Origin of the sequence: Bradyrhizobium algeriense (assembly GCF_003062295.1) — a bacterium.
In the GTDB taxonomy this organism is placed as follows: domain Bacteria; phylum Pseudomonadota; class Alphaproteobacteria; order Rhizobiales; family Xanthobacteraceae; genus Bradyrhizobium; species Bradyrhizobium algeriense.
Genome location: NZ_PYCN01000007.1, coordinates 56,668 through 112,298 on the forward strand (window position 1 = coordinate 56,668; position 55,631 = coordinate 112,298).

Genomic DNA, 55,631 nt, shown 5'->3' on the forward strand with positions numbered 1-55,631 from the left:
GCTCGATCGACATCGACTCCGGCATCACCAGTTTCAGCCGGTAGCCGCGCGAGGCCGCGACGAAGGCGAGCGCGATACCGGTATTGCCTGACGTCGGCTCGATCAGCACGGTGTCGGCGTTGATCACGCCAGCTTTCTCCATCGCGATCACCATCGCCGCACCAATGCGGTCTTTCACGCTCGCGGCGGGATTGAAATATTCGAGCTTGGCCAGGATGGTTGCGCCAACACCATGCGCCTCCGGCAATTTGCGCAGGCGGACAATCGGCGTGTCGCCGATCGCATCGACGATGGAATTGAAAACCCGGCCCCGCCCCGGACGTTGCACTGCACTCGTTACTGACGACGCATCCATCTCAACACTCCTGTAACAAATCATGCGCGGGGGAATTGGCGGCTCTCATACTTAGGGGGCGGCCGCGCCGATGCGCAAGCCGGAACTGCCGGCACGAGGAGTTCGCTGCATTGCAAAACAAGAGCGTCGCTAAATATCGCGAAATCAACTCATTTGTGTTGCGACATCGTCAAGGGTTTTGGTTATACTTTCGTCGCGAACTGAGCCAGAGGTCCCCAGAAGTTCAGATCGCGAAGGAGGGTCACGATGCCAGCTATAGCTGAAATCCTGTCGACCGTAGCGTATAAGCCCGACCCGCGCGGCTGTGATTTGCCGACGTGCCCTGTGTGCGCTGATACCATGGTGGCTGCGGAAGCTTCCGCCTACCTCAACGACAACGTGATCAGCTATCTCTGGACCTGCGACACCTGCGGTTACGGGTTCGTGACCAAACATTCGGTCAAGAGGTTCGCCTGTAATTGACTTAAAACTGTCGAAGCGATGTCACCGCGCGCCCATTCGGCGCGCGTTTGTTTTTTGATCCCAAGATTTCTAACCGTTCCGCTGCGCCCTCCGAATTTCGGTCGGGGGACGCTTGTACACTTCTGCAAAGACCGCATTGAAGCGACGCAGGCTGCGGAAGCCCGCCAGCATCGCAATCTCGATCATCGGCAGTTTGGTATTATCCAAAAGTCGCTTCGCCCGCTGTACGCGTGCCGTCCTGGCAATCTGACCGGGGCTGGCGCCGAGATGCTTGTCGAATAATCGGGTGAGATGCCGCGCGCCCACGCCAAGGCTGGCCGCGAACACTTCAACCGGCGCGCGATCGAGTGCGCCTTGATTGATCAGCCGGACCGCGCGCTCGACGGTCGCCAATGAACCCTTCCATGCCGGAGAGAATGGCGCCGTCTCTGGCCGGCAACGCAGGCACGGCCGAAATCCAGCGCGCTCCGCGGCCGCTGCCGATGGATAAAACGACACGTTTTCCGCCTTCGCGGGGCGAACCGGGCAGACCGGACGACAGTAGATGCGCGTTGTCCTGACGCCTGAGAAGAACCGACCGTCAAATCGTCGATCGCGGCTGACGCGCGCCCTCTCGCAGGTTGCTACGTCCAGATTGCCGACCCTGGTTCTTGCCGACGACCGAGTCCGATTGCGGCGAGCCAACGCGCACTCCTGATGCTACCTCGTATCCATCTTATGTTTCGGGAAAACGGAAACAATGGTCGCCGCGAGCCGGTTCTTTGGATGGTCAGTTGCCTGGTCGGCGTTCGTAATCGCCGTGTTTGCCTGGGGCATCGGATTCTACGGCCCTTCCGTGTTTCTTCAATCGCTGCACGAAACGCGGGGCTGGCCGATCTCGCAGATTTCGTTGGCCGTCACCGGCCACTTCCTGCTCAGCGCTATCGTCATTGCCTGCTTGCCCGAGATACATCGCAGGCTTGGAATAGCCAAAACGACGTTCCTTGGCGCAGTCCTCACGGCGGCCGGCCTGATCCTGTGGTCCGGCGCGCGCGAGCCGTGGCAGTTGTTCGCCGCGGCAATCCCAAGCGGGGCTGGCTGGGCCTTAACGAGCGGCGCAGCACTGAACGCCATCGTGGCAAGATGGTTCGATCGCGACCGGCCGATGGCGACAGCACTTGCGTTCAACGGCGCCAGCGTCGGCGGCGTGCTGTTCGTGCCGCTGTGGGTCTGGTTGATACGATCGATCGGATTTCCGTCCGCCGCGCTCCTGATCGGTGGCTGCATGGTCGCCACAGTCGCGTACCTCTGCGTCAGGTTCCTGACCAAATCCCCTGAGGACATGGGGCTGGCGCCAGACGGCGACGCCTCGCATCAGGCGGGAGCGAGGCCGGAGCAGAGACGGACGCGCATCGAGATCGTTCGATCCGCGCGTTTCATCACGATTTCGGCAGCTTTCTCGCTCGGACTCTTCGCCCAGATCGGCCTGCTGGCCCACCTGGTGGCTCGTCTTACGCCGGAGCTTGGAATTGAGCATGCCGGGTTTCTCGTCAGCCTGGCGACGGTATGTGCCGTCATTGGCCGGACCGCGGCCGGCAAGTGGATCGGCGAGCATGATCGCCGGTTCGCGGCTGCCGCCAACTTTGCCGTGCAGATCGGCGGTGTCCTGTTGTTGATTTTCGCCAGCGGATGGATGGGTCTCACGCTTGGGTGCGTTCTGTTCGGTCTCGGCATCGGCAATCTGACCTCACTCCCACCATTGATCGTACAGAAGGAGTTCGAACGCGAGGATGTCGCCACCGCGGTGGCGCTGATTGTCGCCATCAATCAGGGGGTATTTGCATTCGCACCGGCCGTCATTGGCGCCATGCGAGACACGACAGCCGATTATCAGTTTCCGTTCGCGCTCATTGCCCCGCTTCAACTTCTGGCAGCCGTCATTATCCTGCTTGGCCGGAGGTCCACACGCGCTCCGGCGACTTCGCCCTAGCGCGGCGGTATATCGCCCTTCGCCCAGTCAGCGCGCGTGCGTTCGCGGAAGTCAGCAAAAATTCCCTGTGAAATCGCTTCGCGCATGCCCCGCATCAGGTGCTGGTAATACGCCACGTTGATTTCCGACAGCAGCATGGCGCCGAGCGTTTCGCCCGACCTGACCAGATGATGCAGATAGGCGCGGGAATAGTCGCGCGTCGCCGGCCATTCGCTTTCCTCATCGAGCGGCCGCGGATCGTCAGCATGGCGGGCGTTGCGCAGATTGATCTGGCCGAAGCGGGTGAACGCCATGCCGTGACGGCCGTTGCGGGTCGGCATCACGCAGTCGAACATGTCGATGCCGCGCGCCACCGCCTCCAGCAAATCCTCGGGCGTGCCGACGCCCATCAGATAGCGCGGGCGGTCCACAGGAAGCGCCGGCGCGGTTTCCTCGATCATCGCAAGCATCACCGCCTGCGGCTCGCCGACCGCAAGGCCGCCGATCGCGTAGCCGTGGAAGCCAATGTCAGTTAGCTCGCGCGCGCTGATATGGCGCATCTCGGGAATGTCGCCGCCCTGCACGATGCCAAACAGCATGTAGCCTTCGGGCGCGGTCTCGAACGCCCGCTTGCTGCGCTCCGCCCAGCGCAGCGACAGCCGCATCGCGCGTTCGATATCCTCGCGCCCGGCCGGCAGCCGCACGCACTCGTCCATCTGCATGGCGACGTCGGCGCCGAGCAGCCGCTGCACCTCGATCGAACGCTCCGGCGACAGTTCGACCTTGGCGCCGTCGATATGCGAGCGAAAGGTCACGGCCTTCTCGCTCACCTTGCGCAGGTCTGACAGCGACATCACCTGAAAGCCGCCGGAGTCCGTCAGCATCGGGCCGTTCCAACCGGTGAAAGTCTGCAAGCCCCCCAGCGCGGCGATCCGCTCAGCGCCTGGCCGCAGCATCAGATGATAGGTGTTGCCGAGCACGATATCGGCGCCGGCATCGCGCACCTCGCGCCAGTGCATGCCCTTCATCGCACCCGCGGTGCCGACCGGCATGAAGGCCGGCGTATTCACCACGCCGTGCGGCGTGGTCAGGCGGCCGGTGCGCGCAGTACCATTGGTGGCGAGCAATTCGAAATGATTGGGAAGACTCTGATTAGGAAGACTCATGGCGCTGCTTATTGCGTGCCGAGAACGGCCAATCAACCGCCTGGTGGATGAAATGTGACGCTTGGTGCCCAACACGGAAGCACTCGAGCTCCCTTGCTATTGAATAAAACTCGGCACTTTGCCTCAGCGGATACCCCATTTCAGTAGCGATTGACCAGAGCGGTCATCAGCCGCCGTATTCGGGAACGAGGTTGATATAGATCAACAGTTGATGATGTGCATCGTCGCAATCGTTCAATCACTGATATCATATGGAGACGCGCAAATGAGTAAGCTTGTTTCGATAGGACTGATCGCCGCGGCAATGTTCGCTAGTCCAGCCATGGCGGCGTGGTACGACAAAAACGGCGCGGTTATCCATCCCTCCCGCGTCGCTCACTGCGTCCGGGCTCCAGACGTTGGCCAGTTTGCCGGAGGTTCGTGGAATAATCCTCCCTGCGAACCGGCAACCCGGGGCTCAGGCACCAGGGCGGCGTGGTACGACAAAAACCGCGCAGTCATCCATCCCTCCCGCGTCGTTCACTGCATCCGGGCTCCAGACGTTGGCCAGTTTGCCGGAGGATCGTGGAATAATCCTCCCTGCGAACCGGCAACCTGGCGCTCAAGCGCCAGGTAACACTAAAAAGCGCGTATGGGTGGGCGAAAAGCCCGGTCAGTCCGGCGCTGCCTTCTTCGACCTCTACACCACCCGCGCAAAGAAAGCGGCTGCCAACATTCCCTGCGAAGGGAATGTTCAATGTCAGGACGGTTCGCTGACGCTGTACGCCGGCGCCAAATCGCCGGGCGTAGACAGGGAGAGCAACTGGCTACCCGCGAGTGGCCAGTTCTCGCTTCACATTCGCGCCTACTGGGCGGGGAGCCCATCCTCGACGGTCAGTGGAGACCGCCTACGGCGCCACCAGTGCGCGCTCCGGAGCAGCCCGTGTCCCACGCCGCACACAACTGAGCCGCCCAGGCGCCTCAGCTTCCCGCTTGTTAAACAAAACGATACCGTATAGTTTTATGAACGGGGCACGAAGCGGCGCTAGCGATGAGGCCGGCGGCGGCAAGTGCGTGTGTATGGTGACTGGCGGCGAATGCCCTCCCTCTCTTTCCTGACTGGATCAATCCTCTCCGACCGCCGGATCAGGAGGACAGGCTCACGCCTGCTCAGGTCAGCCGTCTTGCTGTGCAGCCTCGCGCTGGCCACCTGCACGTCCCTGCCGCGGACGCCCTACAGCGCTGCGGATGCCTCCGGCTCCCGCGTGCTCGATATCGACGGGCTGCGGCGCTACGCCGACGAACCCGTCACAAAATTCCGTTTCGAGAAGGACGACCGCTCCTCGACCAGGACCTATCTCGCGCTCTCCGGCGGCGGCGCCGATGGCGCCTATGGCGTGGGCGTGCTGAACGGCTGGACCGCGGCCGGCACCCGTCCGACCTTCTCGGTCGTCTCAGGCGTGAGCACCGGCGGCCTGATTGCGCCCTTTGCGTTTCTCGGCTCCCAATACGACGACACGCTGAGGGAGGTCTACACCAGCGGCATAGCTTCGAGCCTGCTCGATGATCCCAGCATCATCCGCGTGCTGTTCGGATCCGGCCTGTTCGGCAACAAGCGACTGCGCGAGCTGGTGGCCCGCTATGTCGGGCCGGAGATCCTGACCGCCGTTGCACGCGAAAATGCCAGGGGCCGAAAACTGCTCGTGGTGACGACCGATCTCGACACCCAACGCACGGTCGTTTGGGACATGGGGAAAATCGCCGCGGTCGGTTCGCCCGAGGCGCTGCGCCTGTTTCGCGACGTGATGGCGGCCTCCGCCAGCATTCCCCTGGTCTTCCCGCCCATCCTGATCGAAGCCGAGGGCCAGGGCCGGCGCTTTGAGGAGATGCATGTCGATGGCGGCGTGACCGCTCCGGTCCTGACGCTGCCGGATGCCCTGCTCTTCCAGGGCCATCTGCCCGGAAACAGCCGGATGAACATCTACATCCTCGTCAACAAGAAGCTGGAACGAACGTTTGAGCTCGTGTCCAACAGCACGCTCGATGTTGCCTCACGCAGCCTGTCGTCGATCACCCAGTCCCAGACGCGCTCGGTGATCTTCTCGACCTACGATTTCGCCAAGCGCAATCGGTGGGGCTTCCATCTGTCCTATATCGAGCGCGACTATCCCGCGTCGCGCTCAGAAGGCTTCGACACCGCCTATATGCGCGCGCTTTATCAGCATGGTTATGAGAAGGCTGCGTCGGGCCGGGCCTGGACCTCGACGCTTCCGTGAGCCACGCAGGAGCGGAACGGCCTTCCTGGACCGTTGACGATATGGCCAATTCGGCCAGATTGGCGATGACGCCCCTCTTACTGCGCGTTATAGAGCAATGAGGAGTTTCACGACCGCGCAGGAATCAACGGGCATGGGATTGACTGCGACCAAAGCCAGACCGGCCAAACGAGACGTCCCGAAGTCGCGCGGCGGCCGGCCGACGAAGAGCGCCGCCGTCGAGCGCGATCAGCGGCTGATCGACGTTGCCACCCGTCTTTTTTTGGACCGGGGCTACGACGCGACCTCGCTTGATGCGGTTGCGGAAGCAGCCCGGGTCAGCAAGCCCACCGTCTATTCGCGCTACGGCGACAAGCGCGGGCTTTTTGCGGAAGTGCTGAGGCGCGAGATTGCGCGCTGGCTTGCTCCGCTTGCTGAAGCGGCAGAGGCGCAGATCACGCGTTCCTCGGACATTTCGGTCGAGCAGCGCCTGATAGAGGTCGGGCGCGAGATGCTGACGTTCACCTGCGGACCCGATGCCGTCGCGTTCAGCCGCATGATGACGTCACAGGCCATCAACTTTCCCGACATTGCCAAACTTGGCAAAGAAGAAGGCTGGTTGAAAGCCGTTTCCACGACCGCGCGCTTCTTTGATCGTTTGGTCGCACAAGGCGCTATGGACGTCGAGGATACCGGCATCGCGGCGGAGGTCTTTCTCGACGTGGTCGTTGGTCACACGCACCGCATGGCGACGTTCGGAACGCCGCTGGAAATGAAGTCCGCCGAAAAACGCATGCGCTTGGCGATCAGGTTGTTCCTGGCCGGAGCGCTTGGGCCATCGAGCCGCGTTCAGTCCAAAGGAACCATCAGGCGGCGCCCTTCCCGCTGACAATTCCGTGAGAACGGAGTTTCACGTGGGTTGCGGCACGGCGGCATCCTTGACCGAAACAAAACGATACGGTATGGTTTTGTTATAAGCGAAGTGCGGGTCCTGTTTTCCAGTCCCAGCGGGGCTCGCGCCGCTTCGATCGCCGCAAACGGCGGTACAGTCCCGTTTGCGACGTTCTGCGGCCGACCCGTATGCCTCCAAGGGGTCGGCCGCGCTTTCTTTCGAGACGATCCGGCCCGTGCGCCGGCAGAGACAGGCTCAAGGATGGAGACGCAAACATGCGTGCGCCCTGGTGGAGACAGTTGCTTGCAGCCGCCCTGGTGGCGGTCATTCTCCCTGCCCCGGTCTATGCTGTCGCGTCGTCGAGCGGCGAGCCGACCTCGCTCCGCAATGAGGCCGAGGGGAGCGCTGCATCCGGCCAGCAGGCGGTCAACCGGGAGCTTGAGCTCTTCCGTGGCTCGGCGATCTCGCTCAGCCAGGCGATGGCCATTGCCGAAGCCCTGCATGCCGGCGCGACGACCGCCGATGTCAGCTTCGACGGCGCATCGGATTCACCGGTCTACCGGGTAAAGACCCTTCACAACGACCGCATCTGGCACCACGCCATCGACGCCACGACCGGCAAGATCGTCGGCGGCGAAGCCGCCCTGCCCCTGAAGGAGCTCGATGCCGAGGACCGCAGCAACCTCGTTGCACTCAGAACGATCCGGCACCGCCTGGCGGATGCCGTTCGCGTGGCCGAGCAGGCGGCAGCCGGCAAGGCCATCAGCGGCGGCCTGATCCGCGAACACAGCCGGCTGAATTTCGCGATTGTCGTCATGAGTGGCAGCGACCTGAAGGAGGTAATCCTCAAGCCTCCTGGCGCCGCAAGGCGGCGATGACGGGGCTCGTCTGACCCCGCTGCAGCCCGGATAGGGCCAAAACCCGTTGACGGCGACGCTTGTCTGCCGCATAAGTCCGCGCCATGACGACTTCGACCAAAGCGACCGCGAAAACCAAAGCACCCTCCGGGGGCTCGGGAGCCGTGCGCGCGTAGTCGAACGATCGCATTATCTGAACCGAAGCCCCGCCTGAAAAGGACCGGGGCTTTTTTATTGCCCGCAAGCCATGATGCTCAACCAAAGAGGATAGACCCGTGAGCCACGAACCCGTTGTAGCCATTGCCGGTGTAACCGGCGCGGTCGGCGCCGAATTCATCGCCACCATGGACAGGCGCGCCTTCCCGGTCCGCAAGCTCAAGGCGCTGGCCAGCGCCCGCTCGGCGGGCAAAACCATCGACTTCCGCGGTGAGAGGATCGTGATCGAGGAGCTCACCGAAAAGTCGTTCGAGGGCGTCGACATCGCGCTGTTCTCGGCCGGCGGGGCCATTTCGCGCAAGTTCGCCCCCGCAGCGGTGAAGGCCGGCGCCGTCGTGGTAGACAACTCCTCGGCCTTCCGGATGGATCCGAACGTGCCGCTGGTGATCCCCGAGATCAACGCGGGCCGTATCCGCGAGCACAAGGGCATCATCGCCGTTCCGAACTGCTCTGCGATCACGGCGCTGGTACCGCTGTGGCCGATCCACAAGCAAAACCGCATCAAGCGCATGATCGTGTCGACCTATCAGGCGGCGAGCGGCGCCGGTGCGGCGGCGATGGAAGAGCTCTTGGAATCGACGCGCGCTTATCTCGACGGCCGGCCGTTCACGCCCAAGGTCATCCCGCTTCCCTACGCGTTCAACGTCTTCAGCCACAACACGGCAATCGATCCCGAGACCGGCTACAACGACGAAGAGACCAAGGTGATCAAGGAGACGCGCAAGATCTTCGAGGATGAGAAGATCGCGATCGGCGTCACCTGCGTCCGCGTCCCGGTGCTGCGCGCCCATTGCGAGGCGATCACCTTCGAATGCGAAAAGCCGATCACCGAGCATGACGTGCGCGCGATCCTGGCCAACGCACCGGGCGTCAAGATCGTCGACGACCGCGCCAGGAACTACTTCCCGATGCCGATCGATGCGTCAGGCCAGGACGACGTCCTGGTCGGCCGTATCCGTCGGGATCTCAGCGATGCTAGCGGCCACTCGATCTCGATGTTCGTGTCGGCCGACCAGCTCCTGAAGGGCGCGGCGCTCAACGCGATCCAGATCGCGGAATTGCTGCCGCAACCCGCGATGGCGTAAGGCGGCGGGATCGGTAGGGTGGGCAAAGCGAAGCGTGCCCACCATCAAGCACTCGGCTCGTGGTGGTGGGCACGCTTCGCTTTGCCCACCTACGGCAGCTACGCCCCCGTCACGCGCCAAATGACGTTGCCGACATCGTCAGCCACCAGCAGCGAGCCGTCGGGGCCGAGCGTGACGCCGACCGGTCGTCCGTAGGAGACCTTCTCGTCGGGCGCGAGAAACCCGGTCAGAATATCCCGCGGCGGACCCGAGGGACGCCCGTTCTCGAATGGCACGAAGACGACGGCGTAGCCGCTCAGCGTGCTGCGATTCCAGGAGCCGTGCTGACCGATCACCATGCCGTCCGGAAAACCGGGAAGCGTGCCTGACGGCATCCAGCACAGACCGAGCGAGGCGGTATGGCCGCCGAGCGCATAGTCCGGTTGGATAGCCTTCGCGACCATGGCCGGATCCTGCGGCACGCGGTCATCCACCGTCTGGCCCCAGTAGCAATAGGGCCAGCCATAGAAGCCGCCGTCGCGCACTGAAGTCAGATAGTCGGGCGGCGTCTCGTCGCCGAGGCCGTCGCGCTCGTTGACGACGGTCCAGAGCATGCTTGTGTTGGGCTCCCATGCGAGGCCCACGGCGTTACGAAGCCCGCTGGCGAAGATGCGGCTCGTGCCGCCAGCCAGATCGAGCTCATAGATCGCGGCGCGGCCCTCCTCCACTTCCATACCGTTCTCGGCGATGTTGCTGAGCGAGCCGACGCCGGCATAGAGTTTCTTGCCGTCCGCGCTCGGCAGCAGGCTCCGCGTCCAGTGTCCGTTCGGCTTGAACGACACGAGTTTGCGTCCCTCGGCGGTGATGCGGTCCGCGCCCGCCACATACGGAAAGGCGACCACGCCATCGGTGTTGCCGACATAGAAGGTGTCGCCGACCAGCGCCATGCCGAACGGCTGGCTCAGCCCTTCCATGAAAATTCCGCGTCCTTCGGCAACGCCGTCACCGTTACGATCCCTCAACAAGGTGATACGGTCGGCGCTGACGCCGAGCGCTGCGGCGCGCCGCATCGTCGCCTGCATCGCATAGTGGAACACGCTCCTGGGCGGTCCGGCGATCTGCGTCGATTCTGCGATGAGCACGTCGCCATTGGGCAGCACGTTGATCCAGCGCGGGTGGTCCAGGTCTTTCGCAAACACATTGACCTTGAGCCCGGGTGCTGCGGTGGGTTTCTGCCCTTCGCTCCAGCCCTGAGCCGTCGGCATCTTGAGCGTCGGGATGGCGCCCTGCGGCTTCGCCTCCGGAATCGCCGGCGCGTTGCCCCAGGCGGGCGCGGGCGCTGCTCCCTGCAGTCGCCGCCACTGAAGCGCAACGGCGCCGATCAGCGCGACGACGCGCGCAAAAATACCCGACATGTTCATGAAGTTCTCCAGATGATGCGCGCACCCTATCCGACGACAGGAACCGTTGGAACCTCGCCGTCGAGGCACGAAGACGCCGACGCATGCCGCGCACCCGCATGGTTGCAACGGCGCAACAGCGCACGCGATATGCTTGGAAGCCGGTAGTTATACGATCTTGGCGGCAGCAACCGAATCGAAGAGACAGATAGTGGCGCTTTATTGTCAGAGCGCCTCCTCCCTGAACCTTTAGCCCGCCGCATCGGCGGGCTTTTTTTCCAGCGTGGCTGCGGGCCGTCCGTGTTGGCGGCACTGCAGCAGGACGCCCGGCATTTTGCCTCAATGGGACCTGCGAAACAGCAGGCAGGCGTCCCCATAGGAATAGAACCGGTACCCCGCCGCAATCGCATGCGCATAGGCCTGCTTCATCGTGTCGAGCCCTGAGAAGGCCGACACCAGCATGAACAGCGTCGAGCGCGGCAAATGGAAATTGGTCAAGAGGATATCGACCGCGCGAAAGCGATAGCCCGGCGTGATGAAGATCGAGGTCTCGCCGTCGAACGGCTGGATGGTGCCGTCCTCGGTCGTGGCGCTCTCCAATAGCCGCAGCGACGTGGTGCCTACGGCGATGATGCGCCCGCCTTTGCCGCGCGCGGCGTTCAAGGCGCTGGCGGTATCGGCCGATATCGAACCCCACTCGGCATGCATCCGGTGCTCGGAGGTCTCCTCCACTTTGACCGGCAGGAAGGTCCCTGCCCCGACATGCAAGGTCAGCCGGTGCAGTTCGACGCCGCGGCCGCGCAGCGCCGCCTCCAGGCCGGGCGTGAAATGCAGCCCCGCGGTCGGCGCCGCGACGGCGCCTTCATTCGCCGCGAACATGGTCTGGTAGTCGGCGGCATCGCGATCGTCGGGCGTGCGCTTCGACGCAATGTAGGGCGGCAGCGGCGGCGTGCCGAGATCGGCGATGGCCTGATCCAGCGCCGGTCCATGAAACGAGAACGACAGCGTAATCTCGCCCTCGTCGCCCTTGGCTTCGACCTCGGCGTCGAGATGGCCGAGCAGGCAGACCTTGCCTTCATTGCCGAAGCGTACGATGTCGCCGGGCGCGAGCTTCTTCGCCGGCTTGACCAGCGCGCGCCAGCGCGAGCCGTCCAGCCGCTTGATCAGCGTCGCCTCGATCTTCGGCTCGGTCTCGCGGCCGATGCGGCGGCCTTTGAGTTGGGCTGATATCACCTTGGTGTCGTTGACAACGAGCTGGTCGCCGGGCTGCAGCCATTGCGGAAGCTCGGAGATGGTGCGGTCGCACAACACGCCATCCGGCTGCACGACCAGCATGCGCGCAGCATCACGCGGGCTCGCGGGCCGCAGCGCGATGCTCGTGGCGGGGAGTTCGAAGTCGAAGAGATCGGTGCGCATGGCGCGGTGCGCCTCACCTAGCGTCATTCCGGGGCACGCGAAGCGTGAACCTCAGATGCGCAATTGCGCATCGGGGAATCTCGAGATTCCGGGTTCGCATCTTCGATGCGCCCCGGAATGACAAGCAGCGACTACGCCGCGTCGACGGCCATCCGCGCCTTGACGATCTTGTCCGGATTCTGCACCGGCTCGCCGCGCTTGATCTTGTCGACGTTCTCCATGCCCGAGGTGACCTTGCCCCAGACCGTGTACTGGCCGTTGAGGAAGGAGGCGTCGTCGAAGCAGATGAAGAACTGGCTGTCGCCGGAATCCGGGCTCGCGGCGCGGGCCATCGAGGTGGTGCCGCGCACATGCGGTTCCTTGTTGAATTCGGCCTTCAGCTTCTGGCCGGAACCGCCGGTGCCGGTGCCGTGCGGGCAGCCGGTCTGCGCCATGAAGCCTTCGATCACGCGGTGGAACACGATGCCGTCGTAAAATCCCTCGCGCACCAGTTCCTTGATACGGGCGACATGGCCCGGCGCCAGATCGGGGCGCATTTCGATGGTGACGGGGCCCTGGGTGGTTTCAAGAATCAAAGTATTTTCTGTATCAGCCATGCTCTTTTCTCTTCAGGTTTGGGTGGACGTTTGCGGGTTCTGAAAGTGACCGCGAAAGGCCGGCCGGCGACCGCACCGCCCAGTCCCTCGGTAAATGGCAACGGCGCACAGCGTTGCAATGTTTCCATTACGGCAATTCGGTACGCGATCCGGTCGTTATCGCCGGCATTTGCGGATTCATAGGTAATCCTTGGTTGACCGAGAATGGCGCCTTCGCGGTTGAAACTGACAATAACCGTAATGTCCATCGGGTTGGCGCGCGAGGCCGGCGGGGGCCGCCAGCACGAATACAATTTGGCAAAGACGTCCTTGATGGTGTCGAGCTGCTCCGGCTGGGCCTGCGCTGCCGATGCAAGCCACACGAGAGCGGCGGCAAACCAGACAGACGGTTTGCGGCGCGCCGAAATCATCGCCTCACTTGACGTCGGATGCGACCTGCACCTTCACCATCTTGTCGGGATCGGCCACAGGTTCGCCGCGCTTGATCTTGTCGACCACATCCATGCCCGACGCCACCTCGCCGACCACGGTGTACTTCCCGTTCAGCGAGGCGCCTTCGGCGAACATGATGAAGAACTGCGAATTGGCGGAGTTGGGATCGCTCGCACGCGCCATCCCGACGATGCCGCGCTTGAACGGCACGTTGGAGAACTCGGCCGCCAGGTTCGGATGTTTCGAACCGCCGGTGCCGTTGAAATTCTTGCCGTCGCCGGTCTGCGCCATGAAGCCCTCGATCACGCGATGGAACGGCACGTTGTTGTAATAGCCCTCGCGCGCCAGAAGCTTGATGCGCTCGGCATGCTGGGGCGCGATGTCGGTCCGCAGCTTGATCACGATGCGGCCCTTGGTGGTGTCGATCACGATCGCATTCGCCTTGTCGAGATTGGCGGGCAGTGGCTGGGCGATCGCGGGAGCCACAAGGAACAGCGCGGCGAGAACGGCGAGAATTCGGATCATGAAAGCTCCGGATCGAGAGGTAGTGGACGACGGATGCGGTGAGCGCGCTATTGCGAGAACACTATTGCGAGAACTTGGCCTTCAGGCTCGCGGCAATCTGGGGCGGCACGAAGGCGGAGAAGTCGCCGCCCATTCCGGCGATCTGGCGCACCAGCGTGGCGGTAATCGGGCGGACCGCCGGCGACGCCGGAACGAATACCGTGTGCACCTCCGGCGCCATGGCCTCGTTCATGCCGGCGAGCTGCATTTCGTAATCCATATCGGTTCCGTCGCGCAGCCCGCGAATCATGATCGTAGCGCCGACCTGCCGCGCAGCGGCGACGGTGAGGTTGTCGTAGGTGGTGCAGTCGAAGGCGCAGCCTGCCTGTTGCGCAATCGGCTCACATACCGCCCGAACCATGTCCAGCCGCTCCTCGGTCGAAAACAGCGGCTTTTTGCCGGAATGGACACCGATGGCGACAATCAGGCGGTCGCACAACGTCACGGCGTGCCGGAGCACGTCCAGATGGCCGTTGGTGATGGGATCAAATGAACCGGGATAGAGCGCGATACGGGGCATAGACCCCCTCTACCCCGACCCGGGCGGCCCGGCAAGCCGAACCCGGTTCCCTGCCGGCCCGGATCGGCCAATGAACCATGAGCCCCGGGCGTCTCCCTGGGCGAGCCGCCAATGTTTCGTCAGCCACTGGCCGACGAAACAAAACTCGGCCCCGACGAAACCATTTTCGCGGCCGGTGAAGACGGCCGGAAACTTGCGCTGGCTACAAGTCCACCCAACGAAACGACGGGCCGCAAAGGCCCGTGACAGGGGACCGTCATGATCAAGGCTTTTTCCGCAGTCGCTGCTGCTGCCTTCATTGCTGCCGCGCTGACCGTGCTGCCCGGCTTTGCCCCCCAGGTCGAAGCCAGCGTGCCGCAGGCGCTTGCCAAGGGTGACCGCCTGGATATCCGCACCGTCGGCAAGGATTGCTCGCAGCAGGCCTGGCCGAATTTCGAGGCATCCTGCCTCCGCGCCGCCGGCTCCAAGTCGGTGGTCCGGGAAGCCCGCCTGGTTACCGCCGACCGCACCCCGTAACGGCGCAGATTTCGTTCCGACTACCTCCAAGGAATCGCAGTAATGGCGAGCAGGGATGCCCCCTGCTCGCCATTGGCGTTCTAACGCCGTTACCGCTCAATCGGTGGCGCTTAACCCGTAGCTGAAGCCACTACGAGCTGCCGTTCGGCATCAAAGATGACCCTTGTCCCGAACTTCTGACATTCCCGATCGAGTCTCTGCTGGATCCATTCAACGTCCCGCCACGGTGGAATGGAGAGCCGAAAGTTCTTGATCTGCAGAGGAACCAGTTTGAGCGCATGGAGGCATCCGCTAGCCGGATCCAGATCGGCGAAATACATCAGCGCGAGGTCGTCACGGTAGCGCTCGTAACCAGGAATCCCTTCATAGTCGTTCAGAAAATCGCCACAGCCATAGAGAATGAGACGATCTCGATAGATTTCGATCGCTCTCGGATGATGCGAAGAATGCCCGTGAACGATCGACACGCCTGCCTTGTCGATGAGGGCCCGGGCCAAAATCGCCTGCTGATCCGGAATGTGATATCCCCAATTGGATCCCCAATGGATCGAAACGACGACGAGATCGCCCGGCCTCCTCCGCGCCATGACCTGGTCAGCGACCTCCAACGCGCTCGCCTCGCACAGGTCAGGCAGCAAGTTGATGCCTGGAGCGTCTGGCGTCGCAGCCCACTCGAGCGGAATGCCGCTCGATGTCGATCCGAACGAAAAGATCAGGAGCCGCGCTTTGACAAGGTTAAGCACCGCGGGTGCGCGCGTTTCGCGATCGTTGCGTCCTGCGCCTGTCGCCTTGACGTTGAGTTTCTGCAGGGTCGTCAGCGTCTCAAGCAGGCCGGCGCGGCCCCAGTCGAGCACATGGTTGTTAGCCAATACACAGCAGTCGATCTTGGCGGCCGCGAGACATTCTGCATTCTCGGGGCTCATGCGGTAGTTGATGCCCTTGCGCGCGCGGTCGTTGCTGCGGGTGACAGCCGTTTCGAGATTGATGATCCGCGCGTCAGGCTGCATCCGCTCCAGTTGGTCCAATGCAGCACCCCAAACATAGGACGACCCGTTGCGCCGTGGAATGGGCCCGTTTGCCTGCTCGGCGAGCAGCACGTAGCTCTCCGCCGATCGCATGTAATGTTCGTAAATCTCGGGGCTGCAGGGATGCGCCAGCACCTGGTCGATACCGCGGCCGCACATGACATCTCCGCATAGAAAGAGCCGCACCGAGTTCCGGTGCGCAGCCGGTAATTGTCTTTCCGCGGGCATGAAATACTGCTCCGGTGTCCGCGTCAGGCGTGGGATCCCGCGAATGCTGCCATCACCTCGGCCAGCATCCGCTCCTGCTCTCCCGAATAGCGCGGAGAAAAGTGAAACGGCTCGACGCGGCGCACATCGGCCTCCCGCGCAATTTCTCCGGCAGCCGTGGTTGTAAGGTGGCCCCGGTCCCTCGCCAATCCGGCGTCCGCTCCGGCAAAGGCGGCCTCAATAAAGAGGATGTCGGCGTGCTCAACGAGCGCTACGATGGCGGCACGATTGGCCGGCGTGTCGGCGACATCGGTAACATAGGCAATTTTCTGACCGGCAGCGACCGTCAAGAGATCGCGCAGGCTGCCAAGCGGTACAAGACGATCATCCGACGTCGCCGGTCCGTCGATATGGACCAAATGATCGTCTGCGCGATGCTCGACAACGGCCTTCTTGAGGGAGCGCAACCACGGACCAACGGGAAGTCCGCGCTCCGACAATCGGTTCTTCCAGATGTTCACATGCGCCGCTTCCTGCAGGGCAAAGGCAAGGCAGGGCGTGCCGTGTTCAAGGATCGCGGCCGACACGCGATGGGTCGGCTCGTCGCAGAGCACGCCGGCAAGGTTTTTGTGCGAGACTGATGGCTCCGCGGCAAACGCCTTCTTCAGGCGGAACCGCGTGGAGGACATGGAACTCGGCGTTTCGAATTCGCTCACAACGAAAACAAGATCGCAAGGATAGGTTTCGACCAGATTCCATCGATAGGCCTGAAGCTTGTGAAAGACCCGCTCCGCGAAGCCGGGCGGACCGTAGAGCTGCACCGTTTTCTCGCGCCCGACCAGCAAACGGAGCAGATGGTCGAAGCCAACGAAATGATCGATATGCGCATGCGAGACGAAGATTTGGTCGACACGTCGTATCTTCCGCGCTGACAGAGAAGAGATTTCTCCGACATCGAACAGCAGGCTGTGCTTTTCGAACAGCGTCTCCACATAGATCGTCGGGTCGCCATAGCGACCGTTGACGAGGCTCGGATGGAAGATCGGTCGCATCGCAAGCTACTCCGCCGCAGCGGGTTTTCCACGCATCTTGTGCGTCACTCTGGTTTAACCGCGCAAAGCCCCTTTTGTTTGCGGGCCCGATTTTGGTCCATGTGCGATGAACTTCCCGGATCTAGTAAGAGTTACCTGATTTTGCATCTGGGAGAGCTCGCCAGGCCCGAGCCGGTATCTCCTGCAGCCTGATGGAGACAGCCATGAAGCTCGTTTCAAACGCCTTCGCCGACAAAGCGGCCATTCCTCGACGCTTCACCTGCGATGGAGAAAACTTGTCGCCGCCCTTGCAATGGTCCGGCGCGCCGGCCGGAACGCGAAGTTTCGTCCTGCTGTGCAACGATCCCGATGCGCCCGCTGGCACATGGCATCATTGGGCGGTCTACGATCTTCCGCCAGTGCTAACGGAGCTTGCGGACGGCGCCGCGCAGAACATGAAAATGAAGCAGGCGGTCAACGATTTTCGGAAAGTGGGCTATGGCGGCCCGTGTCCACCTCATGGCCATGGACCTCATCATTATCATTTCCGGTTGCTCGCCCTCTCGACGGACCATCTTCCGGCAAAAGCCGATGCGTCCTGCCGTGAAATTGAGCGAGAGGCGCGTCAGCACACGATCGCAGAAGCTATCCTCGTCGGTCAGTACGAGAGATAGGCCGGCAGAATTGGCGTTCTGACCATCGTTCCCGTTTCCCGTCGGCCCCGATACTTATGCTTGCGCGAATTCTTCCGCCTGCCTCAGGGGCGCGATTTCGTCTTGCCGGACGGTCGCGTCGCGCTTCTGCCTGCTGCTTCCGGCTTGCCGACACGCTTCAGCACCGATGTCACCACGTATCGGCCGGCTGGATGGGTGCTTTCCGATATCTCGAACAGGCGGCCCTGCGAATCCAGGTATCGCCTGATAACTTCGAGCGCGGGCGACCCCGCTTCCGCTCCCAGCGCCTTGGCAAACTCGTTCGGGATCACGGTCGCCGCAACGGTTTGGTGCACTTCGGAGGCGATCACGCCGTAACTGTCCGCGATCATGTCGCAGACCAGGCGGCGATCCTTCCGGATATCGCTCACGGCATCCGCATAGCTTTCTTCGACATAGCAATCGACCCAGGCCAATGGCGGACTCTTAGGCTTTGTCGATGCGCGGACGTAGGCGATCCGCAGCCAGCGCGAGCCCGGCTGACAACCAAAACGCCGCGCCGCCTTGCGATCCATCACGACGGTGTCGATGCTTCTGATGTCGCGATCCGTCGCCGCAGCCAGCGCCACGAGATCGCTCAATGAGCCGAGCGTCTGCTGAAAACTCTCCTGCGGACGTTCGCGCGTCTCAACCCGCGTGCCGGAACCTTTGCGGCGCGAAACCGCCCCGAGTTCGGTGAGCCGCCGCATCGCCGCACGCACGGTCTGCCGGCTGACATCGTAGCGCGCGGCAAGCTCCAGCTCGGTCGGTATCATGCCGCCGACGGGGTATTGGCCCCGGTGGATCGCCTCCAGCAGATCGCGGGCGATATCCTCGTAAATTGGCATGTCGAACAGTTCTCGGCGTGGGGCGTTCCCTATAGCGTTTTCGAGCGAAGTGGACACCGGTTGGCGTCAAGAAAACGCGTCAAAACAAGAATCTAGAGCCCGGTTCTGACCCATCAGAACCGAAAAGGCTCTAGCACGGCTTCGGCGGCCCCGCATCCGCGCTTGACAAATTTGTACGTATTAATCATATGGCCGTACATATTAACGGCGAGTGAAACAGGCGCATGGCCAGCACCATCTTCGACAGCGTCCTCTATCGCGACGTGTTCTCGACGCCGGCCATGCGGGCAGTGTTTTCCGACGAGGCTCAGCTCAGGGCCTATGTGCAGGCCGAAGTGGCGCTTGCCGTGGCCCAGGGCGAAGCCGGCGTGATTCCGCAGGAGGCGGCACGGGAGATCGCGCGCCAGGCTCCGATGATCGTGCTTGATAGCGAGCAGTTGAAACGCGACACCGAGAACGTCGGCTATCCCATCGTCGGCCTGGTGCGCCAGCTCTCGCAGCACTTGGGCGAAGCCGGCCGCTACGTGCATTGGGGCGCGACCACCCAGGACATCATGGACACGGCGACGGTGCTGCAACTGCGCGAAGCGGTGGCGCTGATCGAAGCCCAGCTCGCCGAGGTCATGGCCACGCTCGCCGGTCTCGCCCGCCTCCATCGCGACACGCCGATGGCAGGGCGAACCCATCTTCAGCAGGCCCTCCCGATCACGTTCGGGCACAAGGTTGCGATCTGGCTCTCGGCGCTGCAGCGCTCGGCCGATCGGCTCGAACAAGCCAAGCCTCGCGCGCTTCAGGCGCAGCTCGGCGGCGCAGTGGGTACGCTGGCCTCACTCGGCAAACGTGGACTGGATGTGCGCGCCGGCTACGCGCGCGCCCTCGGTCTCATTGAGCCTGACATCACCTGGCACGTCGCCCGCGACGGGCTGGTCGAACTGGTTCAGACGCTTGCCGTGATCTGCGGCGCGCTCGGCAAGATCGGCTATGACGTCATGATCTTGATGGCGACCGAGATCGGCGAGGTATTCGAGCCCTTCTCCTCGCATCGCGGCGCGTCCTCTACCATGCCGCAGAAGCGCAATCCGATCTCGTCGGAAATTCTGCTGGCCAACGCAAAGATGTCCCGCGACGCCGCTTCGCTGATGCTCGACGCCATGGTGCAGGATCTCGAGCGCGCCACGGGCCCCTGGCACTGCGAATGGCTCGCATTGCCCCAAGTCTGTCTTCTCACGTCCGGATCGCTGGCGCAGGCGCAATTCATGCTTTCGGGCCTGATCGTCGATCAGGCGGCGATGAAGCGAAACCTCGATTCCACGCGCGGGCTGATCGTCGCCGAGGCGGTCATGATGGGGCTCGCGCCCGTGCTTGGCCGCCAGCTCGCGCATGATGAGGTCTATGCCGCCTGCCGCGACGCGTTCGACCGTGGCGACGCGCTCCTTGAGGCATTGCTGCGGCGTCCGGCGATCGCATCCGCCCTGCCCCACGATCGGCTCGCCGCCTTGTGCGAACCGTCCAACTATCTCGGAACGGCCGGGGCGATGGTGGACCGCGTGCTCGCGCGTCAAATCAAACGATAAACAAAACAATCAACACTGGGAGGATCTCTTCATGGCGTCGCGAACTCTCGACCGCCGCGCAGTTACTCTTGGTCTGGCAGGCGCACTTTGCATTCCATCGATCCTGCGCGCCCAGACGAACTACCCGGACAGGCCGATCACCGTCATCGTGCCGTTTGCCGCCGGCGGGCCGACCGATGCCATCGCGCGCATCTATGCCGAATTCCTTTCGCGCGACCTCGGACAAACGCTGGTGATCGAAAACGTCGCCGGCGCGGGCGGAACGATCGGGTCGACCAGGGCCGCGCGCGCGACGCCCGACGGCTATACGATCCAGATCGGCCAGGCCGGCACGCACGTGTCGAGTGTCGGGCTTTACAAGAACCTGCGCTACAACCCGATCACGGACTACGAACATCTCGGACTGCTCGGCGACCTTCCGCAGGTGCTGATCGTCAAGCGCGACCTTCCGCCTGATAACTTCAAGGCATTCGTGGAGTATGTCCGCGCCAACGAGGCCAAGCTCAATGCCGGCACGGCCGGGCCCGGCTCGTCGGCCCACATGGGCGCAGCGATGCTCAATGTACGGCTCGGCACCAAGGTCAATCTGGTCTCCTATCGCGGAACGGGCCCTGCGATGAACGATCTCATCGCGGGTCAGATCGATTACATGGTGGAAGTGTCGCTCACGGCGCTGGCCCAGATTCAGGCGAAAACCGTGCGGCCGCTGGCGGTGTTCCGGTCGGCGCGGATTTCCACTCTGCCTGATGTGCCTTCCACCAACGAGTTCGGCGTCGACGGCCTCGACTTCCCGGTCTGGCTCGGATTCCTGGCGCCGAAGGGAACGCCGCAACCGATCGTGGAGCGCTTGAACGCCTCGATCCGCAAGGCCACCCAGGATGCGAACCTGCGCGGGCGCCTCGCCCCGCTCGGCCTGGAAATGCCAGAAGAAGCGACCAACACTCCAACCGGCTTCCGCAACTACGTCCAGTCGGAAATCAATCGCTGGGTGCCGCTGATCCAGAAGGCGGGCTTGACCATCGAGTGATGCCTGTGCGCAGCCCGGGCGAAGCGAAATCCGGGACCCGTCATCGGGCACGCGCATTCGCGCGACCCGTTGCTCCAGCCAGGCTGCGGCTAGCTGTTGGCGTTCCTCCAATGCAACGCGCCCTGCCAAAAGCGAACCAGGACACACGAGCTGCATGCAGGACGGCACCCTGGCCTCAATCTGGTTCCATACCAGAATGAATCCGTCCCCTTGCCGGATTTGAGCCGCATTGTGACCCAGGTCACGGCCAAAGATCGTTTCCGCGGGGGCGCAACTCCGGGGTTCTCATGGCCGGTCATCTGCGATTTTGCATCGCCACCTTTGTCCTTCTCGCAGGTCTCCCGACTTCGCCTGCGTCTTCGAATCCTCTTGCAGACTTGTTCAATGTCTCTCCTCCCCCGCCGGCCCCTGAGCCTGCTTCCGCGGAAAAGGAGAGGGAGTGCTTGCCGCGACCCGGTACGTCAACGGCGGAGGGTCAGCGCTGGGTCTATCGTTCTGAGGGACGCCGCAAATGCTGGTTCCAGGCTGCCGAGGGGACCGCGACGGTGAAGCAGGCTCGTGATCGCGCCGCGAAGCCTCGGATCGCAGCTGTCGAGGAGAATGAGGCCGCGCGGCGCAAGGCGGTCATGGATGCGCGCGCGGAGCTGTTGCGCTCCGCACCAGCGGAAACGTCTCAGCCGACACAGCCCGCACCCGAGCTTAGGATGGTCGATGCCGCTTCCCTCCCGACTACGGAGGCCGCAGCCTTCGTGCCGCCACCACCGGTCGCCAACCGCGCGACCGATAAGTTTACGCTTGACCAACCCACGTCGCGCCAGCTCGACGCAGAGACGCTTCTGGCAGCCGCACCAGCCGCCAGCGACGCTGTTGCCGCCTCCGTGCCTCCTGCCGCTGCAGCGCCGGTCGCCTTTCCGAACGCCGAGGCGGCCGATGACGGCCCGGGCTGGATGGCAACCTGGCTTGGCGTGCTGCTGATGGCGCTGGGCCTCGTCTTCGTCTTAGGCTCGAGCCGGCCCCTCCGGGAAGCCATGCTGTTTGCGCGATTTAATGCGAGGGCGAGTCGGCGTGCATTGTAGTGAGGAGCGCCAGTTCGAAGGCGAGCAAGTGACTTCCTGTCTACATCAACAAGCACACCATTTCAGAGATAAGCCGGACTGAACATTCAGGTCAGAAATGGCAGAGCCGGAATGATGTGCAGGTTTGTGCCAGCCCGGCACGTCGGCAAGTCGGATCAATTCCGTGACTGGGCTACCGGGTCGGCGCTCTCGCGAGGGTTGGAGGCGACTTGTGGCAGCGCAAGGGTGAAAGCATCGATCAGCCGACGTCGCCAAGGTTGCGTCAGCATCGATAGCTTCCCTTCGAGCAGGGCGGCCTTTTCCCGGGCTCCCACGCTTTCCGTGCTGACTTTGAGCAGTTCGGCCAGGAGCTTGTTCGTGCGTTCGCATTCTCTCTCAAAGTCGCCCCGATAGCCGCTGGCGATCACCTTCATCTCTGCCAGCTCGGTCTGCAAGGTCTCAATATGTTGCTTTAAGGCGGTGACCACCTGGTGACCGGCCTGAGCTTGCGGCGGACGGGATATTGGGGAATGGCTGAATTCGCTGAGATCGACCTGGACAAGCGTTTTGCCGTCGTTGGAGCGGGAGCGCGGCCAGCGGTGTCGTTTCACCAGAGCACGGGCCGCCTCCGGGGAAACCGTGAGCCTTTCCCCCAGTTCGGCATACGTCAGCATCTCGACGGGCATGATATCCGCTCCCGTTTGGCCGGACGGTCACCACCCGGACACAGCAAATGGTAACAATCTATGGTTAAGGGCAGGTTTACCGTGAGCGGGAGCGCGTAGCCTGGATGGCGCGCAGCGCAATCCGGGAACAGTCTCGCCAGCGGTCATCACTGTGCGAGCGCAATTGCGCTCGTCGCCGGGCGCGCATTCGCGCGACCCGTTGGCGTCGCCCGGGCTACTCGTTACACGGGACGGCGGCGCTAGCCGCCGTTGCCGTTCTCGCCGTTCTCCCCGTCGTCGCCGATATGCTCGACCGACACCACGTGTTCGTCCTCGGCGGTATCGAACACGATGACGCCTTGCGTCGAGCGGCCGGCGATGCGGATGTCCTCGACCGGGCAGCGGATCAACTGGCCCTTGTCGGTCACCAGCATGATCTGATCGCTGTGCTCCACGGGGAATGACGCCACCAGCTTGCCGTTGCGGTTGTTAACGGACATCGCGACGATGCCTTTGCCGCCGCGGCCGGTGGTGCGGTACTCGTAAGATGACGTGCGCTTGCCGTAGCCGTTGACGGACACCGTCAAGACGACCTGCTCCTGCGCCGACATCTCGACGTAGCGATCGGAAGAAAGCTGGATCGAGGTCGACGCCTCCTCGGTCTCCGCCTCGGCGGTTTCCTCGGTCGCGGTCTCGCCTGCCACCGCGCGGCGCATCTTGAGGTAAGCCGATCGCTCCTCGGAGGTGGTCTCGACATGGCGCAGGATCGCCAGCGAGATCAGCGTGTCGTTCTGGGCCAAGGCGATGCCGCGCACGCCCATCGAGGTGCGGCCGGTGAAGACGCGGACATCGGTGACGGGGAAGCGGATGCACTGGCCGCCGGCCGCCGTCAGCAGCACATCGTCGTGTTCGGTGCAGATCTGCACGTCGACGATCGCCTCGCCCTCCCCGAGCTTCATGGCGATGATGCCGGAGCGGCGGACATCGACGAAGTCGGACAGCTTGTTGCGGCGGACGGTGCCGCCGGTCGTGGCGAACATCACGTCGAGATTGCCCCAGGAGGATTCGTCCTCCGGCAGCGGCATGATGGTGGTGATGCGCTCGCCCTGCTCCAGCGGCAGGATGTTGATCAGCGCCTTGCCGCGCGCGTTGGGAGCCGCCACCGGCAGCCGCCAGACCTTTTCCTTGTAGACCTGGCCGCGGGAGGAGAAGAACAGCACCGGCGTGTGGGTCGACGCCACGAACAGGCGGGAGACAAAGTCCTCGTCGCGGGTCTGCATGCCCGCCCGTCCCTTGCCGCCGCGCCGCTGGGCGCGATAGGTCGAGAGAGGGACGCGCTTGACGTAGCCGGCGTGCGAGACCGTGACCACCATGTCCTCGCGCTGGATCAGGTCCTCGTCCTCGACCTCGCCTTCCTGCTCGATAATGACGGTTTTGCGCGGGGTAGCGAACTCACCCTTCACCGCCGCCAATTCATCCTTGATGATCGCCTGCACGCGCGCACGCGAGCGCAGGATATCGAGATAGTCGGCGATTTCCACCGCGAGCTTGTCGAGCTCTTCCGAAATCTCCTCACGGCCAAGCGCCGTCAGCCGCTGCAGACGCAGCTCGAGAATGGCCTTGGCCTGCTCCAGCGACAGCCGCGCGGTGCCGTCGGGGGCCATCCGGTGCCGGGGATCGTCGATCAGCGTAATCATCGCTTCCACATCCCGCGCCGGCCAGTCCCGCGACATCAGGATGTCACGCGCGGTGGTCGGATCGGGCGAGGTTCTGATAACGCGAATGATCTCGTCGATATTGGCGACTGCAATCGCGAGGCCGACCAGAATATGGGCGCGGTCGCGGGCCTTGTTGAGCAGGAACTTCGTGCGCCGCGTCACCACCTGCTCGCGGAAGGCGACGAACAGCGTCAAAAAGTCCTTCAGGTTCATCGTCAGCGGACGGCCGCCGTCGAGCGCCACCATGTTGGCCGGAAAATTCGTCTGCAGCGGCGTGAAACGATAGAGCTGGTTCAGCACCACGTCGGGCACCGCATCGCGCTTCAGCTCGACGACGACGCGAAAACCGTCACGGTCGGATTCGTCGCGCAGGTCGGAGATGCCCTCGATCTTCTTCTCGCGCACCAGTTCGGCGATACGCTCGACCATGGTGGCCTTGTTCACCTGGAAGGGAATTTCGGTGACGATGATCGCTTCGCGATCCTTGCGGATGGTGTCGATCGTGACCTTGCCGCGCATCACGATCGAGCCGCGGCCGAGATGATAGGCCGAGCGGATGCCCTGCCGTCCCAGGATGATGCCGCCGGTCGGGAAATCCGGTCCCGGCACGATGTTGATGAGGTCGTCGATCGTCAGCGCCGGATTGTCGATCAGCGCCACGCAGGCGTCGATGACTTCGCCGAGATTGTGCGGCGGAATATTGGTCGCCATACCGACGGCAATACCTCCGGCGCCGTTGACCAGCAGGTTCGGGAACTTGGCCGGCAGCACCGTCGGTTCGCGGTCGCGGCTGTCGTAATTGGCCTGGAAATCGACGGTGTCCTTGTCGATGTCGTCGAGCAGCGTCTGCGCGATCTTGGTCAGGCGGGATTCGGTGTACCGCATGGCGGCCGCCGTATCGCCGTCCACCGAGCCGAAATTGCCCTGGCCGTCGATCAGCGGCACGCGCATGGAGAAATCCTGCGCCAGACGCACCAGCGCGTCATAGACCGACTGATCGCCGTGAGGATGGTATTTACCGATGACGTCGCCGACCGTGCGCGCCGACTTGTTGTACGACTTGTTCCATTCGAAGCCGTTCTCGTGCATCGCGTAGAGAATGCGGCGATGCACGGGCTTGAGTCCGTCGCGCGCGTCCGGCAGCGCCCGCGCCACGATCACGCTCATGGCGTAATCGAGGTAGGAGCGTTTCATCTCGTCGAGGATGGAAACGGGACGAATATCAGAGGGCTCCGGCGGCTCGCCGGGCGTGTTATCTTCAGGGTCAGACAAAGGGGAAATCCGGTCAATTCTCAGTCGAGAATCATATAGCGCATCGGGGGTCCGATAACCACCCCGAAGCGCTCCGGATCGGCTCTTTTTCCGCTCGTTTTTTCATGGACTTACGGGGATCGGAAGCGCCTTGCATGGGGCTCGCGGGAGCGAGCTTTTTCGGAGCCGCAAACAGCGGGTCCAAGCGACGCTTTTTGCGACGGCTTAATGGCCGAAAACCACCGCATGCATGATCCGCCCCGGAAGGAATGTGAACAGCCCGGCAATGACCAGCGCGCCCACAAAAATCATCGTCATGATCCGACGATTATCGGCGATCCGATGGCGCCTGGCTCTCCACACCGCGATCGGCAGCACGATCAGCGTGAAGATCGACAGCAGATGGATCGGGCTCCATGGGCCGAGCAAGCGGATCTCGTGGATCCAGAACGAGCTGGCGGCGACGACAGCCATCAGGCCGCGGGCCCGGATCGCGACGCGTCTGCCCCCGGCGCAAGACAACAAATGGCTTTTCAGCCCAATGCGGCCGGTTCTTGCGCCGGCACATCAGTCGTAACGCAGGTGTAGATGCCAGTTCTCGCAAGAGAATTTCTTGCGAGCCAATATGCCGGGCGAAGGCCCCGATTCAGAACGGGATGTCGTCGTCCATGTCGCTGTTGCGGGCACCGGCCGCCACGGCCCGGCGCGGCGCGGAACTGGCCGGACTGCTGGAGCCGAAATCGCCTGAATCGTCGGAGCCGAAACTGCCGCCACCGCCGCCGCTGCGGCCGTCCAGCATCGTCAGGGTCGAGTTAAAGCCCTGCAGCACGACTTCGGTCGAGTATTTCTCGACGCCGCTCTGGTCGGTCCATTTGCGGGTCTGCAGCGCGCCCTCGATGTAAACCTTGGCGCCCTTCTTCAGATACTGCTCGACAATCTTGCAAAGCGGTTCGGAGAAAATCACGACGCGGTGCCACTCGGTCTTTTCCTTGCGCTCGCCGGTGCCCTTGTCGCGCCAGGTCTCCGACGTCGCGATGCTCAGATTGGCAATCGGCCGCCCGTCCTGTGTCCGCCGGATTTCAGGATCCTTGCCGAGGTTGCCGACCAGAATCACCTTGTTCACGCTTCCCGCCATCGCCGCTCTCCACTCGATATCGCCGGCAAAAAATCACTGGCAAAAATTACTGGTCGGACCCGCCAGGTGCCGGCCGCCTTCAATTCTTGACCTGTCGCTTGTCCGCCTTCTGCGTCCGTTTCCGGACATTCGAACGACCCTATACACTCGCAGGCTCCGCCGACTTAGCGATCCCTCGGCAACCCAGCGGTTATCCACATATAGCATCGCCCCCGCGACCGTTCCAGCTTTGTTCCCGCCAGCACCTACTATCTGGCCCGGTTCTCACGATGCAACCCAAGCGCGATTACCGGGAACTCACGGGGAACCCAAAAGCTTCCGAAATGGAACCCGAAAGTTCCGCACGGTATCGTGAATATAGCAGGTAAATCATTAGCTTGGGTAAATACACTTCGTTTGTGCATGTTGCATTCCGGCGACACCATTTCCGGGCGAGTCGCGATATAGAAGTTGTCGAACGGCGCGAATGCCCGCGTCATTTCGAAACGCTTCGGGACCAACGGAAAGCGGAAGAGCTGGAGATAGACCCCATGAAAAAGGTTTTCTTGAGTACGGTTGCCCTCATCGCGTTCGCCGCCCCTGCGGCGGCGGCTGACCTCGCAGCACGGCCTTACACCAAGGCCCCGCCGGCGCCGGTCGCCGTCGTGTACGACTGGAGCGGCTTCTACATCGGCGCCAACGGCGGCTGGGGTACGAGCCGCAAGTGCTGGGACTTCGTGGACGTGGCCGGCGCGTTCGTCGGAGCCGAGGGTTGCCATGACGCAGACGGCGGTACCGTCGGCGGTCAGATAGGTTATCGCTGGCAGGCCGGCACCTGGGTGTTCGGTATTGAAGGCCAGGGCAACTGGGCCGACTTCCAGGGCAGCAATGTCAGCCTGATCGATCCGACGCTCCGCAACGAGTCGCGCATTGATGCATTCGGCCTGATCACGGGCCAAGTCGGTTACGCGGCCAACAACGTTCTGTTCTATGTCAAAGGTGGTGCGGCCGTTACGGCGGATCGTTACCGCATCTTTGATGTTCCCACGGGCCTCGCGGTCGGCACCACCGGTGATGACACCCGCTGGGGTGCCGTGGTCGGCGCTGGCATCGAATTCGGCTTCGCTCCGAACTGGTCGGTCGGCGTCGAGTACAATCACCTGTTCATGCAAGACCGCACCCACACCTTCGTCGACACGACTGGCGCCTTCTTCGGCAACGACCGGATTAGCCAGGACGTGGATATCGTCACCGCTCGCATCAACTACCGCTTCGGCGGCCCGGTCATCGCCAGGTACTGATCGCTGCGAGCACACAGAATGCGGAAAGGCCGGCGTCACGCCGGCCTTTTTGTTTGTTTGGTTGTACCGCGGCATGGTCGACACCCGCGTCGGTTGCATTGTACCTACATTTGCCCCAGATGTGGTTTTTCGGCGACAGCATTCTGCGATGACTTCGCGCTATATGCGCAGGCAACCTCAAATTGACGACTCCCGCAGTTGCGTTGGAAATGCCGAAAGGAAGAAACGTGAAGAAGATTTTGTTGACGACGACTGCCCTGATCGCGCTTGGGATGGCCCCCGCAGCGGCCGCGGACCTTGCTGCCCGGCCCTATACCAAAGCGCCACCGATGGCAGTTGCGGTGTACAACTGGAGCGGCTTCTACGCCGGCGTTAACGGCGGCTGGGGATCGAGCCGCAACCGTTGGGACGAGACCAGCCTCGGCATCGCTCTCTCGGAGGGAAGCCATGACGCAACCGGCGGCACAGTCGGTGGTCAGATCGGCTACCGCTGGCAGGCTGCTTCGTGGGTATTCGGCGTGGAAGCGCAGGGCAACTGGGCTGACTTCCACGGCAGCAATGCGATCCCGCTGCTTCCGGCGTTCACCAACGACACTCGTGTCGATGCCTTCGGACTGTTCACCGGTCAGGTCGGCTACGCCGCGAACAACGTCTTGTTCTATCTCAAGGGCGGCGCCGCCGTGACCTCCGATCGCTACCGTGTGCTCGCGACCGGCACCGGTGTCCAGCTCGCCAACAGTGTCGATGAGACCCGTTGGGGTGGCGTAGTCGGCGTTGGCCTGGAATATGGCTTCGCCCCGAACTGGTCGGCCGGCATCGAATACAATCACATGTTCATGCAGGACAAGACCTATAACTTCGTGAGCAACGGCGTCGTTTTCCCGGCTGGCACATTGGTGGCCCAGAGCCGCATCCGTCAGGACGTTGACGTGGTCACCGCTCGCATCAACTACAGGTTCGGCGCGTACTGATCTCCGCGTCACCTGAGTTCCCAAGATTGAGAAAAGGCCGGCCTTGCGCCGGCCTTTTTTTGTGCGGCACTGCTGACTGCTGCTGCCAAAAATATCTCGGCGAAAACAATCCGTTGATGATTCGCGCGCGGCACTGGATATTTTCTGTCGTTCTTCCTATGTTCCGACTTTCAATCATCGGCGCCTGATCCCGGTTTCCAGCGGGCAATGCGCGCCCAACTCGGCGCGCGACCTGCGCGCCTGGAAATGCCGATATGGATGAAGTGCTAAGGGCGAAGCGCCAACCACCCGCCGGCTCCGCATCGCGCGCGATAACCATCCGCGGCGCACGCGAGCACAATCTCAAGAACGTCGATCTCGAAATTCCCCGCGACAAGCTTGTCGTGTTCACCGGCCTCTCCGGCTCCGGCAAATCCTCGCTCGCCTTTGACACCATCTATGCCGAAGGCCAGCGCCGCTACGTCGAATCACTCTCGGCCTATGCGCGCCAGTTCCTGGAGATGATGCAGAAGCCGGATGTCGACCAGATCGACGGCCTGTCGCCCGCGATCTCGATCGAGCAGAAGACGACGTCGAAGAACCCGCGCTCCACCGTCGGCACCGTCACCGAGATCTACGACTATATGCGCCTGCTGTGGGCGCGCGTCGGCGTGCCCTATTCGCCCGCCACGGGGCTGCCGATCGAAAGCCAGATCGTCTCGCAGATGGTCGACCGTGTGCTGGCGTTGCCCGAAGGCACCCGCCTCTATCTGCTCGCCCCGGTCGTGCGCGGCCGCAAGGGCGAGTACAAGAAAGAGCTCGCCGAATGGCTCAAGAAGGGCTTTCAGCGCGTCAAGATCGACGGCACCTTCTATGAACTGGCCGAGGCGCCGACGCTCGACAAGAAATTCCCGCACGACATCGACGTGGTGGTCGACCGCATCGTGGTCCGCCCCGACATCGGCCAGCGCCTCGCCGAAAGTTTTGAGACCGCGCTGAAGCTCGCCGAGGGGTTGGCTGTGATCGAATATGCCGACGCGCCGGCCGGCGCTGCGGAAGAGAAGAAGTCCGACAAGAAGACCGCAAAGATCCACGACAAGAGCGGGCCCGAGCGCATTCTGTTTTCGGAAAAATTCGCCTGCCCGGTTTCCGGCTTCACCATCCCCGAGATCGAGCCGCGGCTGTTCTCGTTCAACAACCCCTACGGCGCCTGCCCGGCCTGCGGCGGCCTCGGCGTCGAGCAGCATATCGACGAGGACCTCGTCATTCCCGATAAGGAGATGACGCTGCGCAAGGGCGCGATCGCACCGTGGGCCAAATCGTCCTCGCCCTATTACATCCAGACGCTGACCGCGCTCGGCAAATTCTACAAGTTCACGCTCGACACCAAGTGGAAGGACCTGCCGAAGAAGACGCAGGCAGCGCTGCTGCACGGCTCCGGCGACGACGAGATAAAATTCTCCTACGAGGACGGCGTCCGCTCCTACGATACCAAAAAGCCGTTCGAGGGCGTCATCACCAATCTCGAGCGCCGCTACCGCGAGACCGAGAGCGAATGGGCGCGCGAGGAGCTGGCAAAATATTTCTCCGACATCCCCTGCGCCCGCTGTAACGGCCATCGCCTCAAGCCCGAGGCGCTGTGCGTCAAGATCGGCGGCAAGCATATCGGCGAAATCTCTGAAATGTCGGTGCTTCGCGCCGGCGAGTGGTTCGAGAGCGTGCCGAAAGCGCTCAACGCGCAGCAGAACGAGATCGCCACGCGGGTGCTGAAGGAGATCCGCGAGCGGCTGTCGTTCCTGCTCGACGTCGGCCTGAACTATCTCACGCTCTCCCGCGCCTCCGGCACGCTATCCGGCGGCGAAAGCCAGCGCATCCGCCTCGCCTCCCAGATCGGTTCGGGATTGACTGGCGTGCTTTATGTGCTGGACGAGCCCTCGATCGGCCTGCACCAGCGCGACAACGCGCGGCTATTGGAAACGCTGAAGCGGCTGCGCGACCTCGGCAATACCGTGATCGTGGTCGAGCATGACGAGGACGCGATCCGGCTCGCGGATTACGTGCTCGACATCGGCCCCGGCGCCGGCATGCATGGCGGCCACATCGTGGCGCAGGGCACGCCCGCCGAGATCATGAAGAACCCGAAATCGCTGACGGGCAAATACCTCACCGGCGAGATGTCGGTGGCGATCCCCGAGCGCAAGCCGCCGAACCACCGGCGCACCATCAAGGTCGTCAACGCCCGCGGCAATAACTTAAAGAACGTCTCGGCGGAAATCCCGCTCGGGCTGTTTACCTGCGTCACCGGCGTCTCCGGCGGCGGCAAGTCGACGCTCCTGATCGACACGCTCTACAAGGCCATCGCCCGCAAACTCAACAACGCCAGCGAAGGCGCCGCCCCCCACGACCGCATCGAAGGGCTGGAGCATATCGACAAGATCATCGACATCGACCAGTCGCCGATCGGCCGCACCCCGCGTTCGAACCCCGCGACCTATACCGGCGCGTTCACGCCGATCCGCGAATGGTTCGCCGGCCTGCCCGAGGCGAAAGCGCGTGGCTATGAGCCCGGCCGCTTCTCCTTCAACGTCAAGGGCGGCCGCTGCGAGGCCTGCCAGGGCGACGGCGTCATCAAGATCGAGATGCACTTCCTGCCCGACGTCTACGTCACCTGCGACACTTGCAAGGGCAAGCGCTACAACCGCGAGACGCTCGAAGTCCTGTTCAAGGGCAAGAGCATCGCCGACGTGCTCGACATGACGGTGGAAGAAGCCGCCGAATTCTTCAAGGCGGTGCCGCGCGTCCGCGAAACTTTCAAAACGCTGCACCGCGTCGGCCTTGACTACATCCATGTCGGCCAGCAGGCCACCACGCTGTCAGGCGGCGAAGCCCAGCGCGTCAAGCTGGCGAAGGAACTGTCAAAGCGCGCCACCGGCCGCACGCTCTACATCCTGGACGAGCCGACCACTGGGCTTCACTTCCACGACGTAGCGAAACTATTGGAAGTGCTGCACGAGCTGGTGTCGCAGGGCAACACGGTGGTCGTGATCGAGCACAATTTGGAGGTCATCAAGACCGCCGACTGGGTGATCGACCTCGGCCCCGAAGGCGGCGACGGCGGCGGCGAAATCGTCGCCTGGGGCCCGCCGGAGGATATCGTGAAGGCGCCGCGGAGCTATACGGGGAAGTTTCTGGCGCCGGTACTGAAGAAGGCGGATGGCAAGCCGCGGAAGAGCAGCAGCGCGAGTGAGGCGGCGGAGTGATCGCTGGTCCCTTCGTCTGTGCGGTCTAACCTCGCTGTCAGAGAGGGGTGGCGATGTTTCCAAGAGCGGCGGCGCATTGTCTAATTTTGATGCTCTATTGCCCGACTTGTCGAGCAGATCCTCTCGTTGGAGATGGAACGATGAGGGGATTTTTTCGAGAACTGGCAAGTCCCGGCTCCCTGCAGAAATCCAGAGAGGCTGCGGATGACGCAAAGTGTCGCGATCTTGGATTTAAGCCACAGACCGAGCCATACGGTAACTGTCGACTCAAATTGGAAGAAATACGAGCGATTAAAGAATCTGGCGTCTCGTCCAGGCGACAGTAACGTAGCAAGCGTAAGGCGGATTAGCGAAGCGCTATCCAATCCACCGCTTCCCTCTAAGCGCGAGCAACGGGTCGCCTTTAGCTAACCCCGCCTTCGCCCCTACACCGTCCAATAATGCGGATGCGGGTAGGATCGCGAGCGGTCGCCCCAGTCAAAATCGTCTTCATCGAACTCGGACGGGCCGGCGCGCAGGTCCTCCAGCGTCAGTTCGGCCACGAAGGCGTGGCGCGCGGGATCGAACCTGAGTGCGTCCCACCGCACGGGATAATGGTGGTGGCTGGCGAGGATCCCGCCGGTTTTTATCACGGCATACGCGACGGTTCCGGTCACCTTGTCCAGCATCAATCGCTCGATCGTACCGAGTTTTGCGCCGTCTAGCCCGTAGACATTCGCGCGCTCGACGCGATCACTGGGCACCAGGGTATGAGGCATGGCGTCCTCCCTGTTTTTCTTTCCTTTTCCCAGTAATTATAGCACAAGCGCGCCCGGCATGCGCGGGCGTCCGATCGCCGCGGCGCTCGGACGCATGTAGGATGGGTGGAGCGAAGCGATACCCATCAATCCCGCGCGCGGAGGGACGATGGGTATCGCTTCGCTCCACCCATCCTACGGGCCGGCTACCGCCGTAGAAACGCCCCGAACGCCCGCGGCCCGTCGCCGACCTTGATCTCGCCGGTCACCTTCAGCTCGATCGCATCGATCACGCTGATCGAGTTGCTCTCCCAGTTCGCCACGATGATGCGCCGGCCGTCTGCGGTCGCCGCGATCCCTTCCGGGTAATCGCCTACAGTGATGCGCTTGACCGGCTGAAGCGTGGCAAGATCGAACACGCTGACGGTGCCGTCATATTGGTCGGAGACGAAGCCGCGCCCTTGCGCGAGTGCGACCGCATAGGGGCGCAAGCCCGTCTTCACCCGCCCGATCTCGCTGTTATCGGCGATGTCGATCACGGAGACGTCGTTCGATCCGACATTGGCGGTGAAGGCCCGCCGGCCCTCGGCATCGATGGTAATGCCAAACGGGCGCTCCCCGACCTTGATCGTGGCCCGCCGCTGGCGCGTCGCGGTGTCGATAACGGACACGCTATCGGCGTCACGGTCCGCCGAGAGCAGGAGCCGCCCGTCCGGCGTCACGGCGAGGCCCGACGGCGAGGCGCCGACCGCGATATCGGCGATCACGCGTTGTTCTTTCGGATCGATCACCCGCACCGCCGCGGCGTACCAGTCGGCGACATAGACGGTGGCGCCATCCGGCGCCACGGCGACACCGAGCGGACCGCCGCCGGTGTTGATCTTCCCGATGACCCGGCGTGCGGCGGCATCGACCACCGTCAGCGCCTTGGCGTCGGGGCTCGTCACATAGGCGAAGCGTCCATCCGGCGTGATGGCGACGCCCGCAGGCTTGCCGCCGATCGCGATGGTCGCGACCGGCTGCAAGGATGTGAGATCCACGACCGTGAGATTTTCGCTGAGCTGATTGGTGACGAAGGCTTCCTCGGCCCGCGCCTGCCCGGCCCAGGCGATGCCGATGCCGGCGACGAGCGCCGCCAGTACGATCGCCCGCACGCTCAGCTTCCGCTTTCGACCTTCTTCTTCAGCGCCTCGAGGCCCGCCTTATAGAGCCCGCTGACCGCTTTCACGGCGGCCTCGTCGCTCAGCTCGGGCGGCGGATCGTTGTTGGGAAAACCGCGATAGAATGCGCCGGCCCACTCCAGGCTGCTGCCCTTGCCGTCGGCGCTGGGCGTCACCGTCAGGGTCGACGAATAGTTGGTGACCGGCAGCACCTTCACATCCACGGCGGTGATCCGGTATGAATAGGTCATCTTCTCGGCATCGTATTTGTAGAGTTCCTCATCGACGGTCGCACCGGTCGCCAGCGTCAACCGCCGCGTGGCCTCGATCGCGTTGCCCTTGTCGCCCTCGGTCTTGCTGACCGGCGGCAGCCAGCTCATGTCCTGAAAATTGCCGATCGCGGCCCACACCTTTGCAGGCGGCGCATTAATCTCGATCGATTCCCGTACCTTCTGGCGGGTTGGTCCATGCGCCCAGGCTGCCCCTATCACTGCCAGCGCCGCCACCACGGCCCCTACCCTCGCGAGCGTCAATCTCATGTCGTTTCCTCATCGTCTTTCTTGGCCCGCGCAAACCGCGCAGCGGCGTTATCGTAACGCATTTTCAGACCAAAGGAGGCTGGTTTGTGGCGCCGCCGCGACGCGCGGCGTTGCGTCGGACAATACCGTAGGACGGGTGGAGCGACTTGTCGCGCCGTAGCTCGAAGAGCGAAGGCGGAAGCGATACCCATCACTTCTTGAAATGGTGGGTTTCGCGGAGTTTATCATCGGGCCGGCCGGAGGCCGGACCCGTTGGCTCTACCCACCCTACAAATGCTTCAATCCACGATCGCCGCGTCGACAAATCCCTTCGGGTCCTCGCAAAACTCCCGCATGACCTTGTAGTGGTCGGTGTCCTTTACCGTCACCGGCTCTAGCCCGTATTTCGTCAGCCGCAGCAGTGTCGCGTTTGGGTATGCCATCAGCATCGGCGAATGCGTGGCCATGATGATCTGGCAATGGCCGATGTCCTCCATCCGCCGCATCAGCTTCAGGAACGCGATCTGGCGCGAGGGCGACAGCGCGGATTCCGGTTCGTCGAAGATGAAGATGCCCTGCTTCCGGCAACGCTCCTCGAAGAAACGCAAAAACCCTTCACCGTGGGAATGGGACAGGAAGTCCGGCGGAGGGCCTCCTCCCATTGGATATTTCTGGGCCATCTCGTCCAAGTACCGGGCAACCGAGAAAAAGCTTTCGGCGCGGAAAAACCAGCCATTGGTGATTTTGGGTAGCCAGCTCGCCCGCAACGCGTTGGACAATTGTCCCCCCATTTTTTCCAACGCCCATGAGTGGTCGACCGTCATGTACCCCTTGCCGCCGCCGGCTTCGTCATAGCCGGCGAGCACGGCGATGCCCTCGAGCAAGGTGGATTTGCCGGTGCCATTCTCGCCGACGATGATCGTGATCGCCTTATCAAAGCTCAGCTCAAAATCGTCGCGCAGCAAGGGCAAGCAGAACGGATAGGCCTCGCGGCTGGTGATCCGCGAGGGCTCGAGCCAGATGCGCTTGAGATACGGCGCCGGCAGATTGATCGGGCGATTGCGTCTGGAAGCCATGGGCTCGGATCCCGGGGGAAACAAAGTCGTTCGTTACGGTTATACGGGGAATGCCGTACAATCCTAGATGGCGAGCCGCCCGATGCAAAGCGCCACCTACACCCTCTTCCGCAACGCCGTCCTCGGCGAGCAGCAGGTCGTCTGCCTTTATGACGGCCGCGTCCGCGAACTGTGTCCGCACATCATCGGCAGCAACAAACGCGGCGAAGAGGTCGTGCTGGCCTGGCAGTTCGGCGGCGAGAGCTCAGGCCCGCTGCCGCAATGGCGCTGCCTGAAGCTGGCTAACGTCAGCAACGCCCGCGCCCGCGAGGGCCATTGGCATGAGGGCGGCTCGCACCGCACGACGCAGACCTGCGTGAGCGACATCGATTTGGACATCAATATTCACGTGCGAAAGCTGCGATGACCGATCACCTGACGTTTCACCTGGCGTTCGGCAGGCTGACGTCCGGGCCGACTGAGGCCTCTTCGACGCTCGGCCATCCGCGGACGATGTCGACGAAATCCTGCGGCGATACGCCCTGCGGCAGGATCACCTGCATGTAGCGCCGCAACTCTTTCTCGGGTTGCGAAAGCCGTGACTCATCCGCTGCGGCCAGGGCCGGCACCTTGTAGACGATAAGGGTATCTTTCGGCAGGTCGCGATGAGGATCGAAGCTCGTGCCGGAGCCTGACTCGAACATACGCTTGTGCGAGTCATACTTGTAATTGCGCTTGAGTTTCAGTTCGACCGGAACGCGGATCGCTGCGCTCTTCGGCGCCGGCACGGCTGGCATCATTTCTCAAGTTTATTACACCTTCTTCATCGCTTCAACCAGGTTGGGCAGCGGTCCGATATGCTGCGTCAAGGGAACGCCGGGTCCCCCCTGCTGCGGTGTTCCCGTCGTCATCAATATGTTCCTCACCTTCTTGGGTGTCATCGGTGCGCCGTTTTTCGCTCTCGCCCGCCCCTGCAGGCACGCCACCGCGCCGGTAACGATCGGCGAAGCGCTCGATGTGCCGGAGAAGCGCAGCGTGTACCAGGTATTTTCCGACGCGCCGCCCTGCGCATCGCCATAGCCCAGCGTGGTCACATGCCAGCCCCAGCCCTGCACGTTGACGATCTTGCCGTAGTTGGAAAAGAAGATGCGCGACCTTGGAACGCCGAGCGAGGCGTAGGACGGCAGCCCCGCGCCAAAGCCGTCGAAGTCGACATGGTTGGTCGGCGGCACGCCGGCGCCGACGACGATGGCGCCGCTGTCCTTCTGCAGGCCGGTGTTGTTGAACACAGCCAGGTCGAAATTCTCGTTGCCGTTGCCGGCGGCCTCGACGACCGTGATGCCCTTGTCAACCGCCGCCTTGATCGCGGCGAATATATCGGACCAGTACTGCATGGCTACGTAATTTCCGTTCGGGCCGGTCGCCTGCAGTTCGATCAGTATGACGTCGCCTTTCTTGAGCTGCGCCGCCGCGTTGCTGATGGCGCCGGCCGTGTTGAACACGCCATTGATGACCGCAGAATGGACCGCGCCCTTCGCCTGATGGCTGATGCCGACACAGCCCCTTGCGTCGGGGATCGAAATCATTTCGCCGAGCACGGCCGTTCCGTGATTTCGCCATCCGAGATCGTCGATCACAGTACCGCCGAGCAATGGAATGCCGCTCGGCAGATCCTCATGCTGCCGATTCCAGTTGCCCTCGATATCGCAGATGGTGATGCCGCTGCCCTTGGCCCCTGCAAGGCCCCATACCGCCGCAGCGCCGATCCCGTTCGGCGCGTCGTAGAGATAGCCTTGCGAAGGTTCGAAGTTGCGGCTTCCGGCAGCCGATCCGGCCGGCATGGCCGGCACGGGGCGCGGCGCCACATAGGCGTCCCACACCGCTTTCTGCCGTTTCAGCGCGGTGACAATCTTCTTCGCCTCCGCGCCCGACTTCGGCACCACCTGCACAAAGCCGCTTTGGATGAAATCAGCATCCATTCCCCGCTTCGCAAACCGCGCCGGCTGCGGCTCGGATGGCAGCTTTGCGGCGACCTCGACACGGGATCTGATCGTGTCCGCGGGCAGGTGAAACTGCGAACGCATGGTCTTGATGTCGAATTTGGAGAGAACCTCGTTGAGGGAAGCCGCCTGCGGTTCGGCGGCGGCCGGAGCGGCAAATCGCGTGGCGGTGAAGGCCACCGGCGCTTCATAGCGAAGCTCGACCACGACATAGTCGGGAATATCTGTATCCGCCGTTGCGGTCGATACGAAGCCGGCCCTGGTTTTGGTCGCGCTGGTCGATCTGGATTTCCTTGCTTTCTTTGCTGCCATCGAAATTCTCCATCAAAGTGAATGTTTGAAATCGAAAGTCCTGTCGCTGCGGCGACAGGCAGGCAAAAATGACTACACTTAGGGGAAACGATTCTAGTTGCGTTCTAGCATCTCAACAACTATTAATTTAGTCGCACCGAACGCCGGGCGATACTGCATCCGGACTGCGATCCTGCGTGTGGTGCGCTTCACAAAACGCGATCGGACTTGTCCGACAGGCAAGTCCCGGCTGCGCGGTGAAGCAACACCGAGGGCACATCTCGGCCCCAGCGACCCAAATCGGCGCTGCTGGCGTCAAGTTCTCGAGAAGCAAGCTTCTTGGGAGCGACGGTGGCAAAAGAGGCACTCACCGCGGAGAGCTCGCGACAAGCCTGCGCCCTCAATTTCGAAGAGGGCCAAACGAAGATGCAAACCTCGGGCGATCAGCGCCGCGAGAATGCGAAACTGTATCCACCGTCATTGCGAGCGAAGCGAAGCAATCCATTCTTCCTTTCTTTGCGCCGACGCATGGATTGCTTCGCTTCGCTCGCAATGACGTGGAGAAGCCGCTGCGTACCGAACACCCGCACACGCGAGCATCGCAATCTCGATTGCACGAACGCAGCCACCTCTCTCTTCGCAGATCGAACAATTCCGCGCCGCACCCCGCCGCACTGCCGTCGAAATAGCAACCTGCCTGCGTCAATGCGCGGACGCGCTTCGGTCCAACTTTTGCCGGCATACGCATCGTATGGTTAACCCGCAAGCGAACGTTTTCACATCCGCGCAAACGTCGCTTGCAGACGGCTCTTTGGGGCGCGTTCGCGCCCGCTTCCACAACGATGCGTCACCATGCCGGTGCGATCGGTTCGCTATCGAGCCCGCAGGGGGTTATACGAATGTTCAACTTTAGGGGACAAAATATGAAACGACTACTTCTAGCTGGTGTGGCCCTCTCGGTCGCGACCGCGGCTTCGGCCGCCGACATGCAGGCGCGGCCCTACAGCAAGGCTCCTCCGGCGGTGGTGTCTCCGGCGTATAACTGGTCCGGCTTCTATATCGGCGCGATGGGCGGTTTCGGCTGGGAGACCGACGCCGGCAGCGGCGGCTTCGGTGGCGGCACGGTCGGCTACAACTGGCAACTTCCGGGCAGCCAGTTCGTCTTCGGTGTCGAAGTCGACGCCGCGGGCGCCAGCATCAAGGACAGCTTCCTCGTGGACGTCGGCGTCACGCAGGAAAACAAGATCAATGCATTCGGCAGCGTGACCGGCCGCGCCGGCTTCGCCATCGATGCAGCCCTCCTCTACGCCAAGGGCGGTTGGGCGTGGACCAACGCCAAGACGTCCTTCACGGACGGCGTCATGACGATTTCGGACAGCCAGACTCATACCGGCTACACCATCGGCGGCGGCCTCGAATATTTGTTCACGCCGAGTTGGTCGGCCAAGGCCGAATACATGTACACCAGCCTCGGCAGCGAGACCTACAATTTCGGCGGCCAACCGCTGGACTCCGGCAGCTTCGACTTCCACACCATCAAGGTCGGGGTGAACTATCACTTCAGGTGAGACGGCTCGCGTAGCTGCGTAGGGTGGGCAAAGCGTAGCGTGCCCACCATTCAACATGACGCTCTTCGAGAGATGGTGGGCACGGCGCTAACGCGCCTTTGCCCACCCTACGGAGTCTCAATCACCTCAAGCACCGGTTCGTAGCCCGGATGAGCGCAGCGATATCCGGGGCCTCTCTCACACCGCCCCGGATGTCGCTTCGCTCATCCGGGCTACAATCGTTATCTCCTTCACACCACCTCGAGCACCAGCTCCATCGTCATCAGCACCGGATTGTCACCGCGCATCAGCCGACCCTCGGCGATGCCGCCGAGATAATCGACGAGAGCAATATCGAGCTCCGCCTGCAGCGTGCCGTCGGCGCCGGGCGCAATGGTGCCGGCCTTGATCGCAAGCTCGGTCGCAAATGGCACGACGGTGCTGCCGTCGCTGAAATGCGCGCCGATGGTGGAGCCGACACCGCCGTGAATCCGCGCGCGCAAAATTCCGTGCTGCCGGCAGAAGGTCTCCAGCGCCGCGGCAAAATCCTGATTCGGCCGCAGCCGCAGCGCGAAGGCGCGGCTGTCGGCCTTCACATCGGTGCCGGCGCGCGCGACGGGACCGAACAATTTGAAATTGGTCTCGGGATCGGGCTCGGCCGCAAACATCGCACCGTCGATTCCGAACGCTTCCACCGCGAACGATTCGGCGACGATGCTCTCCTCGGGAAGGATGTGGCCGCCGTGCAGTCGTCCATCGGTCTCGGTCCACAGCCCGTGGCAATGAAAGAACGGCGCACCGTCGCGCTCGCCAAGCGTCATCGCGCCAAGCTTCAGCCGCGTGATACCGGAGGGCCGAAAGGTGTCGCTGTAGAACGCCGCATTGGCGCCGGTCTTCGACAGCGCCGGCATCACATAGGCAAAGGGCCCAAGCGCCCCTCCCCGCATGCTCAGCACGCCGCCTGAAAATCCCGCCTCGGCAAAGCCGCGGCGCGTGGCCTCGAGCAGCGGCAGGCCGGCGGCAAGCGTGAATGAAAACGCCCGTCCCCGCGCCTCGACCCATTGGATGCGTTCGGGCGCGGGCGCGCCGGGCTGGTCAATGCTGCGCATCCCTCAGGTACCCGTCGACTCCGCAACGAGCTCAAGCAACCCTCGCGCCTCGAGTTCATCGCGGACCAGCCGCTTCGGAATCTTGCCGTAGCCGGACTTCGGCAACGCCTCCCAGAAGAAGAAGCGCTTCGGCATCTTGTAACGCGGTACCTTTGGCGCCAGGAATGCGGCCAGCTCCGCCTCGCTCACTTCAGCCGCGCCCTCGCGCGCGACGCAGACGGCGACGCCGACCTCTCCCCAGAACGGGTCGGGCACGCCGAGCACGGCGACCTCGCCGATCGCCGGGTGCGTGAGAATCTTCTCCTCGACCTCGCGCGGATAGATATTGGAGCCGCCCGAGATGTACATGTCCGAGGCACGGCCGGTGATGTAGACGAATCCTTCCTCGTCCATATGGCCGAGATCGCCGGTACGAAACCAGCCGTCGCGAAACGCCTTCGCGTTGGCCTCGGGGTTGTCGTAATAGCCGGCGAACACGGCGGGACCGATCACGCAGATCTCGCCGGTCTCGAAGGACTTGAGCTCGCGCCCGTCGTCGCCCTGGATCGAGACCTGCATGCCCGTGCGCTCGAAGCCGCAGGTGCCGATGCGGGCCTGGGGCCCGTCCTCGGGATCGTGCAGATAGGCCGGCATGACCGTGATGTTGCCGGTGACCTCGCCGAGTCCGAAATATTGCACCAGCACCGGGCCGAGCTTGTTCAGCGCCGCCTTCTGGTCTTCGCGATACATCGGCGCGCCGGCATAGATCACGAAGCGCAGCGAGGAATGGTCGTATTTGTCGACGGAAGGATGCTCGACCATCATCTTCAGAATGGTCGGCACGGTGAAAATGTTGCTAACGCGATGCGCCTCGATCAGCCGGAACGCTTCCGCGATATCGAATTTTTCCGACGGCAGCAGGATGGTCGGCACGCCGCGCGCGGCCTGCACGAGCTGGTGCACGCCGGCGCCATGCGACAGCGGCGCGACCACCAGCGAGGCATCCGTCTCTGTCGTGCCCGGCATCAGGTCGGCGAGATGATTTGTCACCACAAAGGCCATCTGGCCATGGGTGAGCACCGCCGCCTTGGAGCGGCCGGTGGTGCCGGAGGTGAAGAAGAACCAGCAGGGATCGTCGTAATCGACCGCCGCATTATCGATCCTGGCGCCGGCCTGCGACGCGATCACCTCGCTCACCGCCTTCTCGCCAAACGTGCCCTCGCCGATCCGCCAGATGAATTCGAGCGCCGGATTGGCCGCAGCTTTGGCGTGATCGGGGAAATCGCCATGGCACAGAAACGCCTTCGCACCGGAAGCGGTGGCGAGATAGGCGACCTCGTCCGGCATCAGGCGGAAATTGGTCGGCACCCAAACCGCGCCGAGGCGAAAGGCCGCGAACATCGACCAGAACATCTCGTCGCAATTCTTGGAATGGACCAGGATGCGGTCGCCCTTGACGACGCCCCGCGCGGTGAGGCCCGCTGCCAGCGCGGAGACGGAACGATCGATCTCGCGCCAGGTCCAGGATTTGTCGCCCCAGATGAAGCCCGTACGGTCGCCATGGCGGCGGGCATTCTGGGTCAGCATATGCGCCAGATTCATCACCCGGCGCGACATCCGCGCCATGCCGCCGCGCGGAGTGGGAATAGTCACGGTTTCAGTCACTGGGAACAACCATCACGCTTCGAAAAACAGACATAGAGCACCTCATCGCAACGATAGCAGAAAGCCTCGTAGCAGAAAGCCTCGTAGCAGAAAGCCTTGCGCCTGCCAGCGCGCGGCGGGTCATCCACAGCGACCGCGGGCCACGCGTCGTGGCGGCCGGGCGGCATTCACCGCACGCCGGTCCCCTTGCAGCGCTGGCATTTTACGACCTTGTCGCCCTTCTTCAGCAGGCCCCTTGCCCTCGCAATTCTTGCATTTCTGCTTCTTCTTGATGTTGGGGCCCTTTTCATTGGCCATGCTAATCTCCCGGCAAGCGTTGCGGGCATCACCATAGCCAGCCCCGCCTTCCCGTCCATAAGCAGCTCAAACGATTTAAGGGGTCACCATGGTTACCCGTCGAAAGCTGATATTATCAGGCGCAGCCGCCTTGCTGGCCGCTATGCTGCCGCGCCGCGCGGGCGCGGCCGACGACCCCGCCGGCATCCTGACCGCCATCTACACCCGCGTGGCCAAGGGTAAGGGCGATGGCGGCGGCACGTTTGTGATCCAGACCAAGGCTAGCAGAACCAAATACCTGTCGAATTCGCTGGTCGCACTCTGGGCCAAGGCGGACGCCCGCACGCGCAAGGGCGACGGCGGGCCGGTGGATTTCGATCCCGTCTCCAATTCGCAGGATCCCGACGTGAATTCCTTCAAGGTGGCTGCCGAGAAGCAGGGAGCCGACAAGGAGACCGTCGCCGTCACGATCGAAAATCATCAGCAGAATGCGCGCGCCAACCCGGCCGACAAGACCATCCGCTACGATTTTATCCATGAGGCCGGCCAGTGGAAGATCGACGACATCAAGGGAGCCGTCGACGGCAGCCCGTGGTCGGTCCGCGCCCTGCTCGTCGATTCATTGAAGTACTAGGATTTGAGTCGAAGGCCCGCCGGTCACGGATGGGGCCGGCGGGCCCTGCCCGCAATTACTGCGGATGGTCGGCCAGTTCCTGGTCGCTCAAGCGCCAATCCTGCCAGAGCTGAAGCGCACCCAGCAGGACGACGATTGCACCGAGGGCGACATGCCAGGCCCGAAGTATGTCGTCACCGGAGTAGCCGAGGATGAACGGTGAGGCAATCAGCCAGAGGCCGAGCGCGATCTCGCCGATCTCCTCCCAGCGCTGCAGTGCGACATATTCGAGCTGAGCCAGACCGAACACCAGCATGCCGATCACGAACGTGTTGAGGATCATGGTGCTGCGTTCGGAGTCCATCACGTCGTGGCTTGAGAAAGGAAACCACGGCGATACCACGATCAGCACGCCAAGGAGCATGCCGAACCAGTCTTCCCACGTGCGATGTTTGCTGAAGAAACCAAAGCCCGACATTGTAACCTCCCCTTGAAAAAAGAGGCATACGTCAACGGCCGCGATCACAGCATTTACCGATATCGAACCCAGACCCGGCCGCTTCGGCGGCGTATGTCATCCGAAAGACGTAGGAACCCTGCCCTCCGTTGCAAGGCCCATCTGCAAAGATCCCCGAGGGAAACCGCAGGTGCTCCTATTGCGCCGCACCAAGCCGTTGCAGGGCCTCGGCAGGCGGTTGCGCAAGTATTACGGCAGCGCCCAGCAATGCAGCAGTCAGGCAGGTCAGAACCACGCATATCAGCCAATCCCCAGCGAGCCACCGGTTCGCCGCAGGTTTGCATCGTCGGGTTCATGTCCCTAAATGAACGGTGAATCATCAGGGAATCGCTGCATGGCCGCCGTCCGCGACAACAAGGCTCAAAACCGCTTCGAACTCGACGTCGACGGCGACATGGCGTTTGCGAATTATCGCATCACGCCATCGGCGGTCATCATCACGCATACCGAAACGCCCCGCACGCTGCGCGGCCGCGGCATCGCTTCCGAACTGGTCAGGGGCGCGCTCGAACTGATTCGCGCCGACGGCCGCAAGGTCATCGCCGGCTGCGGCTTTGTCGTGGATTATCTGCGCAGAAACCCGGAATTTGCCGATCTGGCGGAATGACGTGCGACCTCACGTAATCCGGATCGACATATCCGGCAGGCCTTCGAGCTTGCACAACAGCACATCGCCCTTCACGACCGGGCCGACATTTTCCGGCGTGCCCGAATAGATGATGTCGCCCGGCTTGAGTTCGAAGGCTTCCGAAAGCTTGGCGATCTGCTCCGCCACGCTCCAGATCATATTGCGCAGATCGGAGTTCTGCTTGACCGTGCCGTTCAACGCCAGCGAAATCGCGCCCTTGGTGAAATGTCCGGTCTTGGCAGCGGGGTGAATCGGCCCGAGCACGGCGGAGCGATCAAAGCTCTTGCCGATTTCCCATGGCTTCTTCTCATCCCCCATCGCACGCTGCAGATCGCGCCGCGTCATGTCGAGACCGAGCGCATAGCCGTAAACGTGGTCGAGCGCTTTCTCCGCGGAAATATTGGTACCGCCGGATTTCAGCGCCGCCACCAGTTCGACCTCGTAATGGTAGTTCTTGGTGAGCGAGGGGTATGGATGATCGGCGACCGTGTCGAGCGCGACATTTTGGATCGCGTCGGTCGGCTTCTGAAAGAAGAACGGCGGCTCACGATTGGGGTCAGAACCCATTTCGCGCGCATGCGCGGCATAGTTTCGCCCGATGCAATAGATCCGCCGCACCGGAAACACGTCGGTCTCACCCACAATCGGGATGGTCGTCGTGCCGACCGGAAAAATCGATTTCGGGCCGGCCTGCGCTGCGGCCGTACCGCCTTGTACGGCCGTACCAGCCAGCGCGAGCGCGCCGGTTGCCAGAATGGTCCTGCGATCGACATTGCTCATTGGCTTCCTCCTTGTTCTGCGAGTCTTCTTGTCCGCTGCGTGTCTACAGCGTTTTCTCTACGAAGTGGATACCGCGCGTTGCTGTATTGCAATCGCGCCAAAAAGAAGGCCCGCGTCGCCGCGGGCCTTTGCGTGTGTGAACCCGGCGAAGCGTCAGTGCTTGATATCGGGTGGCAGCTTGCCGCCATTGGCGGCCAGCTTGGCCATGACCTGCTTGTGCAGCCAGATGTTCATGCTGGCGGAGTCGTTGCTGTCGCCGGTGTAGCCGAGCTCTTTCGCGAGATCCTTGCGGGCAGCAAAGCTGGAATCGATGTCGAGCGCTTTCATCAGGTCGACGATCGAGGTGCGCCACGCCAGTTTCTCGCCTTTGGCAGCGACCGCCTTGTCCAGGATCGGCGCGACGTCGACGGTCGCGGCGGCTGGTGCAGCGGCCCCACCGGACGATCCGGCCTCCGCGGCCGCGCCGCCGCCAGCCGGCGCAGCGTCTGCCTTGGTGCCGAAAATCGCGCTCATGATCTTTCCGAAAATGCTCATTGTTCGCTCCCAATGACTTGAGGATGGGGTGAGTCTCTGGTGGCACTGTTTGACCGGCAGCACCACGCCGGGATCGCTGGTAAGTCTAGCCAGCCGGATGAAGCTTGCCAATGAAACATTCACCGAAGCGTGAGTGCGTTTGTCGCTGTTTGGGAGTACGCTGCTGTCTCAGTTCGCGACATCGCCAGTTCCCAATCCGTCTTCGCGTCTGGCCTGATCGTGATCGTTTTATGAAATGGCGCGTTGGCGTCCTTCGGTTGGCGCGTGATGCGACCGCGAGGGAGACAGCGACCATGGCGACCTATCACGGCAATGTCACATCGATGGCGCAGAGTGGACCAGACGCCGCCGGTGCGCCCGTCATCCGAACCATCGGCCTATCAGACCTCCATCGGGCCTTGCAGCGCGGCTGGGAAGATTTCAAAGCCGTTCCAAGCCACGCCATCATCCTGTGCATCATCTATCCAGTGCTCGGACTGATGCTGGCGCGCGCCGTGCACGGCTATTCGGTTCTGCCGCTGTTGTTTCCACTGGCCGCGGGCTTTGCCCTGCTCGGCCCGTTTGCTGCGCTCGGCCTCTACGAAATGAGCCGCCGTCGCGAACGCGGCGAGCCGGCGAGCGCCTGGGATGCGCTCGAAGTCGTACGCTCGCCATCGTTCGGCGCGATGCTCGGGTTAGGTGTATTGTTGCTGGCGCTGTTCGTGACATGGGTAGCAACCGCGCAAGCGATCTACATCGCCGCGTTCGGCTATGCGGGCGCGACCGGTGCTTCCGATTTCGCCGAACGCGTGCTGACGACGCCACAGGGTTGGTGGCTGATCGTGGTTGGCTGCGGTGTCGGCTTCCTGTTCGCCCTCGCCGCGCTGTGCATCAGCGTGGTGTCGTTCCCCTTGATGCTCGACCGCCATGCCGGCGCCGGCGATGCGATGGTGACCTCGCTGCGCGCGGTCGCGCGAAATCCCGTACCGATGGCGGCCTGGGGCTTGATCGTCGCGGTGCTGCTGGTGGCGGGATCGTTGCCGGCCTTCCTCGGCCTTGCCGTCGTCATCCCCCTGCTCGGGCACGCCACGTGGCATCTCTATCGGAAGACGATTGAGCCGGAACTCAATCCGCAGCCGCTTCCGCCCCGCGCGCATCGCGAACGCAAGCCTGCGGCCGATTTCCCGGCCAATCTGTTCCCCTGGCGGCGCAAGGATAGCGCATAGGCTTGCACGGAACTCGATCGATCACACCGCCGGCCGAGCCGGCTGGCGGTGTGATCGTTCACCGCTCACTAACGATGAATTGAGCATCTTCAACGGAAAGCCATTGAAGGCAACGACATCAGCCTTGTTTTGGCCGATCTTGCTTCGAACATTCGACGTGACGTGGACACTAACCATCGATGATGCATCGATTGTGGAGCGAACGGCACGATGATTTCTCGCCTTTCCCTGCGCGCCCTTACCCTGGGCGCCCTGTTGCTGACTTCTGCGGCGTCCGCATTGGCGGCGCCCTGCGGCACGGGCCCGTTCGAAACGTGGCTGGAAGATTTCAAGAAAGAAGCTGCCGCCAAAGGGATCGCGGCTTCCGCCATCCAGGCTGGCCTGAGCGGCGTTACGCTCGACAAGAGCGTGCTGGCCCGCGACCATTCGCAGAAAGTGTTCAACCAGACGTTTGAGGAATTCTCCGGCCGCATGATTCCGCCCCGGCTGACCCGCGGCGCCAACATGCTCAAGCAGTACGGCTCGGTGCTCGGGCGCATCGAACAGGCTTATGGCGTGCCCGGCGAAGTGCTGGTGGCGATCTGGGGCCTGGAAACCGATTTCGGCGTCAACATCGGAAAATTCCCGACGCTGCGCTCGTTGGCGACGCTGGCCTATGACTGTCGCCGCACCGACCTGTTCAAGGCCGAGCTGATGGACGCGCTGCGCATCGTCGAGCGCGGCGATATCGCGCCGCAGGATTTGCGCGGCGCATGGGCGGGCGAAATCGGCCAGACCCAGTTCATGCCGTCGTCCTACATCAAGTTCGCGGTCGATTTCGACAGCAACGGACGCCGTGATCTGCTGCGCAGCCCCCCGGACGTACTGGCCTCGACCGCCAACTTCCTCGCCGGCCACGGCTGGCAACGCGGCAAGGACTGGGAGCCCGGCAGCGCCAATTTCGCCGCGATCAAGGAGTGGAACAAGAGCGAGGTCTACGCCAAGACCATCGCCCATTTCGCGACGCAGCTTTCGCGGGCGCCTTAGACTTGGCAACCACTCAAGGGGCCGGCCACAGCGATCGGCCCTTTGCCCTCAGGTCTGCGCCCGTTGTTGGCTTCGCGCGAGCGTATCCACCATTAGCCGGCCATCGCTGGCGCCTTTTGGGCGATGAAATCAGAAACTGATCGTCACCCGTAAAAATGAATATTTGTTCATTCATAATCAGCGCGTCACATGCGATTCGCGCATAAGAAGATTCCAAAAAGCTCGCTTTGAAGCATATTTTGTGCGCTGCACGCACTCACGGACTTGCGGTCGAGCCCTCCTGATCGCTATTTGGCCGACAGCGAGGTTAATTTGGAAATGACGGTAAGCCTCTAAATTTACGGCATTATTTTCAATGGGTGAAACACCGATGGGGCGGACGAGCCGACCAATCTTTCAGCCATACTGAAAAGTTAAGCGGCTCTTACCGTCGTCATGCGTTTTAGGATTAGCTGCATCGCAACATAGGAACTTCCGCACTGCAGTATTCAGCTCTATATTCATTTCAACGATGAGGCCGCACCCTAAAGGCTGAATCGCAAATTCAAGGAGACTACGATGTTACTTTCGCTCATCCGCATGATCCAGGCGTTCCGGGATTATCAGCGCAATGTCAGCGAACTGTCCCAGCTCAGCGATCGCGAACTGGCCGATATCGGCCTCGATCGTTCGGACATTCCGCGCGTTGCCGCCGGGAACTACACCAGCTGATTTTCGTTCAGCCGCCTGACGAACGGATAACGCCCGCCCCCGCTGCGGGCGTTGTCGTTTCTGGCCACTCGTTTGACGCGTTTTCTTCGCGCGAACCGGTATCCACCCGGATCAAGTCCGAGGCCATGCTTCGCTCGAAAACGCTATGGTAGGTGCGCTTGGCGCGAAAACGCGCTAACCCTTCGCACATGATTTCCTCCACTCCCCAAACTGACACCGTCCATGTGATTGGCGGCGGTCTTGCCGGTTCGGAAGCCGCCTGGCAGGTCGCCAATGCGGGCGTTCGCGTCGTCCTGCACGAGATGCGCCCGTTGCGGATGACCGAAGCGCACCGCACCGAGGGCCTCGCCGAGCTCGTCTGCTCCAACTCGTTCCGCTCGGACGATGCCGCCAACAACGCCGTCGGCCTGCTGCATGCCGAGATGCGCCGGCTGGGCTCGCTGATCATGCGCTGCGCCGATGCCAATCAGGTGCCCGCGGGTGGGGCGTTGGCGGTCGACCGCGACGGGTTTTCCGCAGCCGTCACCCGGGCCCTGCACGACCATCCACTGATCGAGATCGACCGGACCGAAATCGCCGGTCTGCCGCCCGCCGAATGGGCCAACGTGATCGTCGCGACTGGCCCTCTCACCTCGGCGCCGCTGGCCGAGGCTATCCGCGAGCTGACGGATGAGAACGCGCTGGCGTTCTTCGATGCGATCGCGCCGATCGTGCACAAGGATTCCATCGACATGTCGGTGGCGTGGTTTCAGTCGCGCTACGACAAGATCGGGCCGGGCGGCACCGGCGCGGACTACATCAACTGCCCAATGACCAAGGAGCAATACGACGCCTTCGTTGCCGCGCTGCTGGCCGGCGAGAAGGTCGACTTCAAGGACTGGGAGACCAACACGCCCTATTTCGACGGCTGCCTGCCGGTCGAAGTGATGGCCGAGCGCGGTCACGAGACGCTGCGGCACGGGCCGATGAAGCCGGTCGGGCTGACCAATCCGCATAATCCGACGGTCAAGCCCTACGCGATCGTGCAACTGCGGCAGGACAACAAGCTCGGCACGCTCTACAACATCGTCGGCTTCCAGACCAAACTGAACTACGGCGCGCAGCAGCGCGTATTCCGCACCATTCCGGGCCTCGAAAACGCCGAATTCGCCCGGCTCGGCGGCCTGCACCGCAACACCTTCCTGAACTCGCCAAAACTCCTCGATGGGCAGTTGCGGCTGCGGGCGCAGCCACGGCTGCGCTTTGCCGGGCAGATGACCGGCTGCGAGGGCTATGTGGAATCCGCCAGCATCGGCCTGATCGCAGGCCTTTACGCCGCGGCGAACGCCCGGGAGCAGTCGCTCGAACCGCCGCCGGTGACCACGGCGCTGGGGTCGCTGCTCGGGCATATCACAGGCGGCCACATCGAGACCATTGAAGCCGGAACGCGCTCATTCCAACCCATGAATATCAATTTCGGACTGTTCCCGCCGCTTGCGAGCTTGCCGACCAAGAAAGCGGATGGCACGCGGCTGCGCGGCAACGAGAAGACGGTGGCAAAAAAGCAGGCGCTCAGCGCTCGGGCGCTGGCTGATCTCGATCGCTGGATCGCCGATCATCTTCGTGTAGCGGCGGCGGCTTAGCACCATGAGTTTGACCAAGGACGACGCCGAGATCCTGTCGGCGCGATGGACCGAAGGCGTGCTGCTGAAGCGCGACGTGTTCTCGACCGTCGAACGCGGCCGCTTTCGCGAAGATGCCGGCGAGGTTGACGCGGTGTTGCGCCGGCTCGATCAGGTACCGCTGTGGTCCTATCCGCTCGCCCGCCATCTGTTCGCCCGCGAGCGCCGCGCGCTGGCGCTGGCGCGCGATCTCGACGCCGGCCCGAAGCTGCTCTGGGCCGGCCGAAGCGCGCTGGTGCGCGGCTTCATCGACGGCGTCGCGCTGCATCTGGCCAAGCCCCATGGCGACCTCGCCTATTTCCGCTCCGCCAAGCTCGCGCTTCGCAAGCTGCACCGCGCCGGCATCTGCCACAACGACCTTGCCAAGGAACAGAACTGGCTGCGTGGAAGCAACGGCCGCGCCTATGTGACCGATTTTCAACTGGCCGCCTGCTTCAAGACAAGAAGCCGCCTGTTCCGGATCGCGGCCTATGAGGACCTGCGGCATCTGCTGAAGCACAAGCGCAGTTATGCGCCACAGGCGCTGACGCCGATGGAGCGCAAGATTCTCGCGCGCAAATCCTTTGTCGCCAGTATCTGGCTCAAGACCGGCAAGAAGGTCTACCAAGCCATCACCCGCGGCCTGTTCAACTTCACCGATCGCGAAGGCGGCGGCCGCCGGCTGGTCAATGACGCGCCCGTCCTGATCGACCTGATCAGGAAGAACCCTGAAGTGCGCGACACCGCCATCGTCGCATTCGCCGACCGCCGCACCGGCGTCGGGCTGTACGCCTTCGTGGAGGCCGACAAGGTCGCGCTGGAAAAGCAGTTGCGCAGCGAACTCGCCGCAGCCAAGGGCGTTAAGCCGCCGGAGCATATCCAGGTGGTGCACGCCCTACCGCGCGATGCCGCCGGCAAGCCGCGCACCGAGATCCTGCAACTCGTCGCGATGAACCAGCTCGACCTGATCGAGCCGCTGATCACGAGCGAGGCTGATCGCGCGTTCCTGAAGGATATTCTGGAGAGCCGGAAGAACTTGCGCGATCGGTTTAACTTTGAGAGTGCCGAGTTGAATTCGCGGTAAGCCGCACCCGTCATTGCGAGGAGCGTAGCGACGAAGCAATCCACTCTTTCGCGGCTGCGGCGAGATGGATTGCTTCGCTTCGCTCGCAATGACAGTCTGGGTTGACTACCCGCCAAACTCCCTCGACCGCGACGCCCGCCACAGCGTCCACAGCGTCCGCAGCCGCGATGTCGCCTGCGGCACGAAGGGATCGAAGTCAGCACGTGACATGCGCTTCAGATCGCGGTGGACCAGCGCCAGCGAAAGGAACACCGGCCGCGCCTGCGGCGGCAGATGTATGAGCAGATCGAAGGCCGTGCGGAGATGCTTTCGGGCGTCTCCAACCAACTGGTCGATCGCGGCTCGCGCATTTGGCGTCTGCTTGCCCGAAAACACTTCCTCCATCCCGCTGCCGTGTTGCTGCAGCAATTGCAGCGGCAGGAATAGCTGTCGCCGCGCGGCATCGAGCGGCAGCGTTGCGATCACATGCGTCATGCCCTGGGCCAGCCCGGCATGGCGCGCGAGATGGTCGATCACGGCCGACGGCTGCGCCATGATCCGCGCGCCGAGCGAGAACAGCGCCGCGGAGGTGTCGGTGACGTACCCTTCCAGCGCCGCCATCGACGGCATCGGATCGTTGTAGAGGTCGAACTGATGCTCCTCGATCAGCCGCGACAGCAGTTCGATCGGCAGGCGAAATTCTTCGATCGTCTGCAGGAGTTCGGCCGCGACCGGATTGCCTTCGACGCCGCCATGGCCGGCGCCTTCCAGCATGTCGGTCCACCATTGCAGCCGCATCTCGCCCGGCAGCGGCTGGCTGACCTGCTCGCGCACGCGCGATATCTCGACATTGAAGGCGAAGACCGACAGCAACGCGCGGCGCTGCGCCGCCGGCAGGAACAGTGTCGACGCATAGCGGGCAAAGTCGTGCGTGCGCACCAGATCGGCGCAGAACGCGGCGGACTCTTTCGGCGTCGCGGCCCCGCTCATGGCACCGCGATCAACGCCGCCGCGACGCGCCGGCGCTCGCCCAGCATGATGTTGTAGGTGCGGATCGCTGGCCCCGTCTGCATCGCATCGAGCACGACGCGTACGGCGCGCAGCGCCTCGCGAAGGCCCCGCGGCGGCATCCAGACTTCAGTGCCGGTGCCGACGATCAGCGTGTCGATGGAATTGGCGGCCTTGAAGACGCGCGCCAGCGAATATTCGTCGATCTCGGCCGGTTTCGTAACCTGCCAGGCCCATATCCCGTCCGGCAGGCACAGCAGCGAGCCGCGATGCGACATGTCGGCGAAGGCGAAGCCCCCTTTGCCGTAGGCTTCGATCGGCGCCGACCTCGGAAGATGCGGAGCGTCCGAGGATGTGGCCATGTCTACTTCTTCGTTGGCTTATCCGGCGCGTCGCGGTGCTCGCCGACGCCAAGATAGATCAGGATCGGCGCGGCGATGAAGATTGAGGTGTAGGTACCGACCAGCACCACGCCGAACATCATGACCGCCGTGAAGCTGTGGATCGCGTGGCCGCCGAACAGCAGCAGCGCGAGCAAGGCCAGCGTCACCGTGACGTGGGTGATGATCGAGCGCGACAGTGTCGAATTGATGGACTCGTTCAGAAGCTGCGGCATCGGCATTTTCTTGTACCGGCGCAGCATTTCCCGAATGCGGTCGTAGATCACGACCGTGTCGTTCAGGGAGTAGCCGAGAATGGTCAATAGCGCCGCGATGCTGGTGAGGTCGAAATCGACCTGGGAGATCGACATGAAGCCGATCGTCAGCACGATATCGTGGACGTTGGCGATCATGGCGCCCAATGCGAACTGCCATTCGAATCGGAACCAGAGATAGATCAGGATCGCGATGATCGCGAGCATCAGGCCGACCATGCCATAGGCCAGCAGTTCGCCGGAAACACGCGGTCCCACCACTTCGACGCGGCGGTATTCGACGGTGTCGCTGAGCGCGCCGCGGACCTTCTGCACCGCAGCCTGCTGCGCGGCATCGCCGCCGGGCTGTTCGGCAACCCGGATCAGCACGTCCGAGGGACCGCCGAACTGCTGCAACTGGATGTCGCCGAGTCCGAGCGTGCTCAATTTCGCACGCATCGCACCGATATCGGCGGGGCCGGACTTGTTCTGCACCTCCAGGAGCGTACCGCCCCTGAAGTCGATGCCGAAATTCAGCCCATGGGTGAAGAACAGCACGATCGCGACGATCGAAAGCGCCGCCGAAATCGGAAAGCTGATGCGGCGAAAGCGGGTGAAATCGAAATGCGTGTCGTCAGGGACGATGCGCAACGGCGGCAAGAGATCGAGCACCGCAACCACGGTCAGCACGACAATCAGAATGCCAAGCCCAATGAGAACGTATTGAGTCACGAACCAGATTCCTAGATCGGCACGGTTTTGGGCCGCTTCCACCGCACCCAGCCGGCGACGATCAGGCTGGTGAGAGTAAACGCGGTGAAGACCGTGGTGATGATGCCGATGCCGAGCGTAACGGCGAAGCCGCGGACCGGGCCGGTGCCGATATAGAACAGCACCGCGGCGGCGATGAAGGTGGTGATGTTGGAGTCCAGAATTGTCGCCAATGCGCGACGGAATCCCGCGTCGATCGCCGAAATCGGGGTTCGCCCGTGACGTAGCTCTTCGCGGATGCGCTCATAGATCAGCACGTTGGAGTCGACGGCGATGCCGACCGTCAGCACGACGCCGGCGATGCCGGGCAGCGTCAGCGTGGCGTTGAGCAGCGACAGGATGCCGAAGATCATCGCGACGTTGATGGCCACCGCGATGTTGGCGAATACGCCGAACAGGCGGTAGGTCACCAGCATGAACACGATGACCATGATCGAGCCGATGTAGGCGGCAAGTTTGCCCTTCTCGATCGAGTCCTGGCCGAGGCCGGGACCGACGGTGCGCTCCTCGATCACGGTCAGCGGCGCCGGCAGTGCGCCGGCACGCATTAGCAGCGCGAGTTCGTTGGCCGCCTGCACCGTGAAGCTGCCGGAAATCTGCCCCTGGCCGCCGGTGATCGGCTCGCGGATCACGGGTGCGGATATCACCTTGTTGTCGAGGACGATGGCAAAGGGTTGCCCGACATTTTCCGACGTCGCCTGCGCGAATTTACGCGAGCCCGAACTGTTGAACTTGAAGTTCACGATCGGCTCGTTGGTGCGCTGGTCGAAGCCCGGCTGCGCGTCGGTCAGGTCGCCGCCCGACACCAGCACCTGCCGTTTGATGACGTAGGGAACCTTGGGCGATTGCTCGCTCATCAAGACTTCCGAATCCGCCGAAACCCGCCCCGACTGAGCCTGATCCGGCGACACCGACGGATCGACCATGCGGAATTCCATCTTGGCGGTCTGGCCAAGGATGCGCTTCAGGTCGGTTGGATCCTGCAATCCCGGTACTTGGACCAGGATGCGATCGGTGCCTTGCCGCTGGATTAAGGGCTCGACCGTGCCCAATTCGTTGATACGGCGCTCGACGATCTGGATCGACTGTTCAATCGTTTGCCGGATGCGTTCGGTAATGGCGGCTTGCGGCACGGTGAGACGGAACAGGCCGCCGCCGGCGTCCGAAACTTCGAGGCTGCGCTGCCCTGAGGAGCCGAGCAGACCGCCGAGCGGCTGCGACAGCTCGCGCAGCTTGGTGAGGGCCGCCTGCTGGTCACTCTCCTTGACGCGGACTTCGGCGGCGTCGCCGCGGACGGAAAGGCCGGTATAGCCGATCTTGGCGTCGCGCAGTACGCGGCGGACCTCATCGCGCACCTGGTCGAGCTTTTCCTTCTTCACGTAGTTGGAATCGACTTCGAGCAGCAGGTACGAGCCGCCCTGCAAATCGAGGCCGAGCACGATGTGGCGCTGCGCCCAGAGCGGCCAGGTCTTCACTCTCTCCTGGGAAAAGAAGTTCGGAACCGCGAACAGGCAGACGACGAGCGCGGTCATTATGATCGCCAGCGCCTTCCACCGCGAGAAATACAACATCGAGTTGACCCGTCAGATCCAGGAAATGCGCCGCGGCAAGCGGCGCGGAAAACTCAGCTCGCGGACGTCTCGTCCTTGCTCTCACTCTTTTCCTTGGCCGGCTCGCCCTTGGCGCGGACGCCCGAAATCATCTGCCGCATCTGCCGCACACGGACGCCGTCCGAAATCTCGAACTCGATCTGGTCGTCGTCGACCACCTTGGTCACCTTGCCGACCAGGCCGCCCGAGGTGACGACG

At 62.8% G+C, this 55,631-nt stretch carries 56 protein-coding genes and 3 pseudogenes (2 of these 59 only partly in view); 24 read left to right on the top strand and 35 right to left on the bottom strand.

Annotated features, from left to right (window positions below):
* Window positions 1-355, bottom strand: the 5' portion of a protein-coding gene (gene cysK, locus C7G61_RS16140; RefSeq protein ID WP_108515846.1) for a cysteine synthase A. 623 nt of this gene lie to the left of the window's left edge; the window shows 355 of its 978 coding nt (coding positions 1-355); its start codon is at window positions 353-355; its stop codon lies off the left edge, out of view.
* A 246-nt stretch (window positions 356-601) separates the two neighbouring features.
* Here cysK and C7G61_RS16145 point away from each other — a divergent pair, with 246 nt between their 5' ends.
* Complete coding sequence (locus C7G61_RS16145) at window positions 602-817, top strand: hypothetical protein (protein WP_108515848.1); 216 nt, start codon at window positions 602-604, stop codon at window positions 815-817.
* Window positions 818-886: 69 nt separating this feature from the next.
* Here C7G61_RS16145 and C7G61_RS47215 read toward each other — a convergent pair whose 3' ends face one another.
* Window positions 887-1,210, bottom strand: coding sequence for a helix-turn-helix domain-containing protein (locus C7G61_RS47215; protein WP_338026088.1), 324 nt, complete (start codon window positions 1,208-1,210; stop codon window positions 887-889).
* A gap of 45 nt (window positions 1,211-1,255) precedes the next feature.
* Window positions 1,256-1,501, bottom strand: a pseudogene (locus C7G61_RS47220) (Ada metal-binding domain-containing protein); the annotation flags it as partial.
* Between the two features lie 55 nt (window positions 1,502-1,556).
* Here C7G61_RS47220 and C7G61_RS16155 point away from each other — a divergent pair.
* Window positions 1,557-2,786, top strand: a complete 1,230-nt coding sequence (locus C7G61_RS16155) for an MFS transporter (RefSeq protein WP_108515852.1) — start codon at window positions 1,557-1,559, stop codon at window positions 2,784-2,786.
* Here C7G61_RS16155 and tgt read toward each other — a convergent pair.
* The gene (tgt, locus tag C7G61_RS16160; protein WP_108515855.1) at window positions 2,783-3,931 is read right to left on the bottom strand and encodes a tRNA guanosine(34) transglycosylase Tgt; all 1,149 of its coding nucleotides are present in this window, start codon (window positions 3,929-3,931) and stop codon (window positions 2,783-2,785) included. The genes C7G61_RS16155 and tgt overlap by 4 nt on opposite strands.
* A gap of 635 nt (window positions 3,932-4,566) precedes the next feature.
* Between tgt and C7G61_RS47420 the strand changes: the two genes are divergently transcribed.
* From C7G61_RS47420 to C7G61_RS16195, 5 genes are all read left to right on the top strand, one after another.
* A complete protein-coding gene (locus C7G61_RS47420) occupies window positions 4,567-4,929 on the top strand; it encodes a DUF1214 domain-containing protein (RefSeq protein ID WP_244608319.1) in 363 nt (120 codons plus the stop codon).
* A 165-nt stretch (window positions 4,930-5,094) separates the two neighbouring features.
* Window positions 5,095-6,186 carry a patatin-like phospholipase family protein gene (locus C7G61_RS16175; RefSeq protein WP_420836763.1) on the top strand — a complete coding sequence of 364 codons (1,092 nt, stop codon included), beginning with the start codon at window positions 5,095-5,097 and terminating at the stop codon, window positions 6,184-6,186.
* A gap of 133 nt (window positions 6,187-6,319) precedes the next feature.
* Window positions 6,320-7,054 (top strand): TetR/AcrR family transcriptional regulator, encoded by a 735-nt coding sequence (locus C7G61_RS16180; protein ID WP_108515859.1) that lies wholly within the window; start codon window positions 6,320-6,322, stop codon window positions 7,052-7,054.
* A 278-nt stretch (window positions 7,055-7,332) separates the two neighbouring features.
* The gene (locus C7G61_RS16185; RefSeq protein WP_108515862.1) at window positions 7,333-7,935 is read left to right on the top strand and encodes a PepSY domain-containing protein; all 603 of its coding nucleotides are present in this window, start codon (window positions 7,333-7,335) and stop codon (window positions 7,933-7,935) included.
* Between the two features lie 254 nt (window positions 7,936-8,189).
* Entirely contained in the window at window positions 8,190-9,215 is a 1,026-nt protein-coding gene (locus tag C7G61_RS16195) for an aspartate-semialdehyde dehydrogenase (protein WP_108515867.1), read from the top strand.
* Window positions 9,216-9,313: 98 nt separating this feature from the next.
* Here C7G61_RS16195 and C7G61_RS16200 read toward each other — a convergent pair whose 3' ends face one another.
* The 6 genes from C7G61_RS16200 to coaD form a co-directional block, all read right to left on the bottom strand.
* Window positions 9,314-10,615 carry a PQQ-dependent sugar dehydrogenase gene (locus C7G61_RS16200; RefSeq protein ID WP_108515870.1) on the bottom strand — a complete coding sequence of 434 codons (1,302 nt, stop codon included), beginning with the start codon at window positions 10,613-10,615 and terminating at the stop codon, window positions 9,314-9,316.
* A gap of 318 nt (window positions 10,616-10,933) precedes the next feature.
* Window positions 10,934-12,010, bottom strand: coding sequence for a tRNA preQ1(34) S-adenosylmethionine ribosyltransferase-isomerase QueA (gene queA, locus C7G61_RS16205; protein WP_108515873.1), 1,077 nt, complete (start codon window positions 12,008-12,010; stop codon window positions 10,934-10,936).
* Window positions 12,011-12,141: 131 nt separating this feature from the next.
* A complete protein-coding gene (locus C7G61_RS16210; RefSeq protein WP_108515875.1) occupies window positions 12,142-12,606 on the bottom strand; it encodes a peptidylprolyl isomerase in 465 nt (154 codons plus the stop codon).
* Window positions 12,582-13,016, bottom strand: a complete 435-nt coding sequence (locus C7G61_RS16215; protein ID WP_190241844.1) for a hypothetical protein — start codon at window positions 13,014-13,016, stop codon at window positions 12,582-12,584. The genes C7G61_RS16210 and C7G61_RS16215 overlap by 25 nt, the downstream gene beginning before the upstream one ends.
* A gap of 4 nt (window positions 13,017-13,020) precedes the next feature.
* A complete protein-coding gene (locus C7G61_RS16220) occupies window positions 13,021-13,563 on the bottom strand; it encodes a peptidylprolyl isomerase (protein ID WP_108515877.1) in 543 nt (180 codons plus the stop codon).
* 61 nt (window positions 13,564-13,624) lie between these two features.
* Window positions 13,625-14,122 carry a pantetheine-phosphate adenylyltransferase gene (coaD, locus tag C7G61_RS16225; protein ID WP_108515880.1) on the bottom strand — a complete coding sequence of 166 codons (498 nt, stop codon included), beginning with the start codon at window positions 14,120-14,122 and terminating at the stop codon, window positions 13,625-13,627.
* Window positions 14,123-14,380: 258 nt separating this feature from the next.
* Between coaD and C7G61_RS16230 the strand changes: the two genes are divergently transcribed.
* Window positions 14,381-14,638 (top strand): hypothetical protein, encoded by a 258-nt coding sequence (locus C7G61_RS16230; RefSeq protein ID WP_057853656.1) that lies wholly within the window; start codon window positions 14,381-14,383, stop codon window positions 14,636-14,638.
* 110 nt (window positions 14,639-14,748) lie between these two features.
* Here C7G61_RS16230 and C7G61_RS16235 read toward each other — a convergent pair whose 3' ends face one another.
* Together C7G61_RS16235 and C7G61_RS16240 are read right to left on the bottom strand one after the other, a co-directional pair.
* Window positions 14,749-15,891 (bottom strand): CapA family protein, encoded by a 1,143-nt coding sequence (locus C7G61_RS16235; RefSeq protein WP_108515882.1) that lies wholly within the window; start codon window positions 15,889-15,891, stop codon window positions 14,749-14,751.
* A 23-nt stretch (window positions 15,892-15,914) separates the two neighbouring features.
* The gene (locus tag C7G61_RS16240) at window positions 15,915-16,922 is read right to left on the bottom strand and encodes a ribonuclease Z (protein WP_108515884.1); all 1,008 of its coding nucleotides are present in this window, start codon (window positions 16,920-16,922) and stop codon (window positions 15,915-15,917) included.
* Between the two features lie 203 nt (window positions 16,923-17,125).
* On the opposite strand from C7G61_RS16240, the gene C7G61_RS16245 reads away from it, so the two are divergent.
* Window positions 17,126-17,575 (top strand): YbhB/YbcL family Raf kinase inhibitor-like protein, encoded by a 450-nt coding sequence (locus tag C7G61_RS16245; RefSeq protein WP_108515887.1) that lies wholly within the window; start codon window positions 17,126-17,128, stop codon window positions 17,573-17,575.
* Window positions 17,576-17,658: 83 nt separating this feature from the next.
* Here the strand turns inward: C7G61_RS16245 and C7G61_RS16250 are convergent, their stop codons facing one another.
* Entirely contained in the window at window positions 17,659-18,441 is a 783-nt protein-coding gene (locus C7G61_RS16250) for a GntR family transcriptional regulator (RefSeq protein WP_108515889.1), read from the bottom strand.
* A gap of 224 nt (window positions 18,442-18,665) precedes the next feature.
* Here C7G61_RS16250 and pcaB point away from each other — a divergent pair, with 224 nt between their 5' ends.
* The 3 genes from pcaB (at window position 18,666) to C7G61_RS16265 (ending at window position 22,118) form a co-directional block, all read left to right on the top strand.
* The gene (pcaB, locus tag C7G61_RS16255; RefSeq protein WP_108515891.1) at window positions 18,666-20,015 is read left to right on the top strand and encodes a 3-carboxy-cis,cis-muconate cycloisomerase; all 1,350 of its coding nucleotides are present in this window, start codon (window positions 18,666-18,668) and stop codon (window positions 20,013-20,015) included.
* A 31-nt stretch (window positions 20,016-20,046) separates the two neighbouring features.
* Window positions 20,047-21,042, top strand: a complete 996-nt coding sequence (locus C7G61_RS16260) for a Bug family tripartite tricarboxylate transporter substrate binding protein (RefSeq protein WP_108515893.1) — start codon at window positions 20,047-20,049, stop codon at window positions 21,040-21,042.
* A 443-nt stretch (window positions 21,043-21,485) separates the two neighbouring features.
* A complete protein-coding gene (locus C7G61_RS16265; protein WP_244608320.1) occupies window positions 21,486-22,118 on the top strand; it encodes a hypothetical protein in 633 nt (210 codons plus the stop codon).
* Window positions 22,119-22,273: 155 nt separating this feature from the next.
* Here C7G61_RS16265 and C7G61_RS16270 read toward each other — a convergent pair whose 3' ends face one another.
* The 4 genes and pseudogenes from C7G61_RS16270 to C7G61_RS16285 all read right to left on the bottom strand — a co-directional run bounded on the left by C7G61_RS16270 (window position 22,274) and on the right by C7G61_RS16285 (window position 26,866).
* Window positions 22,274-22,783 carry a hypothetical protein gene (locus tag C7G61_RS16270; RefSeq protein ID WP_108515899.1) on the bottom strand — a complete coding sequence of 170 codons (510 nt, stop codon included), beginning with the start codon at window positions 22,781-22,783 and terminating at the stop codon, window positions 22,274-22,276.
* A gap of 239 nt (window positions 22,784-23,022) precedes the next feature.
* Window positions 23,023-25,752: a DNA gyrase subunit A gene (gyrA, locus tag C7G61_RS16275; RefSeq protein ID WP_108515901.1), complete on the bottom strand. Its 2,730-nt coding sequence runs from the start codon at window positions 25,750-25,752 to the stop codon at window positions 23,023-23,025.
* A 204-nt stretch (window positions 25,753-25,956) separates the two neighbouring features.
* Window positions 25,957-26,208 (bottom strand): annotated as a pseudogene (locus C7G61_RS16280) (DUF2306 domain-containing protein); the annotation flags it as partial.
* Window positions 26,209-26,377: 169 nt separating this feature from the next.
* Complete coding sequence (locus tag C7G61_RS16285) at window positions 26,378-26,866, bottom strand: single-stranded DNA-binding protein (protein WP_108515903.1); 489 nt, start codon at window positions 26,864-26,866, stop codon at window positions 26,378-26,380.
* 530 nt (window positions 26,867-27,396) lie between these two features.
* On the opposite strand from C7G61_RS16285, the gene C7G61_RS16290 reads away from it, so the two are divergent.
* The 3 genes from C7G61_RS16290 (at window position 27,397) to uvrA (ending at window position 32,356) form a co-directional block, all read left to right on the top strand.
* Window positions 27,397-28,146: an outer membrane protein gene (locus C7G61_RS16290; RefSeq protein ID WP_108515906.1), complete on the top strand. Its 750-nt coding sequence runs from the start codon at window positions 27,397-27,399 to the stop codon at window positions 28,144-28,146.
* A gap of 227 nt (window positions 28,147-28,373) precedes the next feature.
* Entirely contained in the window at window positions 28,374-29,117 is a 744-nt protein-coding gene (locus C7G61_RS16295) for an outer membrane protein (protein WP_108515908.1), read from the top strand.
* A gap of 254 nt (window positions 29,118-29,371) precedes the next feature.
* Window positions 29,372-32,356 (top strand): excinuclease ABC subunit UvrA, encoded by a 2,985-nt coding sequence (gene uvrA, locus C7G61_RS16300; RefSeq protein WP_108515910.1) that lies wholly within the window; start codon window positions 29,372-29,374, stop codon window positions 32,354-32,356.
* A 425-nt stretch (window positions 32,357-32,781) separates the two neighbouring features.
* Here uvrA and C7G61_RS16305 read toward each other — a convergent pair whose 3' ends face one another.
* From C7G61_RS16305 to C7G61_RS47425, 5 genes and pseudogenes are all read right to left on the bottom strand, one after another.
* Complete coding sequence (locus C7G61_RS16305) at window positions 32,782-33,114, bottom strand: PRC-barrel domain-containing protein (protein ID WP_108515912.1); 333 nt, start codon at window positions 33,112-33,114, stop codon at window positions 32,782-32,784.
* A gap of 185 nt (window positions 33,115-33,299) precedes the next feature.
* On the bottom strand, window positions 33,300-34,247 hold the full coding sequence (locus C7G61_RS16310; RefSeq protein ID WP_108515915.1) for a YVTN family beta-propeller repeat protein: 948 nt from the start codon (window positions 34,245-34,247) through the stop codon (window positions 33,300-33,302).
* Between the two features lie 2 nt (window positions 34,248-34,249).
* The gene (locus tag C7G61_RS16315; RefSeq protein WP_108515918.1) at window positions 34,250-34,792 is read right to left on the bottom strand and encodes an SRPBCC family protein; all 543 of its coding nucleotides are present in this window, start codon (window positions 34,790-34,792) and stop codon (window positions 34,250-34,252) included.
* Between the two features lie 278 nt (window positions 34,793-35,070).
* Complete coding sequence (locus C7G61_RS16320; RefSeq protein ID WP_420836767.1) at window positions 35,071-35,595, bottom strand: AAA family ATPase; 525 nt, start codon at window positions 35,593-35,595, stop codon at window positions 35,071-35,073.
* Window positions 35,596-35,634: 39 nt separating this feature from the next.
* Window positions 35,635-35,736, bottom strand: a pseudogene (locus tag C7G61_RS47425) (AAA family ATPase); the annotation flags it as partial.
* 193 nt (window positions 35,737-35,929) lie between these two features.
* Between C7G61_RS47425 and C7G61_RS16325 the strand changes: the two are divergent.
* On the top strand, window positions 35,930-36,253 hold the full coding sequence (locus C7G61_RS16325; protein WP_145963632.1) for a hypothetical protein: 324 nt from the start codon (window positions 35,930-35,932) through the stop codon (window positions 36,251-36,253).
* 16 nt (window positions 36,254-36,269) lie between these two features.
* Here C7G61_RS16325 and C7G61_RS16330 read toward each other — a convergent pair whose 3' ends face one another.
* Both C7G61_RS16330 and C7G61_RS16335 read right to left on the bottom strand, forming a co-directional pair.
* Entirely contained in the window at window positions 36,270-36,623 is a 354-nt protein-coding gene (locus tag C7G61_RS16330) for a hypothetical protein (RefSeq protein ID WP_108515924.1), read from the bottom strand.
* Window positions 36,624-36,638: 15 nt separating this feature from the next.
* Window positions 36,639-38,138, bottom strand: coding sequence for a S8 family serine peptidase (locus tag C7G61_RS16335; RefSeq protein WP_108515926.1), 1,500 nt, complete (start codon window positions 38,136-38,138; stop codon window positions 36,639-36,641).
* 902 nt (window positions 38,139-39,040) lie between these two features.
* Here C7G61_RS16335 and C7G61_RS16340 point away from each other — a divergent pair.
* Complete coding sequence (locus C7G61_RS16340; protein ID WP_108515928.1) at window positions 39,041-39,685, top strand: outer membrane protein; 645 nt, start codon at window positions 39,041-39,043, stop codon at window positions 39,683-39,685.
* Between the two features lie 230 nt (window positions 39,686-39,915).
* On the opposite strand, the gene C7G61_RS16345 is transcribed toward C7G61_RS16340, so the two are convergent.
* The 3 genes from C7G61_RS16345 to C7G61_RS44675 form a co-directional block, all read right to left on the bottom strand.
* Window positions 39,916-40,773 carry a PCC domain-containing protein gene (locus C7G61_RS16345; RefSeq protein ID WP_108515930.1) on the bottom strand — a complete coding sequence of 286 codons (858 nt, stop codon included), beginning with the start codon at window positions 40,771-40,773 and terminating at the stop codon, window positions 39,916-39,918.
* 3 nt (window positions 40,774-40,776) lie between these two features.
* Entirely contained in the window at window positions 40,777-42,417 is a 1,641-nt protein-coding gene (locus C7G61_RS16350) for an acyl-CoA synthetase (protein WP_420836764.1), read from the bottom strand.
* Window positions 42,418-42,537: 120 nt separating this feature from the next.
* On the bottom strand, window positions 42,538-42,714 hold the full coding sequence (locus C7G61_RS44675) for a hypothetical protein (RefSeq protein WP_190241859.1): 177 nt from the start codon (window positions 42,712-42,714) through the stop codon (window positions 42,538-42,540).
* A gap of 88 nt (window positions 42,715-42,802) precedes the next feature.
* On the opposite strand from C7G61_RS44675, the gene C7G61_RS16355 reads away from it, so the two are divergent.
* Complete coding sequence (locus C7G61_RS16355) at window positions 42,803-43,327, top strand: DUF3828 domain-containing protein (protein WP_108515934.1); 525 nt, start codon at window positions 42,803-42,805, stop codon at window positions 43,325-43,327.
* A 55-nt stretch (window positions 43,328-43,382) separates the two neighbouring features.
* Here the strand turns inward: C7G61_RS16355 and C7G61_RS16360 are convergent, their stop codons facing one another.
* Window positions 43,383-43,784, bottom strand: coding sequence for an SPW repeat protein (locus C7G61_RS16360; protein ID WP_108515936.1), 402 nt, complete (start codon window positions 43,782-43,784; stop codon window positions 43,383-43,385).
* Window positions 43,785-44,157: 373 nt separating this feature from the next.
* Between C7G61_RS16360 and C7G61_RS16365 the strand changes: the two genes are divergently transcribed.
* Complete coding sequence (locus tag C7G61_RS16365) at window positions 44,158-44,430, top strand: GNAT family N-acetyltransferase (RefSeq protein WP_108515939.1); 273 nt, start codon at window positions 44,158-44,160, stop codon at window positions 44,428-44,430.
* 9 nt (window positions 44,431-44,439) lie between these two features.
* On the opposite strand, the gene C7G61_RS16370 is transcribed toward C7G61_RS16365, so the two are convergent.
* Both C7G61_RS16370 and C7G61_RS16375 read right to left on the bottom strand, forming a co-directional pair.
* Window positions 44,440-45,231, bottom strand: coding sequence for a fumarylacetoacetate hydrolase family protein (locus tag C7G61_RS16370; RefSeq protein WP_108515941.1), 792 nt, complete (start codon window positions 45,229-45,231; stop codon window positions 44,440-44,442).
* 153 nt (window positions 45,232-45,384) lie between these two features.
* A complete protein-coding gene (locus C7G61_RS16375) occupies window positions 45,385-45,765 on the bottom strand; it encodes a DUF3597 domain-containing protein (RefSeq protein ID WP_057855857.1) in 381 nt (126 codons plus the stop codon).
* 293 nt (window positions 45,766-46,058) lie between these two features.
* On the opposite strand from C7G61_RS16375, the gene C7G61_RS16380 reads away from it, so the two are divergent.
* The 5 genes from C7G61_RS16380 (at window position 46,059) to C7G61_RS16400 (ending at window position 51,431) form a co-directional block, all read left to right on the top strand.
* Window positions 46,059-46,970, top strand: coding sequence for a DUF2189 domain-containing protein (locus tag C7G61_RS16380; RefSeq protein ID WP_108515943.1), 912 nt, complete (start codon window positions 46,059-46,061; stop codon window positions 46,968-46,970).
* 210 nt (window positions 46,971-47,180) lie between these two features.
* Window positions 47,181-47,996, top strand: a complete 816-nt coding sequence (locus C7G61_RS16385) for a lytic murein transglycosylase (protein ID WP_108515945.1) — start codon at window positions 47,181-47,183, stop codon at window positions 47,994-47,996.
* Window positions 47,997-48,554: 558 nt separating this feature from the next.
* Window positions 48,555-48,707 carry a DUF1127 domain-containing protein gene (locus tag C7G61_RS16390; protein ID WP_108515947.1) on the top strand — a complete coding sequence of 51 codons (153 nt, stop codon included), beginning with the start codon at window positions 48,555-48,557 and terminating at the stop codon, window positions 48,705-48,707.
* A gap of 188 nt (window positions 48,708-48,895) precedes the next feature.
* Window positions 48,896-50,329 carry a methylenetetrahydrofolate--tRNA-(uracil(54)-C(5))-methyltransferase (FADH(2)-oxidizing) TrmFO gene (trmFO, locus tag C7G61_RS16395; protein ID WP_108515949.1) on the top strand — a complete coding sequence of 478 codons (1,434 nt, stop codon included), beginning with the start codon at window positions 48,896-48,898 and terminating at the stop codon, window positions 50,327-50,329.
* Between the two features lie 4 nt (window positions 50,330-50,333).
* Complete coding sequence (locus C7G61_RS16400) at window positions 50,334-51,431, top strand: serine/threonine protein kinase (protein WP_108515951.1); 1,098 nt, start codon at window positions 50,334-50,336, stop codon at window positions 51,429-51,431.
* A 105-nt stretch (window positions 51,432-51,536) separates the two neighbouring features.
* Here the strand turns inward: C7G61_RS16400 and C7G61_RS16405 are convergent, their stop codons facing one another.
* The 5 genes in view from C7G61_RS16405 to yajC are tightly spaced (at most 53 nt apart) and all read right to left on the bottom strand, a layout consistent with a single transcriptional unit that may run on beyond the window.
* Window positions 51,537-52,400, bottom strand: coding sequence for a phytoene/squalene synthase family protein (locus C7G61_RS16405; protein WP_108515953.1), 864 nt, complete (start codon window positions 52,398-52,400; stop codon window positions 51,537-51,539).
* Window positions 52,397-52,780 (bottom strand): Mth938-like domain-containing protein, encoded by a 384-nt coding sequence (locus tag C7G61_RS16410; RefSeq protein WP_108515955.1) that lies wholly within the window; start codon window positions 52,778-52,780, stop codon window positions 52,397-52,399. The genes C7G61_RS16405 and C7G61_RS16410 overlap by 4 nt, the downstream gene beginning before the upstream one ends.
* A 2-nt stretch (window positions 52,781-52,782) precedes the next feature.
* A complete protein-coding gene (secF, locus tag C7G61_RS16415; protein WP_108516316.1) occupies window positions 52,783-53,784 on the bottom strand; it encodes a protein translocase subunit SecF in 1,002 nt (333 codons plus the stop codon).
* A gap of 11 nt (window positions 53,785-53,795) precedes the next feature.
* Entirely contained in the window at window positions 53,796-55,394 is a 1,599-nt protein-coding gene (secD, locus tag C7G61_RS16420; protein ID WP_108515957.1) for a protein translocase subunit SecD, read from the bottom strand.
* A 53-nt stretch (window positions 55,395-55,447) separates the two neighbouring features.
* Window positions 55,448-55,631 carry the 3' portion of a preprotein translocase subunit YajC gene (yajC, locus tag C7G61_RS16425; protein ID WP_108515959.1) on the bottom strand. Its footprint extends 179 nt past the window's final position, so the window shows 184 of its 363 coding nt (coding positions 180-363); its start codon lies beyond the right edge, outside the window — the gene reads right to left on this strand; the stop codon is at window positions 55,448-55,450.

Coding starts and splice junctions, on each gene's coding strand:
- C7G61_RS16290 (WP_108515906.1), top strand. CDS start 27,397: ATGAAAAAGGTTTTCTTGAGTACGGTTGCCCTCATCGCGTTCGCCGCC.
- C7G61_RS16335 (WP_108515926.1), bottom strand. CDS start 38,138: ATGGCAGCAAAGAAAGCAAGGAAATCCAGATCGACCAGCGCGACCAAA.
- C7G61_RS16285 (WP_108515903.1), bottom strand. CDS start 26,866: ATGGCGGGAAGCGTGAACAAGGTGATTCTGGTCGGCAACCTCGGCAAG.
- C7G61_RS16340 (WP_108515928.1), top strand. CDS start 39,041: ATGAAACGACTACTTCTAGCTGGTGTGGCCCTCTCGGTCGCGACCGCG.
- C7G61_RS16250 (WP_108515889.1), bottom strand. CDS start 18,441: ATGCCAATTTACGAGGATATCGCCCGCGATCTGCTGGAGGCGATCCAC.
- C7G61_RS16315 (WP_108515918.1), bottom strand. CDS start 34,792: ATGAGATTGACGCTCGCGAGGGTAGGGGCCGTGGTGGCGGCGCTGGCA.
- C7G61_RS16245 (WP_108515887.1), top strand. CDS start 17,126: ATGAAGCTCGTTTCAAACGCCTTCGCCGACAAAGCGGCCATTCCTCGA.
- C7G61_RS16260 (WP_108515893.1), top strand. CDS start 20,047: ATGGCGTCGCGAACTCTCGACCGCCGCGCAGTTACTCTTGGTCTGGCA.
- C7G61_RS16325 (WP_145963632.1), top strand. CDS start 35,930: ATGCAAAGCGCCACCTACACCCTCTTCCGCAACGCCGTCCTCGGCGAG.
- C7G61_RS16385 (WP_108515945.1), top strand. CDS start 47,181: ATGATTTCTCGCCTTTCCCTGCGCGCCCTTACCCTGGGCGCCCTGTTG.
- C7G61_RS16345 (WP_108515930.1), bottom strand. CDS start 40,773: ATGCGCAGCATTGACCAGCCCGGCGCGCCCGCGCCCGAACGCATCCAA.
- queA (WP_108515873.1), bottom strand. CDS start 12,010: ATGCGCACCGATCTCTTCGACTTCGAACTCCCCGCCACGAGCATCGCG.
- coaD (WP_108515880.1), bottom strand. CDS start 14,122: ATGCCCCGTATCGCGCTCTATCCCGGTTCATTTGATCCCATCACCAAC.
- C7G61_RS16360 (WP_108515936.1), bottom strand. CDS start 43,784: ATGTCGGGCTTTGGTTTCTTCAGCAAACATCGCACGTGGGAAGACTGG.
- C7G61_RS16270 (WP_108515899.1), bottom strand. CDS start 22,783: ATGCCCGTCGAGATGCTGACGTATGCCGAACTGGGGGAAAGGCTCACG.
- C7G61_RS16410 (WP_108515955.1), bottom strand. CDS start 52,780: ATGGCCACATCCTCGGACGCTCCGCATCTTCCGAGGTCGGCGCCGATC.
- C7G61_RS16235 (WP_108515882.1), bottom strand. CDS start 15,891: ATGCCCGCGGAAAGACAATTACCGGCTGCGCACCGGAACTCGGTGCGG.
- C7G61_RS16390 (WP_108515947.1), top strand. CDS start 48,555: ATGTTACTTTCGCTCATCCGCATGATCCAGGCGTTCCGGGATTATCAG.
- C7G61_RS16320 (WP_420836767.1), bottom strand. CDS start 35,595: ATGACGGTCGACCACTCATGGGCGTTGGAAAAAATGGGGGGACAATTG.
- tgt (WP_108515855.1), bottom strand. CDS start 3,931: ATGAGTCTTCCTAATCAGAGTCTTCCCAATCATTTCGAATTGCTCGCC.
- C7G61_RS16145 (WP_108515848.1), top strand. CDS start 602: ATGCCAGCTATAGCTGAAATCCTGTCGACCGTAGCGTATAAGCCCGAC.
- secD (WP_108515957.1), bottom strand. CDS start 55,394: ATGTTGTATTTCTCGCGGTGGAAGGCGCTGGCGATCATAATGACCGCG.
- C7G61_RS16380 (WP_108515943.1), top strand. CDS start 46,059: ATGGCGACCTATCACGGCAATGTCACATCGATGGCGCAGAGTGGACCA.
- C7G61_RS16365 (WP_108515939.1), top strand. CDS start 44,158: ATGGCCGCCGTCCGCGACAACAAGGCTCAAAACCGCTTCGAACTCGAC.
- C7G61_RS16305 (WP_108515912.1), bottom strand. CDS start 33,114: ATGCCTCATACCCTGGTGCCCAGTGATCGCGTCGAGCGCGCGAATGTC.
- uvrA (WP_108515910.1), top strand. CDS start 29,372: ATGGATGAAGTGCTAAGGGCGAAGCGCCAACCACCCGCCGGCTCCGCA.
- C7G61_RS16405 (WP_108515953.1), bottom strand. CDS start 52,400: ATGAGCGGGGCCGCGACGCCGAAAGAGTCCGCCGCGTTCTGCGCCGAT.
- C7G61_RS16355 (WP_108515934.1), top strand. CDS start 42,803: ATGGTTACCCGTCGAAAGCTGATATTATCAGGCGCAGCCGCCTTGCTG.
- C7G61_RS16210 (WP_108515875.1), bottom strand. CDS start 12,606: ATGGCTGATACAGAAAATACTTTGATTCTTGAAACCACCCAGGGCCCC.
- C7G61_RS16200 (WP_108515870.1), bottom strand. CDS start 10,615: ATGAACATGTCGGGTATTTTTGCGCGCGTCGTCGCGCTGATCGGCGCC.
- C7G61_RS16180 (WP_108515859.1), top strand. CDS start 6,320: ATGGGATTGACTGCGACCAAAGCCAGACCGGCCAAACGAGACGTCCCG.
- pcaB (WP_108515891.1), top strand. CDS start 18,666: ATGGCCAGCACCATCTTCGACAGCGTCCTCTATCGCGACGTGTTCTCG.
- C7G61_RS16155 (WP_108515852.1), top strand. CDS start 1,557: ATGGTCGCCGCGAGCCGGTTCTTTGGATGGTCAGTTGCCTGGTCGGCG.
- C7G61_RS16220 (WP_108515877.1), bottom strand. CDS start 13,563: ATGATCCGAATTCTCGCCGTTCTCGCCGCGCTGTTCCTTGTGGCTCCC.
- C7G61_RS16215 (WP_190241844.1), bottom strand. CDS start 13,016: ATGATTTCGGCGCGCCGCAAACCGTCTGTCTGGTTTGCCGCCGCTCTC.
- C7G61_RS16375 (WP_057855857.1), bottom strand. CDS start 45,765: ATGAGCATTTTCGGAAAGATCATGAGCGCGATTTTCGGCACCAAGGCA.
- C7G61_RS16185 (WP_108515862.1), top strand. CDS start 7,333: ATGCGTGCGCCCTGGTGGAGACAGTTGCTTGCAGCCGCCCTGGTGGCG.
- C7G61_RS16370 (WP_108515941.1), bottom strand. CDS start 45,231: ATGAGCAATGTCGATCGCAGGACCATTCTGGCAACCGGCGCGCTCGCG.
- C7G61_RS16240 (WP_108515884.1), bottom strand. CDS start 16,922: ATGCGACCGATCTTCCATCCGAGCCTCGTCAACGGTCGCTATGGCGAC.
- C7G61_RS16400 (WP_108515951.1), top strand. CDS start 50,334: ATGAGTTTGACCAAGGACGACGCCGAGATCCTGTCGGCGCGATGGACC.
- C7G61_RS44675 (WP_190241859.1), bottom strand. CDS start 42,714: ATGGCCAATGAAAAGGGCCCCAACATCAAGAAGAAGCAGAAATGCAAG.
- C7G61_RS16230 (WP_057853656.1), top strand. CDS start 14,381: ATGATCAAGGCTTTTTCCGCAGTCGCTGCTGCTGCCTTCATTGCTGCC.
- trmFO (WP_108515949.1), top strand. CDS start 48,896: ATGATTTCCTCCACTCCCCAAACTGACACCGTCCATGTGATTGGCGGC.
- C7G61_RS16330 (WP_108515924.1), bottom strand. CDS start 36,623: ATGCCAGCCGTGCCGGCGCCGAAGAGCGCAGCGATCCGCGTTCCGGTC.